The organism is Acinetobacter sp. YH12120 (assembly GCF_013418795.1).
Classification (GTDB): Bacteria; Pseudomonadota; Gammaproteobacteria; order Pseudomonadales; family Moraxellaceae; genus Acinetobacter; species Acinetobacter towneri.
This window is the reverse complement of the sequence record NZ_VPBI01000014.1, coordinates 1-57,671: the sequence shown is the minus strand read 5'-3', so window position 1 is coordinate 57,671 and position 57,671 is coordinate 1. Positions and strand designations below refer to the sequence as shown.

The 57,671-nt window shown below is 42.6% G+C and carries 51 protein-coding genes and 2 pseudogenes (1 of these 53 running past the window's edge); 26 read left to right on the top strand and 27 right to left on the bottom strand.

The genetic code is table 11. From position 1 onward, the window contains the following. The 4 genes from FTU58_RS09970 to ligA all read left to right on the top strand — a co-directional run. A protein-coding gene (locus FTU58_RS09970; RefSeq protein WP_004972365.1) for a GntR family transcriptional regulator crosses the window boundary here: on the top strand, window positions 1–88 show its 3' end. It extends 608 nt beyond the left edge of the window; 88 of the gene's 696 nt are visible here — the last part of the coding sequence; the start codon falls outside the window, past its left edge; it ends in the stop codon at window positions 86–88. Between the two features lie 10 nt (window positions 89–98). After that, window positions 99–3,563, top strand: coding sequence for a chromosome segregation protein SMC (gene smc, locus FTU58_RS09965; protein ID WP_180062401.1), 3,465 nt, complete (start codon window positions 99–101; stop codon window positions 3,561–3,563). Window position 3,564: 1 nt separating this feature from the next. Continuing rightward, window positions 3,565–4,614, top strand: a complete 1,050-nt coding sequence (locus tag FTU58_RS09960; RefSeq protein WP_180062400.1) for a cell division protein ZipA C-terminal FtsZ-binding domain-containing protein — start codon at window positions 3,565–3,567, stop codon at window positions 4,612–4,614. A 184-nt stretch (window positions 4,615–4,798) separates the two neighbouring features. Continuing rightward, window positions 4,799–6,835, top strand: a complete 2,037-nt coding sequence (gene ligA / locus FTU58_RS09955) for an NAD-dependent DNA ligase LigA (protein WP_004972359.1) — start codon at window positions 4,799–4,801, stop codon at window positions 6,833–6,835. 86 nt (window positions 6,836–6,921) lie between these two features. Here the strand turns inward: ligA and FTU58_RS09950 are convergent, their stop codons facing one another. Beyond that, window positions 6,922–7,983 carry an aldehyde reductase gene (locus FTU58_RS09950; protein ID WP_136144292.1) on the bottom strand — a complete coding sequence of 354 codons (1,062 nt, stop codon included), beginning with the start codon at window positions 7,981–7,983 and terminating at the stop codon, window positions 6,922–6,924. 324 nt (window positions 7,984–8,307) lie between these two features. Between FTU58_RS09950 and bfr the strand changes: the two genes are divergently transcribed. The 6 genes from bfr (at window position 8,308) to bioD (ending at window position 13,694) form a co-directional block, all read left to right on the top strand. Beyond that, complete coding sequence (gene bfr, locus FTU58_RS09945) at window positions 8,308–8,772, top strand: bacterioferritin (RefSeq protein ID WP_004972356.1); 465 nt, start codon at window positions 8,308–8,310, stop codon at window positions 8,770–8,772. A 188-nt stretch (window positions 8,773–8,960) separates the two neighbouring features. Continuing rightward, on the top strand, window positions 8,961–9,692 hold the full coding sequence (locus FTU58_RS09940) for an alpha/beta fold hydrolase (protein WP_096902085.1): 732 nt from the start codon (window positions 8,961–8,963) through the stop codon (window positions 9,690–9,692). A 99-nt stretch (window positions 9,693–9,791) separates the two neighbouring features. Next, the gene (bioA, locus tag FTU58_RS09935; protein ID WP_180062407.1) at window positions 9,792–11,075 is read left to right on the top strand and encodes an adenosylmethionine--8-amino-7-oxononanoate transaminase; all 1,284 of its coding nucleotides are present in this window, start codon (window positions 9,792–9,794) and stop codon (window positions 11,073–11,075) included. Beyond that, window positions 11,072–12,229 (top strand): 8-amino-7-oxononanoate synthase, encoded by a 1,158-nt coding sequence (locus FTU58_RS09930; RefSeq protein WP_180062399.1) that lies wholly within the window; start codon window positions 11,072–11,074, stop codon window positions 12,227–12,229. Before bioA ends, FTU58_RS09930 begins: the two co-directional genes overlap by 4 nt. An 8-nt stretch (window positions 12,230–12,237) precedes the next feature. Then, entirely contained in the window at window positions 12,238–13,047 is an 810-nt protein-coding gene (gene bioC / locus FTU58_RS09925; protein WP_179988531.1) for a malonyl-ACP O-methyltransferase BioC, read from the top strand. After that, window positions 13,044–13,694 (top strand): dethiobiotin synthase, encoded by a 651-nt coding sequence (bioD, locus tag FTU58_RS09920; RefSeq protein WP_096902081.1) that lies wholly within the window; start codon window positions 13,044–13,046, stop codon window positions 13,692–13,694. Before bioC ends, bioD begins: the two co-directional genes overlap by 4 nt. Window positions 13,695–14,146: 452 nt before the next feature. Here bioD and rluB read toward each other — a convergent pair. The 6 genes and pseudogenes from rluB to FTU58_RS09890 form a co-directional block, all read right to left on the bottom strand. After that, window positions 14,147–15,019: pseudogene (gene rluB, locus FTU58_RS09915) on the bottom strand (23S rRNA pseudouridine(2605) synthase RluB); the annotation flags it as partial. Window positions 15,020–15,060: 41 nt separating this feature from the next. Next, entirely contained in the window at window positions 15,061–15,654 is a 594-nt protein-coding gene (gene scpB, locus FTU58_RS09910; protein ID WP_004972340.1) for an SMC-Scp complex subunit ScpB, read from the bottom strand. Continuing rightward, window positions 15,651–16,445, bottom strand: a complete 795-nt coding sequence (locus tag FTU58_RS09905) for a ScpA family protein (protein WP_180062397.1) — start codon at window positions 16,443–16,445, stop codon at window positions 15,651–15,653. The genes scpB and FTU58_RS09905 overlap by 4 nt, the downstream gene beginning before the upstream one ends. 227 nt (window positions 16,446–16,672) lie before the next feature. Beyond that, window positions 16,673–16,945: a hypothetical protein gene (locus FTU58_RS09900; RefSeq protein ID WP_096902074.1), complete on the bottom strand. Its 273-nt coding sequence runs from the start codon at window positions 16,943–16,945 to the stop codon at window positions 16,673–16,675. 68 nt (window positions 16,946–17,013) lie between these two features. Then, window positions 17,014–17,631, bottom strand: coding sequence for an L-threonylcarbamoyladenylate synthase (locus tag FTU58_RS09895; RefSeq protein ID WP_004972336.1), 618 nt, complete (start codon window positions 17,629–17,631; stop codon window positions 17,014–17,016). Window positions 17,632–17,722: 91 nt separating this feature from the next. Next, a complete protein-coding gene (locus FTU58_RS09890) occupies window positions 17,723–18,385 on the bottom strand; it encodes an elongation factor P hydroxylase (protein ID WP_096902070.1) in 663 nt (220 codons plus the stop codon). A gap of 98 nt (window positions 18,386–18,483) precedes the next feature. Between FTU58_RS09890 and FTU58_RS09885 the strand changes: the two genes are divergently transcribed. The 6 genes from FTU58_RS09885 to lysM all read left to right on the top strand — a co-directional run bounded on the left by FTU58_RS09885 (window position 18,484) and on the right by lysM (window position 22,267). Then, window positions 18,484–19,041 carry a DUF177 domain-containing protein gene (locus FTU58_RS09885; protein ID WP_131260705.1) on the top strand — a complete coding sequence of 186 codons (558 nt, stop codon included), beginning with the start codon at window positions 18,484–18,486 and terminating at the stop codon, window positions 19,039–19,041. Between the two features lie 76 nt (window positions 19,042–19,117). After that, the gene (rpmF, locus tag FTU58_RS09880; protein ID WP_004972331.1) at window positions 19,118–19,300 is read left to right on the top strand and encodes a 50S ribosomal protein L32; all 183 of its coding nucleotides are present in this window, start codon (window positions 19,118–19,120) and stop codon (window positions 19,298–19,300) included. A gap of 204 nt (window positions 19,301–19,504) precedes the next feature. Further along, a complete protein-coding gene (gene fabD, locus FTU58_RS09875) occupies window positions 19,505–20,491 on the top strand; it encodes an ACP S-malonyltransferase (RefSeq protein ID WP_180062396.1) in 987 nt (328 codons plus the stop codon). Further along, window positions 20,488–21,222, top strand: a complete 735-nt coding sequence (gene fabG / locus FTU58_RS09870) for a 3-oxoacyl-ACP reductase FabG (protein ID WP_004972328.1) — start codon at window positions 20,488–20,490, stop codon at window positions 21,220–21,222. The genes fabD and fabG overlap by 4 nt, the downstream gene beginning before the upstream one ends. Before the next feature lie 83 nt (window positions 21,223–21,305). Further along, window positions 21,306–21,542, top strand: a complete 237-nt coding sequence (acpP, locus tag FTU58_RS09865) for an acyl carrier protein (protein ID WP_001279871.1) — start codon at window positions 21,306–21,308, stop codon at window positions 21,540–21,542. A 251-nt stretch (window positions 21,543–21,793) separates the two neighbouring features. Then, complete coding sequence (lysM, locus tag FTU58_RS09860; RefSeq protein ID WP_004972325.1) at window positions 21,794–22,267, top strand: peptidoglycan-binding protein LysM; 474 nt, start codon at window positions 21,794–21,796, stop codon at window positions 22,265–22,267. 327 nt (window positions 22,268–22,594) lie between these two features. Here the strand turns inward: lysM and FTU58_RS09855 are convergent, their stop codons facing one another. The 4 genes from FTU58_RS09855 to FTU58_RS09845 all read right to left on the bottom strand — a co-directional run bounded on the left by FTU58_RS09855 (window position 22,595) and on the right by FTU58_RS09845 (window position 27,320). Continuing rightward, window positions 22,595–23,878: a ribonucleotide-diphosphate reductase subunit beta gene (locus FTU58_RS09855; RefSeq protein WP_180061023.1), complete on the bottom strand. Its 1,284-nt coding sequence runs from the start codon at window positions 23,876–23,878 to the stop codon at window positions 22,595–22,597. Between the two features lie 139 nt (window positions 23,879–24,017). Then, entirely contained in the window at window positions 24,018–24,152 is a 135-nt protein-coding gene (locus FTU58_RS14095; protein WP_004972322.1) for a hypothetical protein, read from the bottom strand. A 62-nt stretch (window positions 24,153–24,214) separates the two neighbouring features. Beyond that, the gene (locus FTU58_RS09850) at window positions 24,215–24,409 is read right to left on the bottom strand and encodes a hypothetical protein (protein WP_179988535.1); all 195 of its coding nucleotides are present in this window, start codon (window positions 24,407–24,409) and stop codon (window positions 24,215–24,217) included. Window positions 24,410–24,497: 88 nt separating this feature from the next. Next, window positions 24,498–27,320: a ribonucleoside-diphosphate reductase subunit alpha gene (locus tag FTU58_RS09845; protein ID WP_180062395.1), complete on the bottom strand. Its 2,823-nt coding sequence runs from the start codon at window positions 27,318–27,320 to the stop codon at window positions 24,498–24,500. Between the two features lie 589 nt (window positions 27,321–27,909). Between FTU58_RS09845 and bfmR the strand changes: the two genes are divergently transcribed. After that, window positions 27,910–28,626, top strand: a complete 717-nt coding sequence (bfmR, locus tag FTU58_RS09840; RefSeq protein WP_096902057.1) for a response regulator transcription factor BfmR — start codon at window positions 27,910–27,912, stop codon at window positions 28,624–28,626. A gap of 62 nt (window positions 28,627–28,688) precedes the next feature. Beyond that, window positions 28,689–30,356 carry a sensor histidine kinase BfmS gene (bfmS, locus tag FTU58_RS09835; RefSeq protein ID WP_131260700.1) on the top strand — a complete coding sequence of 556 codons (1,668 nt, stop codon included), beginning with the start codon at window positions 28,689–28,691 and terminating at the stop codon, window positions 30,354–30,356. A gap of 108 nt (window positions 30,357–30,464) precedes the next feature. On the opposite strand, the gene putP is transcribed toward bfmS, so the two are convergent. The 5 genes from putP to FTU58_RS09810 all read right to left on the bottom strand — a co-directional run bounded on the left by putP (window position 30,465) and on the right by FTU58_RS09810 (window position 35,285). Beyond that, on the bottom strand, window positions 30,465–31,955 hold the full coding sequence (gene putP, locus FTU58_RS09830; RefSeq protein WP_178319242.1) for a sodium/proline symporter PutP: 1,491 nt from the start codon (window positions 31,953–31,955) through the stop codon (window positions 30,465–30,467). Between the two features lie 221 nt (window positions 31,956–32,176). Then, window positions 32,177–33,034, bottom strand: a complete 858-nt coding sequence (locus FTU58_RS09825; protein ID WP_004972306.1) for an SPFH domain-containing protein — start codon at window positions 33,032–33,034, stop codon at window positions 32,177–32,179. Between the two features lies 1 nt (window position 33,035). Further along, window positions 33,036–33,521 (bottom strand): NfeD family protein, encoded by a 486-nt coding sequence (locus tag FTU58_RS09820; protein WP_096902094.1) that lies wholly within the window; start codon window positions 33,519–33,521, stop codon window positions 33,036–33,038. 130 nt (window positions 33,522–33,651) lie between these two features. Beyond that, window positions 33,652–34,569, bottom strand: a complete 918-nt coding sequence (locus tag FTU58_RS09815) for a patatin-like phospholipase family protein (RefSeq protein ID WP_096902052.1) — start codon at window positions 34,567–34,569, stop codon at window positions 33,652–33,654. Window positions 34,570–34,631: 62 nt separating this feature from the next. Next, on the bottom strand, window positions 34,632–35,285 hold the full coding sequence (locus FTU58_RS09810) for a 1-acyl-sn-glycerol-3-phosphate acyltransferase (RefSeq protein WP_004972299.1): 654 nt from the start codon (window positions 35,283–35,285) through the stop codon (window positions 34,632–34,634). Between the two features lie 227 nt (window positions 35,286–35,512). Between FTU58_RS09810 and FTU58_RS09805 the strand changes: the two genes are divergently transcribed. Next, on the top strand, window positions 35,513–36,796 hold the full coding sequence (locus tag FTU58_RS09805) for an MFS transporter (protein ID WP_179991154.1): 1,284 nt from the start codon (window positions 35,513–35,515) through the stop codon (window positions 36,794–36,796). 272 nt (window positions 36,797–37,068) lie between these two features. Here FTU58_RS09805 and FTU58_RS09800 read toward each other — a convergent pair whose 3' ends face one another. Next, window positions 37,069–37,746, bottom strand: coding sequence for a YetF domain-containing protein (locus FTU58_RS09800; protein WP_180062394.1), 678 nt, complete (start codon window positions 37,744–37,746; stop codon window positions 37,069–37,071). Between the two features lie 151 nt (window positions 37,747–37,897). Here FTU58_RS09800 and FTU58_RS09795 point away from each other — a divergent pair. Further along, window positions 37,898–38,286 (top strand): annotated as a pseudogene (locus FTU58_RS09795) (endonuclease domain-containing protein). Between the two features lie 148 nt (window positions 38,287–38,434). Here the strand turns inward: FTU58_RS09795 and FTU58_RS09790 are convergent. Both FTU58_RS09790 and FTU58_RS09785 read right to left on the bottom strand, forming a co-directional pair. Next, window positions 38,435–39,010 carry a hypothetical protein gene (locus tag FTU58_RS09790; RefSeq protein ID WP_136144609.1) on the bottom strand — a complete coding sequence of 192 codons (576 nt, stop codon included), beginning with the start codon at window positions 39,008–39,010 and terminating at the stop codon, window positions 38,435–38,437. Between the two features lie 64 nt (window positions 39,011–39,074). Next, a complete protein-coding gene (locus FTU58_RS09785) occupies window positions 39,075–41,969 on the bottom strand; it encodes a valine--tRNA ligase (RefSeq protein ID WP_179996289.1) in 2,895 nt (964 codons plus the stop codon). Between the two features lie 251 nt (window positions 41,970–42,220). On the opposite strand from FTU58_RS09785, the gene FTU58_RS09780 reads away from it, so the two are divergent. The 3 genes from FTU58_RS09780 to FTU58_RS09770 are packed head-to-tail and all read left to right on the top strand — an operon-like array spanning window position 42,221 to window position 44,592. Beyond that, entirely contained in the window at window positions 42,221–42,889 is a 669-nt protein-coding gene (locus tag FTU58_RS09780; protein WP_004972289.1) for a hypothetical protein, read from the top strand. Between the two features lie 42 nt (window positions 42,890–42,931). Next, complete coding sequence (locus FTU58_RS09775) at window positions 42,932–43,738, top strand: SDR family NAD(P)-dependent oxidoreductase (RefSeq protein ID WP_180062393.1); 807 nt, start codon at window positions 42,932–42,934, stop codon at window positions 43,736–43,738. Between the two features lie 56 nt (window positions 43,739–43,794). Next, window positions 43,795–44,592 (top strand): hypothetical protein, encoded by a 798-nt coding sequence (locus FTU58_RS09770; RefSeq protein WP_180062392.1) that lies wholly within the window; start codon window positions 43,795–43,797, stop codon window positions 44,590–44,592. Between the two features lie 27 nt (window positions 44,593–44,619). Here the strand turns inward: FTU58_RS09770 and FTU58_RS09765 are convergent, their stop codons facing one another. The 8 genes from FTU58_RS09765 to sdsA form a co-directional block, all read right to left on the bottom strand. Continuing rightward, complete coding sequence (locus FTU58_RS09765; protein ID WP_004972286.1) at window positions 44,620–45,081, bottom strand: YbjQ family protein; 462 nt, start codon at window positions 45,079–45,081, stop codon at window positions 44,620–44,622. Window positions 45,082–45,112: 31 nt separating this feature from the next. Further along, window positions 45,113–45,469 (bottom strand): YbjQ family protein, encoded by a 357-nt coding sequence (locus FTU58_RS09760; RefSeq protein ID WP_004972285.1) that lies wholly within the window; start codon window positions 45,467–45,469, stop codon window positions 45,113–45,115. A gap of 141 nt (window positions 45,470–45,610) precedes the next feature. After that, window positions 45,611–47,056 carry a multidrug efflux RND transporter AdeIJK outer membrane channel subunit AdeK gene (gene adeK / locus FTU58_RS09755; RefSeq protein ID WP_179988562.1) on the bottom strand — a complete coding sequence of 482 codons (1,446 nt, stop codon included), beginning with the start codon at window positions 47,054–47,056 and terminating at the stop codon, window positions 45,611–45,613. Further along, window positions 47,056–50,235, bottom strand: a complete 3,180-nt coding sequence (locus FTU58_RS09750) for an efflux RND transporter permease subunit (RefSeq protein ID WP_004972283.1) — start codon at window positions 50,233–50,235, stop codon at window positions 47,056–47,058. Before FTU58_RS09750 ends, adeK begins: the two co-directional genes overlap by 1 nt. 13 nt (window positions 50,236–50,248) lie before the next feature. Further along, window positions 50,249–51,511 (bottom strand): efflux RND transporter periplasmic adaptor subunit, encoded by a 1,263-nt coding sequence (locus tag FTU58_RS09745; protein WP_004972282.1) that lies wholly within the window; start codon window positions 51,509–51,511, stop codon window positions 50,249–50,251. Between the two features lie 21 nt (window positions 51,512–51,532). Then, the gene (locus FTU58_RS09740) at window positions 51,533–52,150 is read right to left on the bottom strand and encodes a phosphatase PAP2 family protein (protein ID WP_004972280.1); all 618 of its coding nucleotides are present in this window, start codon (window positions 52,148–52,150) and stop codon (window positions 51,533–51,535) included. 142 nt (window positions 52,151–52,292) lie between these two features. Then, complete coding sequence (locus tag FTU58_RS09735; protein ID WP_167845837.1) at window positions 52,293–54,353, bottom strand: site-specific recombinase; 2,061 nt, start codon at window positions 54,351–54,353, stop codon at window positions 52,293–52,295. 12 nt (window positions 54,354–54,365) lie between these two features. Continuing rightward, window positions 54,366–55,343, bottom strand: a complete 978-nt coding sequence (gene sdsA, locus FTU58_RS09730) for an All-trans-nonaprenyl-diphosphate synthase (RefSeq protein ID WP_104853134.1) — start codon at window positions 55,341–55,343, stop codon at window positions 54,366–54,368. 472 nt (window positions 55,344–55,815) lie between these two features. Here sdsA and rplU point away from each other — a divergent pair, with 472 nt between their 5' ends. From rplU to lolA, 3 genes are all read left to right on the top strand, one after another. Further along, window positions 55,816–56,127: a 50S ribosomal protein L21 gene (rplU, locus tag FTU58_RS09725; RefSeq protein ID WP_004972275.1), complete on the top strand. Its 312-nt coding sequence runs from the start codon at window positions 55,816–55,818 to the stop codon at window positions 56,125–56,127. A 19-nt stretch (window positions 56,128–56,146) separates the two neighbouring features. After that, complete coding sequence (gene rpmA, locus FTU58_RS09720; RefSeq protein WP_004760935.1) at window positions 56,147–56,401, top strand: 50S ribosomal protein L27; 255 nt, start codon at window positions 56,147–56,149, stop codon at window positions 56,399–56,401. 230 nt (window positions 56,402–56,631) lie between these two features. After that, the gene (lolA, locus tag FTU58_RS09715) at window positions 56,632–57,330 is read left to right on the top strand and encodes an outer membrane lipoprotein chaperone LolA (RefSeq protein WP_179990204.1); all 699 of its coding nucleotides are present in this window, start codon (window positions 56,632–56,634) and stop codon (window positions 57,328–57,330) included. Window positions 57,331–57,671: the final 341 nt, after the last annotated feature.

The following is a 57,671-nucleotide window of genomic DNA, read 5'->3' as shown; positions in this document are numbered from 1 at the left end:
TTGCCGACACTTGCGCAACTTGGTGTTGGAATCTCTGACCCGTATGAAACAGATCGAGCTTGCATGGGCAAGACGTTCACGCCGTTAATTGGGACATTATGCGTTTAAGCAGTTTAAAACTTTCTGGCTTCAAATCTTTTGCCGACAGTACGACCTTACATTTTAAAGCCAACCGTACCGCTGTGGTGGGGCCGAATGGTTGTGGTAAATCCAATGTGATTGACGCCATTCGTTGGGTGATGGGCGAATCTAGTGCGCGCCAGTTGCGTGGCGGCAGTATGCAGGATGTAATTTTCACAGGAACTGCCAAACGCAAACCTGTAGGTGTAGCCAGTGTTGAACTGCGTTTTGACAATACCTATGGCAAATTGGGCGGTGCTTATAACGCCTATAATGAACTGTCGGTACGTCGGCAGGTCAACCGTGATGGTAAGTCTGAATATTTTTTAAATGGAACCAAGTGTCGTCGTCGTGACATCACCGATATTTTTCTGGGTACAGGTTTAGGCCCGCGTTCTTATGCAATTATTGAACAGGGCATGATTAATCGTTTGGTTGATGCTAAACCTGAAGAAATGCGGGTATTTATTGAAGAAGCGGCAGGCGTGTCACGTTATCAGGCGCGTCGTCGTGAAACCATGCTGCATTTGGATCACACCACGCAGAATCTGGCGCGTTTGGAAGATATTGCTTCAGAACTAAAATCGCAACTGAAAACCTTAAAACGTCAGTCAGAAACAGCTATTCAATACAAAGCGCTTGAGAGTGAAATTCGTACCATTAAAGTCGAAGTGTTGTCTTTTCAGTGTGAACAAAGTGCGCGTTTACAGCAAGAATATACCCTGAGTATGAATGAGTTAGGGGAAAGTTTTAAATTGGTGCGCTCTGAGCTGACTACTTTGGAACATGACTTAACTGCGACCAGTGAGTTGTTTCAGCGTTTGATTCAGCAATCGACACCGCTACAACAAGAGTGGCAACAGGCAGAAAAGAAACTGGCTGAACTGAAAATGACTTTGGAACAAAAACAAAGTTTGTTTCAGCAAAATACCGCGACTTTATCGCAGCTTGAACAACAAAAAGCACAAACCAAAGAGCGTATGCAGCTGATTGAATTGCAGCTAGAGAGTTTGGTCGATCAGCAAGAAAACCAACAGGAAAATCTACAGCAGCAAGATCATTTGGCGCAGCAGCAGAGCCAGCAATTTCAGGATTTAAAAGCACAGCAACAAACCCAAGCTGCACAATATGCCCAAGTCAAAGCGCAAGTAGAACAGCAACAACAAAAGCATGTGCACATGCAGGCGCAAAGTGAGCAGTTAGCCAAAAATATCAGCCGTATTGAACAGCAAAAACAAACCCTGACACAGCAGTTTGCACAAATTCAGCCGCAAGATCAGCAAGAGGGAATGCAACAACTGCAAGACGAAAAGACCCGCTTGCAGGCTGAAATGCTAACACTAGAACAGAATATTCAAGACAGCACTCAGCAACTCGCCACGTTGCAGACCAACTATAATGAGCACAAAGCACAGTGTGCGACCTTAAAATCTGAGATTCAGATTTTGCAGTCAGAACAGAAAAACCTCAATCAATTGCTCATTAAGCAAAGTCCAAAAGCCCAAACCGATGTGGTGCAGTTGATGCAAGTATTACAACTTGCAGATGTGGCGAAACCACATGCCAATTTAATTGAAAAGTTCTTGGCTAAATGGTTATCTGCGCAGGTGGTAGAAGCAGATATTGAATTTCAGGACAGCCGCGCACGTCAGCTAAAAATTCATTTGGCTGTAGATTCAAAAACATCAAAAATACAGCTTTCGGGGTGTGAGTCGCTCAGTGACTGGATTGCTTCACCGCAAAGTAGCTTGTGGCAAAGTGTCGCAATTACAGAAAGTTTATCGCAGGCTTTGGCATTGCAAGTGCAATTACAAGCAGGGCAGTCTATCCTTAGTTTAGATGGTTATCATGTGGGAGCAGACTGGGTAATCGGGCTGTTTTATGATGAAGCGGCACAGGCAGGGCAAGGGGCATTAAGCCATCGGATTCGCTTGGATGAAATTGAACAGGCGTTGGCGTTGCAACTGCCACAATATGAGCAAGCAGAACAGCAACTGCCTGAATTGCAGCAACAGGTAAAACAGTTGCAGCAGCAATTGCAGCAACAACAGCAACAGCTCAAACAGCAACAGCAAGCCTTGCAAACGCTAGATGTGCAAATGGCGAAAGCCGAAAGTGCGGCACAGGCTTTTGCAGTACAGCAACAGCAATTACAGCATCAATTGGCACAATTAGATGAGCAGCTTGAAGAAGATGCCATGCAAAAAGATGATCTGGAAATTGATTTGCATGCTTTGGCTTTTAAACTTGAGCAAGCCTTACCGCAGTATAAAATCTTGCAATTTCAGGTCGAGCAGCTGAATGAGCAGCTGGATAGTTCACAGCAACAGTTTCAGCAGCAGCAACAAGAAGTGGATCTGTTACGTCGTCAAGCGGTACAAACTCAGCAGCAAATTGAACTGTTAGAAAAAGATGCCACTTTCTTAAAAGCACAATATCAACAAATTGTGGCGCAAATGGAACAAGCCAAAAAGTTTGTCGATCCTGTTCAGTTGGAATTGCCTGACTTGGAAACTCAGTTTTCAGAGCAGCAGCAGCAGACTGAAAAGCTGCAAAAAACTTGGCAGGAATGGCAAGTGGAATTGAACAGTGTGCAGTCCAAACAGCAGCAACTGACCGAGCAACGGCAGCAGCAACAGCAGCAAGATGAACAATTACGTGCCAAACTCGAAGAAAAGCGCTTGGCATGGCAATCGGCAAAGTCGGACTATCAGCATTATTCTGAACAGTTAAAAGATTTAAACAGCGAGATCATCACAGGTTTGCAGATTGATGTCGCTGCGCATCAACAAAAACTGGCGAAAGCGCAGCAACAGTTTGATAAATTGGGTGCGGTCAATTTGGCGGCTTCGGAAGAATATGAAGAAGTATCTGCCCGTTTTGCAGAATTAAGCCATCAAATTGAAGACTTGGAAAATACCGTTTCGCAGTTACAGGCGGCAATGAAAAGTATTGATCAGGAAACTCGTAAACTGTTTATGAATACTTTTGATCAGGTGAATACCGAATTGCAGGAGTTGTTTCCTAAAGTCTTTAATGGCGGTGAAGCGAGTCTGAGCTTGGAAGATGACTGGCAATCTGGGGTGAAATTGATGGCGCGTCCACCGGGTAAGCGCAACAGTTCTTTGGCCTTACTTTCAGGGGGTGAAAAAGCACTGACAGCTTTGGCTTTGGTTTTTGCAATCTTCCGTTTAAACCCAGCGCCATTTTGCGTACTCGATGAAGTTGATGCACCGTTAGATGATGCTAACGTGGGGCGCTTTTGTAATTTAGTAAAAGAACTTTCTGAACAAGTGCAATTCATTTACATTACACATAATAAACTTGCTATGACGATGGCAACCGACCTCTTAGGTGTTACCATGCCTGAACCGGGAACCTCAAAATTAGTAACCGTAAATTTAGAAGAAGCCGCAGAATACGGCCTAGTCGCGGAGGCATAATATGGAAATCACCACAATCGTTGGAATTGTCATCGCTATTGTGATCATGGCGTTTGGTTTGAAAATGATTCTAAAAAAACCTGTAGATTCAGCGCCATCCTTAGATTCGGAACTGCAATTTAATGCAGAAAGCCAAAAACCGATTATTCCACGCCATGTACGTGACCAATTGCAAAGCGACGCTACGCCACCGCGTGTGGAGCCGACTTTAACGGTAGATGAAGTTACGCAAGATGCGCCTGCCAAGTCTGAACCACAGGCTTTAACGGATGATGTCGTGGCTTCTTCAAGCACAGAAACTGACAAAGTTGAACCGAGTTTGCAGGCAAATACAGAAAATTCTGAGCTTGATCCATCCACAACGATATCGAAGTCTGAAGTTGCACAAGACACGCCAAGCCCGACAGCGACAACTTCAGAATATTCATTATCGGATGAAATTCAGCAAGTGATTATAGAAACTGAACCGAATGCGCAGACTGTCGAGCAAAACAAAGCTTCGACTGAATACAGTCTGAATCAACACATTGAAACTGCCGAAATTTCAGAATTTAATGAAGAAAGCAGCATTTTAGATTCGCATTTGCATGAACAAAAAATCATGGATGAAGAAAGTGCCTTGGCAACCGCTGAATCTTTTATCGCGCTGAATGTCTTCCCTGAACGTCGCATACTTTCGGGCGATAAAGCCTTAAAAGTTTTGATGAAATATGGTTTACGTTTCGGTGAAATGTCATGTTTCCATCGCTATAACGAAGATGGCACTAAATTATTATTTTCAGTTTTACAAATTAATGATGAAGGCGCAGATGGTTTTGATTTAGAAACTTTATCGAGCGAACAAGTTAAAGGTTTAGCGTTCTTCCTCGCTTTGCCGCACAGCGATGTGCAAAATGCCTTTGATACCATGGTCAGCATTTCAGGACTGATTGCACGTGAAATTGATGGAACGGTCTATGACCAAAACCATTTAGAGTTTACTCCACAATTACGTGAACACTGGCGTCATCAGGCGATAGATTATCGTGCTGGTCAGGCAAGTCATGTCTAGAATTGCGATCTCGTACTGGGTATAAGCTACGTCAAGTGTTTGGCAAATGAACTGAGTGCAGTAGGATAAATTGCAACTTTGCAGCCGCATTTTTATAATGTGCGCAGCAATACAAGCTGTAGCATGCGCTACATAGAAAAAATTGAAGGGCGGAACAAGACCGCCCTTTTTTATGGTGGAAAATATGTCTGTAGATTTAACCGTCGTGGCGCAAATGCGTCAATTGATTCAACTGCTTGCCAAGCACAATCATGCCTATTATGTGATGGATCAACCGACAATTGCAGACAGTGAATATGATCAGCTTTTCCATCAACTAAAAGCGTTGGAACAACAGTATCCAGATTTAGTTCAACCCGATACACCGACCAATAAAGTCGGTGGCACACCTTTGGCAAAGTTCACCACGGTTACACATGCTGTGCCAATGTTGTCTTTAGGCAATGTGTTTAATCAGGAAGAATTATTTGCCTTTGCAAGACGTGTCGAAGAGCGTTTGCCCAACCAAAATATTGAATACGATGTCGAACTCAAATTTGATGGTTTGGCGATTTCACTTTGGTATGAACATGGTGTTTTAGTGCGTGGTGTGACCCGTGGTGATGGGGAAACAGGGGAAGACATTACCCACAACGTCAAAACTATCCGCAATTTACCGAAAGTTTTGAGTGCGACAGAAACGGCTATTCCTGAATTTTTGGAAGTGCGTGGTGAAGTGTTGATGCCAAAACTTGGTTTTGAAAAACTCAATGCGGCCAATACAGCCAAAGGTGAAAAAACCTTTGCCAATCCACGCAATGCAGCAGCAGGCAGTTTGCGTCAGTTAGACCCGAATATTGCGGCTTCACGTCCTTTAGCATTCTATGCTTATGGCATTGCGCAATGTGTGCCGCCTCATGGACAAAGCACCATGTCCGACAGTTTGGCATGGTTGGGGCAGTTTGGTTTTGAAATTGGCGAACGTCATTTTGTCTGCAAGAGCATTCAAGATGTTCAGGCGGCCTATGAGCAAATTAACCTTGAGCGTCCGAATTTAAGCGTTGAAATTGATGGCATGGTGGTCAAGGTCAATGACTTGAAACAGCAACAGCAATTGGGCTTTTTAAGTCGTGAGCCGCGCTGGGCGACTGCCTATAAATTCCCTGCAGTTGCCGCTTTAACCACCATTGAAAATATTGATTGGCAAGTGGGGCGCACAGGTACGTTGACGCCTGTGGCACGTTTAAACCCCGTTGCGGTAGGTGGTGTGACGGTATCCAATGTTACTTTGCATAATATTGGTGAAATTCACCGTTTGGATGTGCGTTTAGGCGATACGGTCAGTGTTTACCGTAGTGGTGATGTGATTCCCAAAGTTGAAAAAGTCTGGCCTGAATTTCGCCTTGCCGATGCGCAAGAAGTGCATTTACCTGAACAATGCCCTGTGTGTGATTCGCCTGTGGTGATGCCTGAAGGTGAGGCTTTGGCGCGTTGTTCAGGCGGTTTGTATTGTGCGGCACAGCGTATTGAAGCGATTCGTCATTTTGTGTCACGTAAAGCCATGGATATTGAAGGTTTGGGTGATCGTTGGGTGGAGTCATTACTGCATCTGAACTTGCTACAAAATGTGGCTGATATTTATCATTTACACGAACACCGCGACACTTTGCTCGGCATTGAAAAAATGGGTGAGAAGTCGGTTCAAAACTTGATTGACTCGATTGAAAACAGCAAAAAAACTACTTTGGCTGCGTTTATTTATGCCTTGGGAATTCGTGGTGTGGGCGAAACCACCGCGCGGATGCTTGCCAATACTTTTCAGACTTTAGAGGCTTTGCGTGAAGCTGATTTAGAAGCGTTAAAGAAAACTCCAGATGTGGGAGATATTACGGCAGAATGGATTTTGGACTTTTTCCAAGCGCCGCATAATTTAGAAGTGTTGGATCGTTTATTAGCTGCAGGCATTCATTGGGATGCTCCGATTGCACCGACACGTCAGCCTTTGAATGGTGAAAGTTGGGTGATTACAGGGACGTTGAGCCAAATGGGACGCGATGAAGCGACTCAGTTGTTGCAGGCTTTGGGTGCACGGGTGAGTGGTAGTGTTTCGGGTAAAACCAAATGTGTCGTGGCGGGTGAGAAAGCTGGCTCAAAGCTGGAAAAAGCCGAGAAGTTGGGTGTGCAGGTCATGAATGAAGCTGAGTTTATTCAGCTGATGCAGGAATATGGTGTGCTTGAATAAGCATCATCCTACATTTTATCCACTAATAGGTACAAAGGCACTTCAACGATGAAGTGCCTTGGTTTTTACTGAGAGAAGTCGAAGGTTTAACGTTTCTTCACAATGCCATCATCAATGAGTTGCTGAAAATGTTCGACTAGACTGGTTTCAATATTGCGGTAGTGCATACCCAATTCACGCTGACTTTTTTCCGCATTAAAATAAATTGGGTAGCCCATATTCAGTTCCACAAATTTACGGGAAAAACCAAGTAGAGGGCCAAAGGCTTTAAAGGCAAATTTAGGTAACTGATTGCGTGGGAAAGGGTATTTACGTCCAAAGTGCTGCGCTAAAATTTTGCCCATTTCCAATAAGCTGAGTGTGCCACCGCTAATAATATAGCGACCTTCAGCAGCAGGGTTGAATGCGGCCTGAATGTGAGCATCGGCAACATCACGCACATCGACAATGCCATTCCACATAGCAGGGACACCTGCCAAGGTCATACCGTTGGCAAACTGCAATAACACTTCCACGCTGCCCGATTGGGTGTTTTTGGTCAACGATGGGCCAAGCACCAAAGCAGGGTTGATACAGACCAAATCCCAGCGGTTTTGTGCCTTTGCGATTTCCCAAGCTTTGCGTTCAGCTGCCACTTTTGAATAAGGATAAGGCTGATGCTCAGGGCTACTGCTAGTATTCCAGTGACTTTCATCAAAGCGATTATTGGCCGTATTTAAAATATCAATCGCATCGCCATAGGTTGCAGCAATACTTGAAGTCACCACTACACGCTTTACCGATGCAGTACGATTAACGCTGTTTAACACATTTTCAGTGCCAATTACGGCAGGCTCAATAATGTCTTTGATGGCATCTTTATAATTGGTGACCACAAAAGGCGAGGCCATGTGCAGCACGATTTCACAACCTTGCATGGCGGGATCAAAAGCACCTTCTTCAAGTAAGTTGGCTTGGAATAATTGTAAGTTGCCTGTGCTTTTTGCCGCGATATCAGTCAGATGTTGAAAACTGTGGGTTTTTTTCAGATCACGCACCGTCGCGTGTACGGTATGTCCTTGTTCAAGCAGGTTTTTAATGACCCAACTGGCAATATAGCCTGTTGCGCCTGTGACTAAAATGGGTGCAGATGTATTTAGATTTGTCATTATTTTAAGAAAGTGATGGAACTCGTGACTATCATAAAGCAGCTGGGTTTTAAAATCCGCTTTTTAGGCGTTTTTTACGATACTTGAGCGTCAAAGTATGGTTTCTTTCAATATTTACAAAATGATGCAAAATCATTGTATTGTCATTTTTAAAGCTAAGTTTTGCCAAGCAGTTGTTTTATATATGGGAATTTTTAAGTTATATTGCAAATGCGTATGTTTCTCATTTTAATTTTATAAAAATCATGGGTTTACAATAATTAACTTTTGCAATTTTGCCTGAATGTGTCCATAATGACTGGATTAAGAAAGGGAGTACAGCAAATGCGTGGCAATCCAGAAGTCGTAGACTATTTAAATATGTTGATTGGTGGCGAACTGGCTGCTCGCGATCAATACCTGATTCATTCGCGTATGTATGAAGATTGGGGTTTAAGCAAAATTTTTGAGCGCATTGACCATGAAATGCAGGAAGAAGCGCAGCATGCCGATGCTTTAATTCGTCGTGTATTGTTCCTTGAAGGCACTCCAAATATGCAGCGCGATGACATCGACGTGGGTGAAGATGTGGTGTCTTGCTTAAAAGCCGATTTAAAACTGGAATACGAAGTACGTGAAAAATTGGCGCAAGGCGTAAAATTGTGTGAAGAAAAAGGCGATTATGTCAGCCGTGATATGTTGCGTCAGCAAATGACCGACACAGAAGAAGATCATACGTACTGGTTGGAAAAACAATTACGTTTAATTGAATTGATTGGTTTACAAAACTACATTCAATCGCAAATGTAATCTGATCAAAGCAAAATAGACCAAAACCCGATTTATGATAAGTCGGGTTTTTTTATAGATCGGTTTTTATAGATTGGCTTTTTTATATCAATTGGTTTTTTTAAGGATGTATCTTGGTGCTTTGCAGATGTCGATTGAGCCGATTCAGTATTATACTGAGGTGATTTTCTAACTTGAGAGCAAGCCACGTGCAACAACAGATTTTATTGATTACAGGCTGGGGCGGTGGTACTGCACTCTTAAATCCGTTACAGCAAGCCTTAACTGCACAAGGTTTTCGGGTTGAGCTCATCAATATTTTTAACGCTACTGATGCTCAAGTCATGCAGCAACAGGTTGAATTTGCACGTCAGTTTGATGTAATTATGGGCTGGTCACTGGGTGGGCAATTGGCAACGCTACTGGTCGATGCGATTGCCAGCCAATATGCAGGATATAAAACCTTAATTACCATTGCATCCAATCCGTGTTTTGTTGCACAAGCCGATTGGGATACCGCTATGCCACAAGCCACGTTTGCCCAGTTTAAACAATCTTTTGCACAAGACCCAATTCTGACCCTAAAGCGTTTTGGTTTTATGGTGTGTCAGGGTGTCACTAGTAGTAAAACCGACCTATTACAATTACAAAGTTTGGTTCAGCCACAGCCGCAATCTTTGCTTCAACACGGTTTGGATTTATTGGAAAACTTAAACTTGGTGACTAAGCTTAAAAATTATACAGGTCTGCAGTATCATCTTTTTGCCGAGCAGGATGTTTTAGTTGATTGCAAAGTTGCAGCTAAACTGCAAAATTTAGCTGCAAAGTTTTTAAGCGTAGATGTTTTGCAAGGCTCGCATGGGCTGCCATTGTTCCATGCCGATGAGTTGACTAGCAAAATCTGCCAATATTTACAGAAAAACCCGCCAACAGGTCCATAAGTGACAAATCTCGCAATTTATTTTATCTGTAGACAGGTTTAAGATTTAGCACATCAAGTTTTTTACAAGATCAAGGATGATGGTGGGATGACAGAACAGATGGATTTGGCTTTTGATCGTGAACATCTTTGGCATCCTTACACCTCTATGACTCAGCCCTTAACAACCTTTAAGGTTAAGCGGGCATTTGGCAGCACCATTGAACTTGAAGATGGTCGCCAGTTGATTGATGGCATGTCATCGTGGTGGTGTGCGATTCATGGCTACAACCATCCTAAACTGAACCGTGCTGTGACCGAGCAACTCGACAGTATGGCGCATATCATGTTTGGTGGATTGACCCATCGTCCTGCTATTGAGTTAGGGCGTTTGCTGCTCGAAATTACCCCACCGAGTTTAGATAAAATTTTTTATGCAGATTCAGGTTCAGTTGCTGTTGAAGTGGCGCTGAAAATGGCGGTGCAATACTGGACAGCACAAGGCAAAACCGAGAAAACCAATTTTATTACCACCCGTTCTGGCTATCATGGCGATACATGGAATGCCATGTCGGTCTGTGATCCTGTCACAGGGATGCATCAGGTTTTTGGCTCAAGTTTGGCGCGTCGTTATTTTGTATCTGCACCGAAAACAGCCTTTGATCAAGAATGGAATCCTGCTGATATTGCAGAATTGGCGCAAAGTTTGGCAGAGCATCATCAGCAGGTTGCTGCCATGATTATTGAGCCGATTGTGCAAGGTGCAGGCGGCATGCGCTTTTATCATCCTGAATATTTGCGTCAAGCCAAATTGCTCTGTGAACAATATGATGTGTTGTTAATTTTTGATGAAATTGCCACAGGTTTTGGGCGTACAGGCAAGTTGTTTGCATGGGAACATGCACAGGTCGAACCCGATATTATGTGTATCGGCAAAGGGCTGACAGGCGGTTATATGACCTTGTCTGCCACATTGACCACGAAGCATGTTGCAGAAACGATTTCGCAAGGTGAGGCAGGTGTGTTTATGCATGGCCCGACCTTTATGGCAAATCCACTGGCCTGCGCGGTTGCAGTAAAAAGTACCCAATTATTATTAGAACAAGACTGGCAAGCCAAAATTCAACGTATACAACAGCAACTTGAACAGCATTTAACACCATTGGCTAATTTGGCATGGGTGCAGGATGTGCGAGTTTTAGGTGCAATTGGTGTGGTAGAACTTAAACATGCTGTCGATATGCAAAGCCTGCAACAAGAATTTGTGCAACGTGGTATTTGGGTACGTCCTTTTGGTAAATTGGTCTATGTGATGCCGCCGTATGTGATTACAGCAGCAGAACTAAATACTTTATTGCAGCAATTGGCTGAGGTGGTGACAGGTATGCAAGGAGCGAGCGCATGAGTTTACTCGATCACTATGCAGAACAGCTTGATCAGCTTCGCCAACAGGGCAATTTTCGTCAATTTCGCAGCAATCAGCAGCAAGGTAAAACAATTGAAATTCAGCAACAGCAGATGCTGAATTTATCTTCCAATGATTATTTGGGTTTAGCCTCTGATTTGCGCTTACGTGAACAGTTTTTTGATGAAACGCCCAATGCACAGCGTTTAATGAGTGCATCTTCATCACGTTTGCTGACTGGAAATTTCCCTGCCTATGAACAGCTTGAAGCCACATTAACGCAATTATTTCATGGGCGAGCTGCCTTGCTGTTTAATAGCGGCTATCACATGAATATTGGTATTTTACCTGCATTGGCAGATGCGAAAACCCTAATTTTGGCCGATAAACTGGTACATGCCAGCATGATTGATGGCATTCGTTTGTCATCTGCAAAATATTTGCGTTATCGGCATAATGATTTGGCACATTTGCAGCAATTGCTGACGCAATATCATGCCGATGATAATTATGAACGCATTATTGTGGTGACTGAATCCATTTTTAGTATGGATGGTGATGAAACTGATTTAGCCGCATTGGTCGCGCTGAAACAGCATTTTGCCAAAGTCATGTTATATGTCGATGAAGCACATGCGATTGGCGTACGTGGGCAGCAAGGTTTAGGTTGTGCCGAACAATATGGCGTGATTGATGCCATTGATTTTCTGGTTGGGACGTTTGGCAAAGCCGTTGCTTCAGTTGGGGGATATTTGATCTGTGATCCGATTGTCCGTGATTACCTAATTAATCGGATGCGCCCGCTAATTTTTAGTACCGCACAGCCACCTATTTGTATGGCGTGGACGCAGTTTATGCTGAATCAGATTGTGCACATGCAGGCACAGCGTCAGCATTTGGCGGCCTTGAGCCAATCTATACAGCAGGGGATTCAGGCCAAAGGTTTTGCTTGCCCATCAACTTCGCAAATTGTACCTGTGATTATTGGCGACTCTACTGCAACTGTAAGCAAAGCCCGACAGTTACAGACTGCAGGTTTTTATGTGATGCCTGTACGTCCACCGACTGTGCCGCAAGGCAGTTCAAGACTGCGGATTTGTTTAAATACGCAATTTGAAACGGCAGATTTAACACAGTTACTGGATTTGCTTTGAGTGTGCGTATGCGTATAGATAAGGCACAAGTGGCACAGCGTTTTGCCCGCGCTCATCAGAGTTATAAAACGCATGCCGTGGTACAGCAGCAAATTTGTCAGCAGTTAATGGCAAAAATGCAGCAATATATTGTGCAGCAAAAGTTGTCAGATCAACCTCAGCCTTGCTTTGAAAACGTCTTGGAAATCGGCTGTGGTTCAGGGAATTTAACCGACTTGCTACTGCGTGAATTTCAAATTCAACAGCTGACTTTAAATGATTTATATGCCGAAGTGTTGCATGCGTATCTGCATCATCCTCAAACAACTAGTACGCAAATTCATGGCTTAATTGGCGATATAGAACAGCTCGATTTTCCGCAGTCTTTGGATTTAATTTGTTCGAGTTCGGCTTTGCAATGGGTGGAAGATTTTGGAGCATTATTGCGCAAGGCGAATCAAGCGTTAAAGCCGCAAGGGTATTTGTGCTTTTCGACGTTTGGCCCTCAAAACTTGACTGAAATTAAGCAATTAACAGGTCAAGGCTTACATTATTTGAGTATGGATGCGTTACAACAACAGCTTAAACAGCAGGGCTTTGAAGTATTACACTGTTCAGAGCAGCTTGAATCATTAAGTTTTGAACATCCTAAACAGATTTTGCAGCATTTAAAAGCCACAGGTGTCACGGGTACAGCACAAGGGCAGCGTTGGAACAAAACGACTTTAACCGAATTTTATCGGGGCTATGAACAGTTTAGTCAGCAGCATAGCTCACAGCAAAAAAGTTATACGCTCACGTATCATCCTATTTATTGTCTTGCACGGAGAATGCCATGACAGCTCAAGTCTATTTTGTGAGTGGTATTGATACAGGGATTGGCAAAACCTATGCCACGGGTTATTTAGCCAAGACCATGAATGAACAGGGTATTCAGACCATTACCCAAAAACTGATTCAAACGGGCAATCAAGACGTTTCAGAAGATATTGAGCAGCATCGTAAAATTATGGGCAGTGAATGGTTGCCTGAAGATGATGACAAACTCACCATGCCTGAAATTTTTAGCTATCCTGCTTCACCGCATTTGGCTACACAAATTGATGGTCGTGAGATTGACTTTGCTAAAATTGAGGCTGCGACTGCGCAACTGGCAGCAAAGTATGATGCAGTATTATTAGAAGGTGCGGGTGGACTCATGGTGCCGCTGACCACAGACCTACTCACCATCGACTATATTGAGCAAAAACAATATCCTGTTATTTTGGTGAGTTCTGGGCGTTTGGGCAGTATTAACCACACTTTGCTCAGTTTGGAAGCTTTAAAAACACGTGGTTTGAATTTACATGCATTGGCATATAATTTGAACGATGAATCACAAGACCCTTTAATTTCGCAGGATACTGCCAAATATTTAAAAAATTATTTGTCAAAAAGCTTTCCAAAAGCACAGTGGATTGAAATTCCTGTATTGCCAAATATTTAATTTTTATTATTTTTTGTCCAACCAATTTGCCCAATAAAAAAGCCACACATGAACGTGTGGCTTTTTATCAATTTGGCGTATTTCAGCTTTTAGAATTTTTTAAAGCTTTTATTGCCAAACGGTTTGCGTGGTGCATTTTCGTCACGACGTTCACGGTTGCCGTAGCTGTTGCCATCCTGACGTGGTTCACGGTTGCTGTAGCTGTTACCATCCTGACGTGGTTCGCGGTTGCCATAGCTGTTACCGTCTTGGCGACGCTCACGGTTGCCATAGCTATTGCCGTCTTGGCGACGTTCGCGGTTGCCATAGCTGTTACCATCTTGACGACGCTCACGGTTGCCATAGCTATTGCCGTCTTGGCGACGTTCACGATTGCCATAGCTGTTACCGTCTTGGCGACGCTCACGGTTGCCGTAACTGTTACCTTCTTGGCGTGATTCACGTGGTGCAAAACCTGTGTTTTGTGCAGCTTCTTCGGTGTCACGACGTTGCTGACGCAAGAAACCACCACGACGAGCCGCCAATGGTTTTTCCTGCATACGCTCATTGCGACGTTTTGCCATGCCGTACAAACCTGTGCCTTGACGTGGTTTTAACTCAACCGCTTTGGCAAGGTTATCGATGTCATTTTTATCCAATTCCATCCAGCGACCTGTACGTAATTCACGCGGTAAAATTACCGTGCCGTAACGGGTACGCAATAGACGGCTGACTTTCAGACCTTGTGATTCAAAAATACGACGAACTTCGCGGTTACGACCTTCTTTTACCACCACTTGATACCAGCGGTTAATACCATCACCGCCAATTTCAGAGAAAGATTCAAACTTGGCAGGGCCATCATCTAGCACTACGCCGCGCAGCATGTTGTTTTTCAGTTGTGGTGTCACTTCACCCATCACACGAACTGCATATTCACGTTCAATTTCGTTCGATGGGTGCATTAAACGGTTGGCTAATTCACCATCGTTGGTGAATAGCAATAAACCTGTCGAGTTAATGTCCAGACGACCAACCATTACCCAACGATCATTGGCAATTGCAGGCAGGTTATCAAATACAGTTGGGCGCTGTTCTGGGTCGTTGCGTGAGCAAATTTCGCCTTCTGGTTTGTAGTAAATCAGAACACGACGACGAATTTCATCTTCAATTTGGAACTGAACTTTACGACCATCGATGCGAAGCTCATCACCTGGTTCGATACGTTCACCCACTTGGGCAACTTGGCCGTTGACACTCACACGACCAGCGGCAATGACTTCTTCCATATAACGGCGAGAACCCAAGCCTACTCGTGCGAGTACCTTTTGCAACTTTTCACTCATGACAGCATAACCTTAGAAATGATCATCAACAGTTTACCTATTCAAGACACAGACGCAGATGCATCGAGTGCCATGAAAGCTTCCTTGGCATCCTGTAGGGGAGGCAATTGACTTAAGGAATTCAAGCCAAACGCATTTAAAAATTGAGGCGTTGTAACCAACAACGCAGGTCTTCCTGGGAGTTCTCGGAAACCTGATTCTTTAATCCAGTTCCAATCAAACAATGTACGTAAAATTTGACTATTGTTTGATACTCCGCGAATTTGTTCAATATCTGCACGGGTCACAGGTTGGTGGTAGGCAATCACAGCCAGTATTTCTAGCAGTGAGGGTGAAAGTCGGGTCGGACGTTCAGGCCATACCTGTGTAATAATTGTACGATACTTTGCCCGCACCTGAAAACGGAAACCTTGTGCGGTTTCGATCAGTTCAATCGAGCGACCATGTTGTAACATGGCCAATTGTTGTAAAAACTGGCGCAATTGCGCTTTGCTGTACTTATCTTGAAACGCTTCTTTCAGACGTGCTAAAGACACAGCACTGTCACTGGCAAAAATAATTGCTTCGAGTTGCATCAGCACTTCATGCTGTTGTTCGCCTTCAGACAAGCTTGAAATTATTGGTTCTGGATTCATGTCTGCGCCCCTTGAATGCTCAATGGTGCTTCAATACCGCTGCTGATAATGCACACTTTTTGCTGGCGGGTCAGTTCTAAAATCGCCATAAAGGTCACCACCATGCCCATGCGTCCCTGACTTGGTTTAAGCAACGCGTCAAAACTTAGTACTTCACCCGATGCGAGTTTGGCTTCAATAAATGCAATCCGTTCTTCAAGTAAAACAGGTTCTTGCAAAACTTGATGGGTGACAGGTTCAGGACGATTAAAAATACAGAACAAGGCATCACGTAATTGATCGGCTGCATAGCCAACATTATTGACTGCGGTATGCCCTAAGCTAAGATTGGTAGCAAAGGTATCGCGTTCCAAAACAGACATTTGCCCCAAGCGTTCAGCTGCTTGCTTGACTCTTAAATAGGTTTCTAAACGGTCAATCAGCTCTTGTTTTGGGTCTTTTTCAATGCTGCTGATACTTGCAGGTTTAGGCAACAACAGGCGGGATTTTAAATCGGCCAGTAATGCCGCCATCACCATATAATCGGCAGTCAGTTCAATATTTAGCGATTTCATGGCATCCATATACGACAAATATTGCGATGCAATCGGGGCAATATCTAACTGAAGTAAATCGAAGCCATTTTTTTGAATCAGGTAAATTAAAAAGTCGAGTGGTCCTTCGAAATGCTCTAACAGAATTTCAAATGCTGCAGGAGGAATATACAAATCCTCAGGAATCGACTCTTGCCACTCATCTAACACACGAATGTGTTGGGCAGGTTCCATCGCATTGTGGAGGGATTGATTCATTACAGTGTTGGGCCACGCGAATTTTCAAAAGCATGCAAATGCTATTTCCGCTTCAGATAAGAAGGAGATGGAGAAATAGCTCAGAATTAATAGCGGCTAGTCTAAAGGATATCGTGATTGAAATAAATCTGTTCTACGACCAAATATCAAAAAAAGCCTAAAATAAATCGGGATTGAGGGAGATTTAAGGCAAGTTGTAAAAATTAACTCATTCAATCTTTAAGTATTTATTTCTGTTTATTCTGTAATGCGTATTCAATCATTGCCATGCAGCTGTCTTGCAGGCAAAGATTACGGCTTTCTGATTGTGCCAAAAGTGCTTTGCATAATGCTGCATCTAAAAAATAAGTATAAGTAGCGGGAGGTTCAGGCATTGTTGCTGTGAATGCAGTTTTGGAACATACGATTGCATCGGACTCTAATGTCCAAGGATGTTGCACATAAATGTGCATCTCATCCGAGAACTGCTGCAAATTTAACAATACCTGAAATAAAGTCATCGGTTTAATTCATGCAAGCAAGGCTTTTAAACTGCCGTGCTGTCAATCACTTTGAAGGTAGTGAATGCTTATTCAAAAGCACTCACATCTCCCACACCACGACGCACAATTTGCGGGTTGTCGCCCGATAAATCAATAATACTGGTGGTGCTAAGTGTGCCTAAGCCACCATCAATCAGTACATCAATACGTTTGTTGAGTTGTAGATCAATCTCGTATGGATCATCTAAAGGGTCTTCTTGCCCCGGTAAAATCAGGGTGCTGGTCAGTAAAGGTTCGCCTAATTCTTTAAGCAGCATGCGACAAATGGGGTTGCTTGGAATACGCAAACCAATGGTTTTTTTATTGGGATGCATCAAGCGACGCGGAACTTCACTGGTCGCAGGTAAAATAAATGTGGTGACCGCAGGCGTATTGTTTTTCAGCAGACGATACATGGCATTGTCCACTTTGGCGTAGGTGGCAATATCCGATAAATCGGCACAAATAATGGCGTATTGGTGTTTTGCACCTAAACCACGAATTTGTGAAATGCGCTCCATCGCGTTTTTATTACCAATTTGGCAACCAATCGCATAAGCAGCATCGGTTGGATAGACCACCACATCGCCTGCGCGTATGCGTTCAACCGCTTGGCTGATTAGACGCGGCTGTGGATTTTCAGGATGTACTCTTAAATGCAACATATGAATTCCTCAGTAGCGTAAATGTGACGTTAGGCTCATTATGAAAGGGGATTGATGTCAGTTGCAATCATTGCCTTGTGCTTTATTACATTTAATCCAAATTTTTTCGTTCAAACTCTGCAATTTGTAATGTTTTGCCACCTCGGGTGCAGTAACAAATACATTCAATAAAGCGTTTTGCATCGCGTGGTAATTTGGCTTCTCCGTTAAAATAACGCTGCACTTGGGCAAAGACATTGTCTTTAAATGTGCGGCCATCTCCACCTTCACCGGTCAGGTTATCTAAAGATACACGGAATTTTCGTCCAAACGCTTGAGCAAACAGCCATTCAATGGCTTGAGGTTTAATTTCAACCTGTTCAAATAAGGCTTGTTGTTCCTGAGTACGACCATCGGGAGCATACCAATAGCCTAAGTCTGGCAGTAAACGTCGTTGTTCGCCTGCGATGCTCCAATGGCTAATTTCATGTAAAGCGCTATTAAAGAAACCATGTGCAAATTGAATACGTGCAGGCTGTGTTGCCGTGGCAGGAAAGTACTCAGGTTCAAAATCACCTTTGACCAAGTTCACATTTAGGTGGGAAAACCAGTGATTAAAGTGTAAGATGAGCCAGTCCACCTGTTCCGTTTCTGTATTGAGTTTTGCCCAGTCCGAGAGTTGCACTTGGGGGTGCGAAGTGTCAGAATTGGTGGTTGGAAGTGTGCTCACAAGTGATGAAAAATTCACTTCTGTTTGCGGCTGCAACAGATGCATGACTGTGTTACCCAAAATTGGTCTGTCTAAATAAGTACAAAATTGTATCTTAATCTTTGACAGAGTACTGATGAATTTGTAGAATTGCCGCCTTAATTATGTCAGCAAATACCTTTCCGGCACAGATTGAGCCGTTTAAATGGGCTGAACAGGGCTTTACATGGTCAGGTAACCTGCCATTGTCTCGCTTTGCTCGTATCGCCCGTGAAGCTGTTGGATCAATTGATGATCAATTGGTTAACATAGACTGTAAGCTATCAATGGATGCGTATCATCGCATTGTATGGCTAGATGGTCATATTGAAACGAGAGTTCCAATGGAATGCCAACGCTGCTTGGGTTCTGTAGAAATAGACCTCGTTTCAGATTTTCATCTAGCTCTTGTGGATGATGAGTCACTGATAGAGCGCTTGGATGAGGATGCTGATTTCATTGTATTAGGTGAAAGTGAAGCCACCACCAAAGGCGATTATGATTCGCCTGCGACGGCTAATTTACTGTCACTTATAGAAGATGAATTGTTATTGTTGTTGCCTTTATCTCCTAAGCATGACGCTTGCGAGCATAAGCATCAACCTGCCATTCAGAACATTGCCGAAGAAAAACGTGATAATCCGTTTGATGTTTTGGCAAGTTTGAAAGGTAAACTTAACTGAAAATTATGTTATAATTTTTAGTTAAGACAACTCAATTTGTTCTGATCCATTTTTTCGATCTTTGTAAGGAGCCATCATGGCCGTTCAGCAAAACCGTAAAAGTCGCTCTCGCCGTGACATGCGCCGTTCACATGACGCTTTAACCGAGAATGCATTAACTGTAGACCAAGCTACTGGTGAAACTCATCGTCGTCACCACGTAACTAAAGATGGTTTCTACCGTGGTCGTCAATTATTCGCTAAAGCAGATGCTGAATAATTGGTGATGTATTAAGCGTCAAGCTTAGTAGAAAAAATGGGAGCGTAAGCTCCCTTTTTTTGTGCCCGATTTTTGTTGTATTTGGCAATTACTAAAAACAAAATTAAGTGTTAAATTTCCGCTCCATAACTGAGCTTACATGAGAAGGTGTGGGTTGTAGCTGCAAAAAACTACAATTTGCGCATCTTAATTAAAGGATTTTTTATGTCTGCTAAACGACTCGAGCAAGCAGCTCAAGCCACTAAAACTGCATTTGTCTTTCCTGGTCAAGGCTCACAAAAAGCCGGTATGTTGGCTGAGCTTGCAGAACAGTTTAGCGGTGTGCGCGAAACATTTGCAGAAGCCTCTGAAGCGATTGGCTTTGACTTATGGCACATTACACAAAGTGGTGAAGGTTTAGACCAAACAGAATTTACTCAGCCTGTATTACTCACTGCAAGTATCGCTTTATGGCGTGTGTGGTTAGAGTTGGGTGGTGTTGCACCAAAATATTTGGCAGGACACTCATTGGGCGAATACAGCGCATTAGTAGCTGCAGGCAGCTTGAGCTTGGGCGATGCCGTTAAACTGGTAAACTTGCGCGGCAAATTAATGCAAAACGCTGTGCCACAAGGTCAGGGCGCAATGGCTGCCATTTTAGGCCTTGAAGATGCCAAAGTGCTTGAGCTATGTGAACAAGTGAATGTGCAAGGTCGTGGCTCGGTAGAAGCAGCCAACTACAATGCACAAGGGCAAGTGGTTATTGCAGGCGATAAAACTTTAGTCGAAGCAGTAATGGCATTGGCCAAAGAAAATGGCGGTAAAGCCATTGCCCTGCCTGTATCTGTACCTTCACACTGTTCATTGATGAAACCTGCTGCCGAACAGTTTGCACAAGCTTTGGAACAAACTGCCATTGAGCTACCGCGTATTCCTGTAATACAAAATGTCAACGCTGGAATCGCGGCAGATGTTGCGCAATTAGGTCAGGCACTCACTGCGCAATTGTACCAATCGGTGCAGTGGACACAAACCATGCAATACCTACAAGATCAGGGTATTGAATATATCGTGGAATGTGGCCCAGGCAACGTATTGGCGAATCTTGCGAAGCGTTTACCGAATATCGAAAAAGCATTCCCACTCGACACACAAAGTCGTATGGAAGATGCACTAAATGCCATTTTAGTGGCAGAAGGGAAAATTGCATGACACAAGAACGTAAAGTTGCATTAGTCACAGGTGCAAGCCGAGGGATTGGTGCAGCCATCGCTCAGCAACTCATTCAAGACGGTTTTTTTGTGGTAGGTACTGCCACTTCTGAAGCGGGCGCAGAAAAATTATCGGCAAGTTTTGCAGAAAACGGTGCAGGTAAAGTATTGGATGTCCGTGATGGTGCAGCCATTGATGCATTGGTTTCTGAAATTGAACAAAGCTATGGTTCAGTTTTGGTTTTAGTTAACAATGCGGGCATTACCAAAGATAATTTGTTACTGCGTATGTCAGAAGATGATTGGGATGACATTCTCAACATTCACTTAAAGGCAGTTTACCGTTTATCTAAACGTGTCTTGAAGGGCATGACCAAAGCACGTTTTGGACGCATTATTAATATTAGTTCTGTGGTAGCACATTTTGCGAACCCAGGACAAGCGAACTATTCTGCGGCAAAAGCCGGTATTGAAGCATTCAGCCGTAGCCTTGCCAAAGAAATGGGCAGTCGTCAAATTACAGTAAACTCGGTTGCTCCGGGCTTTATTGCAACTGAAATGACAGATCAGCTAAGTGAAGAAATTCGCAAAAAAATGAGTGAGCAAGTGGCATTAAACCGTTTAGGTGATCCACAAGATATCGCAAATGCAGTGAGTTTCTTGGCTTCTGACAAAGCTGGTTACATCACTGGTACAGTGTTACACGTAAATGGTGGTTTATACATGAGCTAAGCTCAAGTATAAACTTTCAAAATTTTATAGATTCAATTAAACTAACGGCATTAAAAACGCCACAAGCAATGAGGAGAATTCCTGTGAGCGATATCGAACAACGCGTTAAACAAGCGGTTGCAGAACAACTTGGTCTTAAAGCTGAAGAAATCAAAAACGAAGCATCTTTTATGGATGACTTAGGTGCTGACTCTTTAGACTTAGTAGAGCTTGTAATGTCTTTCGAAAACGATTTTGACATCACAATCCCAGACGAAGATTCTAACGAAATCACAACAGTTCAATCAGCAATCGACTACGTAACTAAAAAACTTGGTTAATTGTTGATTTCAGCTCTGCTGAAATGAAAGCCACCGCAAGGTGGCTTTTTTATGCGCTGTCGTTTTTACAATCGAATATGAAAAAGGCGCATTTTGTTAAATGTGTGATGTAGCTTACATTTTGTTACCAGGCTAGTGTCTAATCACAACCGAAGTCGCTTATTTTTTTAGTTATAAATGAATGAGAACAGAAACGTGCTTATGTAAGTGAGCGACGCTTTATAAACAGCAGAAAAAAATAGGAGTACCTCATGGGTCTTTTTGATTTTGTAAAAGGGATTGGTAAGAAAAATACAGCACCTGCAGAGCCACAAGCTGCACCAAGCACACCTGCAGAACCATCAGCACAAGAAATTGCCAATAAACTTTTGGGGCATGTGAAAAGTTTAGGCTTACCTGTAACAGGTTTATCGGTGAGTTATAACGCAACTACTGACTTAGCGACAGTGCGTGGACAGGTCAACAGTCAGGCAGACCGTGAAAAAATTATTCTTGCAGTGGGTAATATTGACCATGTTGCACAAGTAGATGATCAACTCACAGTTGCAACCCCAGAACCAGAAAGCAAGTTCTATACAGTAAAATCAGGCGATACCTTATCTAAAATTTCTAAAGAATTTTATGGGGATGCCAACCAATACAACAAAATCTTTGAAGCTAACCGTCCATTACTAAAAAATGCCGATGACATTTTCCCAGGACAGGTGTTGCGTATTCCTGCATAAATGTGAGCAGCCTGAATAAAGGCGCGTGATGCGCCTTTATTTATTTTGTTTTTTGTCGTTTTTGGGCTGTTGGATTATTGTCCTATTCTCATAATGAACAAAAGAAGTAAAAAAACGGCATTGTTGTATAAATATTTTGTAAGATAACGATTTTTAAAGGTTTATGGAAATTTTAAAAATAAATAAATTAAAAAAAATCAAATTGTTAGGTATTTGCACAACCTAGCCATTAAATACTCGATCGTATCTTTAAAAAAACCGCCATGAATGGCGGTTTTCTCAATGACAACTCATGTGTCTCACAACGATATTTTATGTGTCGCGATATTACCAGCTCAATGCACCGCCAGTCTGGTAATCGGTCACACGCGTTTCAAAGAAGTTCTTCTCTTTACGCAAGTCCATCATCTCAGACATCCATTGGAACGGGTTGTTTACGCCAACAAACTGTTCAGGTAAACCGAGCTGACTTAAACGACGGTTACAGATGAATTTCAAATATTCTTCCATCATACCTGCGTTCATACCCAATACGCCACGTGGCATAGTGTCACGCGCATATTCAATTTCAAGCATCGTGCCTTCAAGAATCATTTGAATCACTTCTTGCTGGAATTCTGAAGTCCACAAGTGCGGGTTCTCAATCTTGATTTGGTTAATCATGTCGATACCAAAGTTCAAGTGCATAGATTCATCACGTAAAATGTACTGGAATTGCTCTGCAACACCGTTCATTTTGTTACGACGACCCATCGACAAGATTTGGCTGAAACCGCAGTAGAAGAAAATACCTTCAAGTACACAATAGAATGCGATTAAGTTGCGTAGCAAAATTTGGTCGTTTTCTGGTGTACCTGTTTTGAAAGTAGGATCACTTAAAGATTGCGTATACTTCAAGCCCCATGCTGCTTTACGCGCAACCGATGGTACTTCGCGGTACATATTGAAGACTTCGCCTTCATCCATACCTAACGATTCAATACAGTACTGGTAAGCGTGAGTGTGAATCGCTTCTTCAAAGGCTTGACGCAAAATGTACTGGCGGCATTCTGGGTTGGTAATGTGGCGATAAATAGCCAATACCAAGTTATTAGCAACCAATGAGTCTGCAGTAGAGAAGAAACCAAGTGAACGCATTACAATGGTGCGCTCATCTTCAGTTAAACCATTTTCAGACTTCCACAATGCGATGTCGTGGTTCATGTTGACTTCTTGTGGCATCCAGTGGTTTGCACAACCATCTAGATATTTTTGCCATGCCCATTCGTATTTGAACGGTACAAGCTGGTTTAAGTCTGCACGACAGTTGATCATGGCTTTATCATCAACCTGTACGCGCGATGCACCCATTTCCAGTTCTTCAAGACCAGGTGCAACGTCCAATTGATCTAGAGCGTTAGATGCTCTTGCCAACGGATCGGTTGAATCTGTTGCTCCACTTCTAGGGGCTGTAGCGGGTTGTGCAGCTGCCACAGTCTTCTGTGGTTGCTCTGCATGAGATACCATCTGCGTATCATGCGCTTTTTGCGGTTCGACGGGCGCAGACTTGTGTTCAGGAGCAGCCGGTTTTTGCGAATCATCTTCGAAATCGTCCCAACTTAGGATAGACATATCAATTCTCTCTTCGTTGCTTTATATCTTTTATGGACATCCAGCTACGCTGAGATGTCTTAATATACGCTTAATTTGTGAAAGCAAAATTAAGTTTTGCTCATCTTGGTCTGAAAAATGTACATTCCGACCAATTTGCTCACGACTTATTTTGCTTTCGTTGTTGTTTTGCCGCTTGTACCCAAAAGTAAGCAATCGGTGCGTAAAACAACACTACAAAGGAAACCAGCAAGACCGCGAGTCCTAACATATAGTTGTGGGTCATGTGTGGCATGGTGATTTCCTTGGTTATTCAACTGGATTGGTTGCCCTAAGTTTTAAGACAACCAAAAAATCTTATAAATTAAAAGTTGAACTCAATAATTTTGTTACTAACTCATTCTCTAACAGAATATTAATCGCTAGCAAAAGGCTTGATGTTGCTTCTACTAAATTTGCACAACTGTTTAAAATATCAGCTAAAGCTAGTAAAAATGTAATGATTAATAAGCTCACGATAGCTCCATTTATATTGTAAGAAGCTACTTTCATGGCGATGTGCTAGTAAAAACATCTACTAGAGTCACATTATTTGCCACGTAGGTAGCTAATAATGTTTTCTGACTTCTAGTTATTTATTTTACTGACAAGCCTCACAATCAGGATTATCAATACTACATGCCATTGGCACTGGTGCTGCTTGAGCAAAATCTTCATCAACAGCTGCAGACGCTTCTGGTGTAACGGCTGCCACAGGGGCTGCTGTTACTGTTGCAGGTTTTACTGCGTTCAATGCGCCCGTGTTAATGGTCGATTTCTCTGCAGACGTTGCACCCAATGCACGTAGGTAATAAGTCGTTTTCAGACCACGTAACCATGCCATTTTATAAGTCAGGTCAAGTTTCTTACCGTTTGCACCTGCAATATACAAGTTCAACGATTGCGCCTGATCAATCCATTTTTGACGACGTGATGCTGCATCTACAATCCAGCGTGGTTCAACTTCAAACGCAGTCGCGAAAATTGCTTTCAATTCTTCAGGAATACGTGAAATTTTTTGTACTGAACCTTCAAAGTGTTTCAGGTCATTCACCATCACAGAATCCCACAAATCACGCTCTTTCAATGCACGAACGAGGTAAGGGTTGATTACTGTAAATTCACCAGACAAGTTCGATTTCACATACAAGTTTTGGAATGTCGGCTCAATAGACTGAGAAACGCCACAAATATTTGAAATGGTTGCAGTCGGAGCAATCGCCATCACGTTTGAGTTACGCATACCATCTTTTTGAACTTTGGCACGTAAGCTGTCCCAATCCAAACGCTGTGTACGGTCTACTTCAAACATACGTTCTGGACGCGATTTCGCCACAATGTCTAAAGAGTCAATTGGTAAGATGCCTTGATCCCACAATGAACCTTTAAATGTTTCGTAAGTACCACGCTCAACCGCTAAGTCGCTAGACGTTTGAATCGCGTAGTAGCTGATCACTTCCATAGACTCATCGGCAAAATCAACTGCAGCATCTGAACCATAAGCCAAGTTCATCTCATAAAGCGCATCTTGGAAGCCCATGATGCCCATACCTACAGGACGATGTTTCAAATTTGAATTGCGTGCTTGTGGTACAGCGTAGTAGTTGATGTCGATGACGTTATCGAGCATACGTACCGCAGTTTTAATAGTACGTGCTAATTTTTCACGGTCTAACACACCACCTTGAACGTGTTGCACAAGGTTGATTGAACCCAAGTTACATACCGCAATTTCATCTTGGTTAGTATTGAGGGTAATTTCAGTACATAAGTTAGATGAGTGCACTACGCCAACGTGTTGTTGCGGTGAACGTAAGTTACATACGTCTTTGAATGTGATCCACGGGTGACCTGTTTCAAACAACATTGACAACATTTTGCGCCATAAGTCCTTCGCACGAAGTTTTTTATGCAGCATGTTAGTTTCTTTAGCAATGCTTTCGTAGTACGCATAACGCTCAGCAAAAGCTTCGCCCGTCAAGTCGTGTAGGTCTGGTGTTTCAGATGGCGTAAACAATGTCCATTCTGCATCTTCAAAGACACGTTGCATGAACAAGTCAGGCACCCAGTTGGCTGTGTTCATATCATGGGTACGACGACGGTCATCCCCTGTGTTTTTACGCAGCTCTAGGAATTCTTCGATGTCTAAGTGCCAAGTTTCTAAGTACGCACATACCGCACCTTTACGCTTACCACCTTGGTTGACCGCAACAGCAGTATCGTTCGCTACTTTTAGGAACGGAACAACACCTTGAGATTTACCGTTTGTTCCTTTGATGTAGGAGTTCAAAGCACGTACTGGTGTCCAGTCATTGCCTAAACCACCTGCCCATTTAGACAGCATCGCATTGTCACGCATCGCGCCATAAATGTTGTAAAGGTCATCGGAAATTGTAGTTAAGTAACAGCTTGATAACTGTGGGCGTAGCGTACCTGAGTTAAACAGGGTAGGCGTAGATGCCATGTAGTCGAAGCTAGACAATAAGTTATAGAACTCGATTGCACGTGCTTCACGGTCATCTTCATTGAGCGCCAGACCCATTGACACACGCATAAAGAACAATTGTGGAAGTTCAAAGCGTACGCCATCTGAGTGAATGAAATAACGGTCAAATAAAGTTTGCAGACCTAAATAGGTAAACTGGTTTGAGCGTTCAGGTTGAATCGCTGCAGCAAGTTTGGCAAGGTCAAACTCAAGTAAGTCTGCAGAAAGCAAATCAAGTTCTACACCTTTTTTCAGGAAAGTTTCTAATGCTTCGCCTTCAGGTGTATCTGTTGCCAAACCTAAAAATTCTAAGCCTGTTGCTACCAAGTCATTACGCAATAAACGCGCAGTCACATAGGTATAGTTCGGCTCTTGCTCAATACGGGTACGAGTCGCCATCATCATGGTGGTTGAGATGTCAGACTCTTTTACACCGTTGTAGAGGTTTTTCACGGTTTCATCAATGATGGCATCTACATCAATGCCTTCTAAACCTTCTGCCGCTTTATTCACGGTTGCTTTTAACTCACCTAAATCTAGTGGTTTAAGCTGACCGTTTGCATCAGTGACTTGTAAAGTTGGGTGATGGTTTTCACCTGCTTGCTTACGTGCTTCTGAGCGTTGTTCACGGTAGATGACATAAGCACGAGCAACTTTTTGCTCGCCTGTACGCATGAGCGCAAGTTCAACTTGGTCTTGAATTTCTTCAATGTGAATGGTTCCGCCAGACGGTAAACGGCGGTTGAATGTGTTCAACACCATTTCAGTCAGTTGTTCGATCCGATCATGAATGCGGCTTGAATCGGCGCTTTGTTGACCTTCTACAGCCAAAAACGCTTTGCCAATTGCAACTGCAATTTTTTCAGCATCAAAAGCGGCAACATCACCAGTGCGTTTAATCACTTGTAATTGACCAGGGGTTGAGGTGATTACGCTCATGTCAGCATAGCTCCATTGTCATCTATTGTTATGTTTATGGACCATTAAACTGGGCAAAACTTAGGCCGCAGTGATTGAGGAATAAACACAAGACTTAGTGGTTTAAAATTGAATTGAACACAAGATACGGGAAAATTGAGGGTAGATCAATATTGACTTTTTCTTTTAAATTTTGACTATTTTAGGATTCAAATTTATCTCAAAAATACCGAATTTTGTCCTTTGGGCTATAAGCCTTATCAGACAAGGGCATAGCATAGCAAAGCTCGGAAAAACTGCTTATAGATAACCTTGTGGATAACTTTAAAAGTTGTGAGATAATTTTTCCAAAGGCGGCAAAGGCTTGATCTAGTGCAAAAAATACCCATTTTGTAACTTTATGTTTCTTAAATCTGTTTAAAAATCACCAAAACTAGAAAAGTGCTATAAATTCAATGCTTAATAAAAATATAACAAAATAATACGCAGATGTATCAGTTTGGTGAACAGTATCTTGTTTACAATGTAAACGTGTGTATATTGCAAATTATATCAAGACCTATCTCTCAGATTTTAAAAGGATAGGTCGAATCCAATAAAGGGACAGGTTATGAGTCAAGAAGAAAAGTTACCAAAAATTTTAATTGTTGAAGATGATGAACGCCTTGCACGACTTACGCAGGAATACTTAATTCGCAATGGTTTGGAAGTTGGGGTAGAACCAGATGGCAACCGTGCGATTCGCCGTATTATTGCCGAGCAACCTGATCTTGTGGTGCTCGATGTGATGTTACCAGGTGCCGATGGTTTAACCATTTGTCGTGAAGTTCGTCCACATTATCATCAACCAATTTTAATGCTGACTGCGCGTACTGAAGATATGGATCAGGTGCTAGGTCTGGAAATGGGTGCAGATGACTATGTTGCAAAACCTGTGCAGCCGCGTGTGTTGTTGGCGCGTATTCGTGCTTTATTGCGCCGTACCGACAAAGTGACTGAAGATGAAGTGGCACAGCGCATTGAATTTGATGATTTAGTGATTGATAACGGTGGTCGTTCTGTAACTTTAAATGGTGAATTGGTTGATTTCACCAGCGCAGAATATGACTTGTTATGGTTATTGGCTTCAAATGCAGGGCGTATTTTATCTCGTGAAGATATTTTTGAGCGTCTACGCGGCATTGAATATGATGGTCAAGACCGTTCAATTGACGTGCGTATTTCACGTATTCGTCCAAAAATTGGCGATGATCCTGAAAATCCAAAACGTATTAAAACTGTGCGCAGTAAAGGTTATTTGTTCGTTAAAGAAACCAACGGCATGTAATACGCTTTTTTCTGAGTCAAATACTGGCTCACATATAAAATAAGTCACATAGGACGGATTTTGTGCTTAAACACAGTATATTCTTGCGCATATATGCAGGATTGGTGATCTTAGTTGCAGTAGTTGCCATTTTGGCGTACTTATTGGTGCAAATCATCAACTATCAGCGTGCGCAAGAATATCGTGAGTCTTTAACTGATGGTATGGCTTATATTATTAGTGAAGGGATTGCACGACAGCAAAACGAACAGCAAAAGAAAGACTGGATTTCTGATGCATCCGATTTGCTGGAATTGCCCATCTACTATGTGCAGGCAGACAAAGTAGATTTGTCGCGCGCAGAGCTTAGACGGATTAAAGAACGTAAAGCGGCTGTGCGCTATAATGCCGAAAATATGATTGCCTATATTATTTTGGGTATGAAAGATGATCCAAATCATTATTTATATATCAAGGCAGATAAAATTACAGAACGGCAAATGAAAGCTTTGCCGATTTTTGTTTTAGATTATTTGGTGTATTACCCGGGTCAGGAAAAAGAATATCTAGCCAAAATTCAGCAGCACTTTTCTTATCCGGTCAATATTAAAAATATTCAGGAACTGCCACTCGATTCTGAACAGATTGGGCGTTTAAGACTCGATCACAGCATTATTTTATATCGTGACAATGCCACCGTGCGTGGTACAACCATCTCGATTGTGTCACCGATGCCAAATTCACCCTCAGAAGTCTTGGTTTTAGGGCCTGTGCCGTTATTTAACTGGATGCCATTCCAGTTGGCAGCAGGCATTACCTTGCTCAGTATGTTTATGTTGAGCTTGGGGGTTTATGGTTTGATCTTGCCAATGCAACGTAAGATCCGCCAAGTGAACTATGCCTTAAACCGCACCAAATCGGGTGATTTAAACATGCGTTTGCCTGTAGATGGCACAGATGAAATGGCAAGTTTGGCATCTAGCTATAACAGCATGTCTGACCATATTCAGCGTTTGATTGAAGCGCAGCGTGAACTGATGCGCGCTGTATCGCATGAGCTGCGCACGCCTGTGGCACGTATTCGTTTTGGTATGGAAATGCTGGCAGAAGAAGATGATTACGAATATCGCTTACAGCAAGTCGAAATGATTGATAAAGATATTGAGGCTTTAAACACCTTGATTGATGAGATCATGACCTATGCCAAACTTGAACAGGGCATGCCATCTTTAGAAATTGAAAAGATCGTTTTGGTTGAAGTGCTAGAGCAGGTGGCTACGGAAACAGAAGCATTGAAAACCCAAAAAGATATTCAATTGCTTGCCCCACCTGTGACTTTGGAAGTGGAAGCTGAACGCCGTTACTTGCACCGTGTGGTACAGAACTTGGTGGGCAATGCAGTCCGTTACTGTGACCATAAAGTTTTGATCAGTGGCGGCATTAACGAGCAAGGCATGGCCTATGTTTGTGTGGAAGATGATGGGCCGGGGATTCCCGAACAAGACCGAGAACGTGTATTTGAAGCCTTTGCTCGTTTAGATGACAGCCGCACCCGTGCTTCAGGTGGTTATGGTTTAGGTTTGTCTATTGTAAGCCGCATTGCTTATTGGTTTGGTGGCAAAATTGAAGTCGATCAGAGTCCGAACTTGGGTGGTGCACGTTTTATGATGGTTTGGCCTGCCAAACGGTTTAGTAAGGCAAGAAAAAAAGCCGCAGCAGAGAAAGAAAAAACCACCGATTCATTGACTTGAATTGAGTGCACCAAAACTAATTTTAGACATAAAAAAACCAGTGCAATTCAAGGCACTGGTTTTATTTACAGTCTCGCTTTTTTATCTCTATGCAGATCAATCTACAGCTTAGTGCGATTCTTTATATTGCTGATCGGCCTGTTCAAAACGGTCTGTCACTTCATGACTTGGCGCTTTACCCAATAAACTCACCACGACAATCGCAATCCAAGAACAGACAAAGCCCGGAATAATTTCATAAATACCCGTATCTGCCCAAAGGTTTTTCCAAAGAATGACCATAAGTGCGCCGACAACCATCCCCGCCAATGCACCGTTTAAAGTCATGCGTTTCCAGAATAAAGACAGAATAATCAGTGGGCCAAATGCTGCACCGAAGCCTGCCCAAGCATAAGAAACCAATCCCAAAACTTTGGATTCAGGATTACCCGCCATCCAAATAGCAAGCAGCGCAATCATGAGTACCATGCCGCGTCCGACCCACACCAATTCATTTTGTGAGGCATTTTTACGCAGGAACGATTTGTAAAAATCTTCGGTTAAAGTACTTGAACAGACCAAAAGTTGACAGCTTAGGGTACTCATCACAGCAGCTAAAATTGCAGCCAGTACCACACCTGCCACCCACGGATTAAACAGGATTTTGGTCAGTTCCATAAATACTGTTTCAGGGTTGGCATTGACCACACCTGCCAGTTCAGGATGTTGCTGGAAGTAGGCGATACCAAAAAAGCCCGCAGCCACCGCACCGCCTAAACATAGTGTCATCCATGTCATGCCAATACGACGTGCATTCGGAATAGACTTGACTGAATCAACCGCCATAAAACGCACTAAAATATGCGGCTGTCCAAAATAGCCTAAGCCCCATGCCATGAGGGAAATGATCGCGACCCAGCTTAAATCACTGACTAAATTCAGCGCCTGCGGACGAGCCGCTTCTAAAGCAAGTGTGACTTGGCTTAGGTCAGAAAAGCTGAGTAGGGTAATGATAGGGGTCAGCAAGAGCGCAAAAATCATCAAGCCAGCCTGAATGGTGTCCGTCCAGCTGACTGCCAAGAAACCACCAATAAACACATAGCTGATGGTGGCAATAGCACTAATCCACAATGCAGTGCTATAAGGCAGATCAAACATACTTTCAAATAAGCGCGCACCTGCAACCATGCCCGAAGCACAATAAATCGCAAAGAAAATTAGAATTACGCAGGCAGATACAATCCTTAAAATTTTTCTTTGATCATTAAAACGGTTAGAAAAATAATCAGGCAAAGTCAGTGCATTGTGCTGTACTTCGGTGTGTACTCGTAAACGACCTGCCACCAAAAGCCAGTTTAGCCATGCGCCAATAATCAGACCAACGGCAATCCACATTTCAGACAAACCTGAAAGATAAATGGCACCGGGTAAGCCCATCAGCAACCAGCCACTCATATCGGATGCGCCTGCAGAAAGTGCAGTGACAAAACTGCCAAGGCGACGACCACCTAAAATGTAGTCCGAGAAATTTCGAGTCGCGCGATAAGCTAATAAACCAATGACAATCATGGCGACAATATAAAACAGGAAAGTAATAATGGTGGGGTTGAGTGCGCTCATACAGTATCCATTTGGGTTTTGGACAGTCGATGAAAATACAGACTGCTGCTAGACGTGAGTCACTCAATTTTGTGAGTGCAGAGATCTCATCTGCGGTGCTGATTTCATCAAGAAACGCGAAATTTAACCATACATTAAAAAATATTTCAGATTTTTTTCTGAATGGGCATAAAATAGGCAGCTTGAAAGCTGCCTATCATCTTGATGTTTATCTGATTTGCTTATGGATTATTGCGACCCATAACACCACGAATGGTATTCAGGACATCTGCAGGTAAGACCACAGTTTTGGCATTGTTGGATTTCGCCATATCTTGCATGGCTTTTACATATTGCTCACCCAATAAGTACGCCACAGGAATTTCTTTATCACCTACCGCAGAGCTGACCATTTCAATGGCACGTTGAGAAGATTCTGCCAATACAACTTGCGCTTCTGCATCACGACGTGAAGCTTCCAAACGACCATCGGCTTCTAAAATAGCCGCTTGTTTTTCACCATCGGCTTTGGTTACGGTAGCACGACGCTGACGTTCTGCTGCAGCTTGTTCTTCCATAGCTGCCTGCATGGTATGCGATGGTTTAATATCCTGAATTTCTACAGTTTTAAGGGTAATTCCCCAGTCTGAAATATCATCAGAAATGGCTGCTTTGAGTTTGGCTTTGATGTGATCGCGCGAAGACAAGGCATCATCCAAATCCATTTCACCCACAATAGAACGCAATGAGGTTTGAACAAGGTTTTGAATCGCCCAAGTATAGTTTTCAATGCCATACACTGCTTTTTCAGGAGTCGTGAGATTAATGTACGCTACCGCATTCATGAGCAGAACTGCGTTGTCACGGGTAATAACTTCCTGAGATGGAATATCTAATACAATATCTTTGGTGGTGACTTTATAGGCCACTTCATCGACATAAGGAATGACGAAGTTAAGTCCCGGTGCAAGCGTGGTGTGGTATTTACCCAGACGTTGCACAATCCACTTATAACCTTGCGGAACAATTCGCACGCCTTTAAAAATGGTAATTCCAACAAAGGCTAAAATCGCTAAAACAATAATAGATCCACCAGACATTTTAATTTCTCACTTTTTCGTTGTCATGTGCGCTGTGATGCGGCTGCACCACCAAATCATTACCCAAAATATCAATCACGCGAATACGATCTCCCACTTGCACAGGGCTTGTGGTGCGGCAGTTCCATTCGTCTGAACCAAGTACGGGCATCGGGAAACGGACTTTAATTTGATCATGTTCTAAGTTGGTTTGAATGACCATGCCAATTTGTCCAATAGTGGCTTCGCGTGACAAGCCTGCTTTGGTTTTATCGGTAGATAAGGGTTTGATAAATTTAAACCACGCCAAGGTACACAGTACCGACAAGATAATCCACATCACCAATTGGGTAGTGGTACCCATCATGGGGAACATCCAGTATAAAATACCGACCATGACTGCCCCAATGCCAAACCATAAAGCGGCAAACGCAGGCAAGACCAGTTCTGAAAGCATTAACAGAACGCCTAGTACAAACCAGTGCCAAGGTTCAAGAACGAATTCCATACATCTACTCGCGTATTTTTTACGATTGGTTAATTCTAATTGCTTAGAGAAACGCATCGACTTAAAAAGATGCGCTCTCATCACTTTAACAGATCAATAAGTTTATGAATATTAAAAAAATCACTGAATCCTAAAATTTCGGACGCGGTGCAGGTTTCAGCGCGGCAGGTGATTTTTTAAAGTTATTGATGGCTTGCAGAATTGCTTTGACCTGTAATTGTGCGGCTTTTTCACCTTCTAAAATGGTTTGGTTACTGGCTTTTAAATCTAGAGTACCAATATGTCCAACTTTAGGTTGAATCACGATATTGGCCTGCGCCAATTCCTGATTGATGCTTTGCTGCCCCATAATATTGAGGGTTTGATCGAGTAAGCCCCACATGCTGACAGGTTGATTGCCTGTTGGACGTGCAGAAATATCCACTGCAATGACTAAGTCGGCACCCATCGCTTTAGCCGTCTGTACGGGAATTGGGCTGACCAAGCCGCCATCCACATATTGTGTTCCGCCAATGGTGGCAGGTACAAAAACATTCGGAATACTGCAAGAGGCACGTACGGCTTGACCAGCATTGCCTTTAATAAAGTCGGCTTTACGTCCATTATCTAAACGTGTGGCAACGGCAGCAAAACGAATTGGAAATTTCTCAATCGGTTTATTGGCTACGTGTTGATTGACAAAGTCTTGTAACTTTTGACCTGCAATAAAACCCTGACGGTTTAAGGTTAAATCACGAATGTCGGATTCTTTAAAGGTTAGGGCAATATGTTGGAGCTGATAAGGACTTTTACCACTGGCGTATAAACTGCCGACAAAGCTGCCTGCACTGGTGCCTGTGACAATTTTTGGTTTAATCCCGTGAGACTCTAAAACTTTAATGACGCCAATATGTGCAAAACCTTTAGCACCACCGCCACCCAGCGCCAGTGCAATTACAGGTTCACGTGCTTGGATAGGTGTGGTGCTTGGCGGTGTTTTTGTTGTTTTGTCGCAGCCAGCCAAAGTTAGAGCTAGTACGCCCACTAAAGAATAACGAATCAGTTGCATATCAAATCTAAATTTAGATCAAAGAATATTGCGCCCATCTGAACAAAAAATAGAAACTTTGACTAGCCCTTTTTCAAAAGCTTTTGTAACGGTTTTGCCAACCAATGTGGATTTTTAGCCGAAAACTTGCCGTGATATTGCGTATAAATTGCATCTAAATCTTGAGCATAATCGCCCGTAGGATGAAACACGCCCAAAATATGAATGGTTTTGTGTGCATAATCAAAAGAGAACATCACAATTGGGATATTGGCGCCGTAGGCAATATGGTAAAAGCCACTGCGGATATTTTCGGCTTGTTTACGTGTGCCTTCGGGCGCCATACCAATCCAGATTTTTTCTTTTTTTCGTACAATCTCAATAATATCTTGGGTATGTCCTTGAGGAGAATGGCGCACCACAGGAATTACCCCAATCCAGTTTAAAAGTGGCTTGAGTGGGGTTTCAAATAAAGTGTGCTTACCAAAAATAGTAATTTGAATACCTAAACCGAGTAGGGCGGTAAAACCATGCCACGCATCAATATTTGACGTATGCGGAGAAATAATCGCGACTGCTTTGGGCAAGTTGGGAAATTCGCCCACCATTTGCCAGCCTTGCGCCAAAAAAATATTTTTAAATAAAGCACGACTGCTGGCTGTTCCACGTTGTGGAACTTGGTCGGGTAACTGTGGAAATTGCCGTGCACTGCGTGCAAAAGGATTGGTGATTTTCATGAATGCGATGTCATCCTGACGTGCGTGATTAACAACAATAAATACCCAATATCATGACGCATGAATCTAAATCTATTCAAGATATTAGACTTTCGCTTTGTCTGATTCATTGGCAAAATAGTCGAAATCTGAATGTGAAAGTGATGAAAAATAACAATCCATTATTCAAAATTTTAGTGTAGTACTGCGTTTTTTTGATCTTTTGCCCATATCTAAATTGAGATGCTATGCCCAATTTGCGCCAAACTTATTTGTTGTTATTTTCTCTGTATTGGGCGCAGGGCTTGCCTGTTGGTTTTATGACCCATGCCTTGCCTGTGATTTTACGTGCGCAAGGTGTGTCTTTGGCACATATTGGCGGTTTCGGTTTGTTAATGCTGCCATGGTCAATCAAAGTGTTTTGGGCACCTTTGGTGGATCGCTTTGGACATTCATATTTTGGGCATTATCGTAGCTGGATTTTGCCGTGCCAGTGGCTGAGTGTTTTGGTGCTGATTGGGCTGTCCTTTTTACCGATTGAGTCCTTAAATCATCCTATATATTTGTGGGTGTTTTTTGTGGCTTTGCTCGGTATGAACTTGGTCGGTGCAACCCAAGATATTGCCACCGATGGTTTGGCGGTCAATATTTTACAAGCCAAACAGCAACATTGGGGTAATACCTTTCAGGTGGTTGGTTCACGACTGGGCTTTATTGTGGGTGGTGGTGCAATTCTGTGGGCATTGGATTGGCTAGATTGGCAAAAAACTTTCTTAATTTTAGCGGGATTGGTGTTTTTAAATACCTTGCCAATTTTAATGTTTAAAGAGCCACAACATGCTGCTAAACAAGTGCTTGTTCAAGCTCAAAGTAAAATGTCATTTCACGCACGTCTTGCTGCGATTCGTGAATATCTGCGCTATTTTGTGGAAACGCCTGTACTGTACGCATGGCTATGGGTGTTACTCAGCTTTAAAATTGCCGATGGTTTGGCTGGCCCTTTATTAAAACCTTTAATGGTAGATTTAGGCTTAAGCTTTTCTCAAATTGGCATTTATGTGACCATGTTGGGAGCAATGGCCGCTTTGTTGGGTGCAGGCATCGCAGGGTTGATGCTGAAATGGTGGTCTAGAGCGCATGCCCTCATCATTTTTTCTGTGCTTAAAATTTTGAGTTTAGTGGCCTATGCTTATTTGGCTGAATTGTATGAACAGCAAGTTGATGTTGCACACTGGCTGATTTATAGCATTAATGCTGCAGAAGATTTGTGCTCTGCCATGTTACTTGTGGTGATGCTGACCTTGATTATGCAGTACAGCCGTAAACAATACGCAGGGACCGACTTTACATTTCAGGTTGCGATTATGGCGACTGTGAGCGGGGTACTCTATACCCTGAGTGGAATGTTGGGCGATGCTTTAGGCTATGCGAATTACTTGCTGTTGATTTGTGTTGTTGCGATTTTATGCCTTGTCACGATCTGGAAATGGGCAAAGCTTGCGAAAAGCGCTCACTCATCCACGCTCGAATAAGAAGATAGATCATCAAGACAGAATGACAGGCTTAAACCACTTTAAAAAATTCATTGAGTGGAAAAAATAAAAGCGACCTTTAAAGAGTCGCTGGAGTATAAAAGGTATCCACATTGAAGTAGATACCGATCTCGTTTTTGTGATTTTCAAAAATTATTATTTGCGCTTTCAGTGCTTCACTTCGGCAGCGCAGGCAGTATAACTTTAAATTATGACAATCCTGCGACAGTTTAAGTCGCATAGAGATGTGTTGCAGGTAAAATCAGCATATTCTAGCTGCGGTATGGGGTATTGATTGCCTGTGTCCATTGTTGGTGATTACAACGCGGACAGATTTCATTAGCGTGTTCAAGTAAACGGACATGCCCGCAATACATGCAGGCATAATAAGTGTGTGGTGCTATGCGGTACACGGGTTGGCAAGCTTTAGGAAATAAGGGTAAACCATAGCGTGTGGCATCACCATGAAAAAATAATATGCTGAATTTGCCATCACTTTCCAGTAAGCCAACACGTACTTGTCCCAAATGCTCCACACCTTGTTGGCGCATTTCGGCAAAGAATTCATCATGCGACATTTTGCCGTATTTAATTTTTTCTATGACCAGTTCGCCATTTTCTACAATATACAGTGATTTACCTTCAATCAAATCTTCAAAGGGTTGGTATTTCATCATGAGCCATGTGGTCAGGCGATACATTCCAATCACTACTGTCATCACCACCAAGGCGTGTACCAAAGGTAAATCTTCAGTGAACATGGGGTCGCCTGCAATAGAACCGAGCGATAAAATAATGGCCAATTCAAAAATGGAAAGCTGGCGTACTCCGCGTTTCCCTGTAAGGCGCAAAAATATAATAATCATGCTAAACATGAGTGCTGCCCGAATCATTAATTCGGCAACAAATGCCCATGTAGTATCGTGAATAAAGATGGTAAACCAATCCATAGATTGTCTATTTTGTTATTTTGATGCTTGATACTATGATTAAATTGAGTGGGTGAAATAGTGGTTTTGAGTAAAGAACTGCAATTACTTGAGTGGTTTAGGAAAACAAAAAAACTGTTATATTGTCTAAAAACTATAAATACAAAAAATAATGAATCAGAAGATGAATTCACAACTATTACAATTTGCCAAATCTATGCGTCATGCTGCTACGGATGCTGAAAATTTGCTGTGGCAACTACTTAGTGCAAACGCTTTATGGTGCTCAAATTTAGACGTCCGTAGATGATTGAACCGTATATTGTAGATTTTTACTGTCATGAGATTGGCTTGGTCATTGAGTTGAATGGCGGTCAGCACAATACGGAAAATGGTCAGGCTTATGATGTCGAGCGCACTCAGTTTTTAGAGACTTTGGGCTTAACTGTCGTGCAGTATTGGAATTCTGATGTGTTGGGAAGGGTGGATGTGGTGTTGGAGGATTTGTGGCAGGTGTGTTCTGAATTGAAAAATACCTCTTTTATTAAAGAGGTATTTTGAAAATTATCGACGATTGCTTGATTCAAAATCTACACGGGGATCAGCACTTTCCGTAGTTACTCTGTAATTTGACGGTAAATTAACAGAATCTTTAACCCATGTAGGTCTAGGACGGCTAGAAGCTGTTAGGGTTGTTAAAGTATTTTGATTATTTCTTGATGTAGAGTTTTGAGAGTTCTGTGTATGTCTGGACATTGCATTCTCCCGTTAACCATAAAATTAATAGATATAGACATAATATGCTAAAAATAGCTGCTGCACAATTAATCTCTGAATAAGCTTTTTCTAAAGCAATAACTTTGTCTTCAAGCATTTGGGCATTTCGAGAAATTAAATCCTGATAAATTTCTCCCATATACCACAGGCATGTTCTTTCGTCATTATCCATAAAAGTGTTAATTAAATTGGTGTCATCCAACGGAACTTTTTCTAGTGCAGAAAGACTAAGTACTTTTGCAATTTTATACCAACAGCTTAGAATTGCTATAAACAAGATTACACATAAAATATATAAAATCCATTTAGTTAATGAAGTGCAAGCATAAGCAGTAAAAGTTTCTAACTTGGTTAGTGCTGCTGAGTAGGCAACTATCACAATACCAACCATTGTTGAATATTTAATTGCTTTATCATCCAGTGATTTACTTCTATCGATCTCTAGTTGATATTCATGCTTGGAAACTTCAAATAGAATTTTATATTTATTGATGTCATCTTGGCTCATATTGAAAAACAAAGGGCTGAATAATCAGCCCTTTATACACAAATTAGATCAAGCTAACAACACATTAAAGCGCTGCAATCTGCTCCATATTCGCTTTAATTTTCGCTAACTGATCTGCAAATTCAGCAAGTTTCACTTTCTCGCCTTCAACCACAGCCGCAGGGGCTTTCGCCACAAAACCTTCATTTGCAAGTTTAGTTGCAATTTGGTCATGCTGCTTTTGAACCTTGTCTAAGTCTTTTTGTAGACGACCCAATTCTGCTTTCGGGTCAATCAAACCCTTCATTGGAACGAATACAGACACGTGACCGACTACAGAAGAAGAAGACAATGGTGGTTGTTCACCATCTGCCAAGAAGGTAATGCTTTCAACTTTCGCCAATGCTTTAAACAACGGTTCAATACGAGAAATTTGTGCTTTTTCTGCTTCAGTCGTGTTCTGTAAAAGTACAGGCAATAAACGTGCATTACCTAGACCCATTTCACCACGAATGTTACGCACCGCACCAATCAAACCTTGTAGCCATTGCATATCTGCTTCGGCTTGTTCGTTGATTTTGGCTTCATCTGCAACAGGGTAGTTTGCCAACATAATGGTTTCGCCACCCAAGCCAATCATTGGCGCAAGGGTTTGCCAAATTTCTTCAGTTAAGTACGGCATGATTGGATGAGCAAGACGTAAAGAAGCTTCCATCACCGCAAGCAATACACGACGAACTTCGGCTTTGCGTTCTTCAGAAACAGACTCATCATTCAGAACAGGTTTGGTTAGCTCTACATACCAGTCGCAGTATTCATTCCAAATAAAGTCATAAATCGCTTGCGCAGCCAAGTCTAAACGGTAAGTTGCAAACGCTTGATGAACAGCTTGCTCTGCCTTTTGTAAACGGCTCACAATCCACTGTTCAGGCAATTCCCAAAGGTCTTGACGTGCCTCTTGACCAACCGTTTGACCTTCAACATTCATCAATACAAAACGGGTAGCATTCCAAATTTTGTTGGCAAAGTTACGATAACCTTCCACACGTTTCATATCAAACTTGATGTCACGACCTGTATTTGCCAATGCGCAGAAGGTAAAACGAACCGCGTCTGTGCCATAAGCCTGAATCCCTTCTGGGAATTCTTTGCGGGTCGATTTTTCAATTTTCGCTGCTTGTTTCGGGTTCATCAAACCCGTCGTACGTTTCTGTACTAAAGTTTCAAGATCTACACCGTCAATCAAGTCTAATGGGTCAAGCACGTTGCCCTTAGACTTCGACATTTTTTGACCTTCGCTGTCACGTACCAAACCGTGAACGTAAACTGTTTTGAACGGTACTTGTGGCGTGCCATCTTCATTCTTCATGAAGTGCATGGTCATCATGATCATACGCGCCACCCAGAAGAAGATGATGTCAAAACCTGTCACCAATACATCAGTGGAGTGGAAGGTATTTAAGAAGTAGTTTTCTGCATCTTTCTTGGCATCACCCGTCCAACCTAAGGTCGAGAATGTCCAAAGTGCAGAGGAGAACCATGTATCCAGTACGTCTTCGTCTTGGTTTAATTGAACATCGGCAGGGATATTATTTTTCGTACGAACTTCTTCTTCGTTACGACCTACATAAACATTGCCTTCAGCATCGTACCAAGCAGGAATACGGTGACCCCACCACAATTGACGCGAGATACACCAGTCTTGAATGTTGTTCATCCACGCCATATACATATTGCTGTATTGCTCAGGCACGAACTTGATGCGACCATCTTGCACCGCTTCAATTGCAGGTTGCGCTAACGGTGCAATTTTCACATACCATTGGTCAGTCAATAATGGCTCAACAATTACGCCCGAACGGTCACCGCGAGGTGGTTTCAAGGTGTACGGTTGGATTTGATCTAACCAACCTTCGCTTTCCGCTTGTTCAACTAATTTTTTACGTGCTTCAAAACGCTCTAAACCAATGTAGTCTGCAGGTGCAGGAATGGTTTTAGAAATTTGTTCGCCTGCTTTCGCAATATATTCAAACTCAGCCAATACTTCAGCATTTTTGTTGAAGATATTGATGATTGGCAATTCGCAGCGTTTACCCACTTCATAGTCATTGAAGTCGTGTGCAGGGGTAATTTTTACACAACCTGTACCGAATTCTTTATCGACATACTCATCTTTTACGATTGGAACGGCACGACCTGTAATTGGGAGGATGATGTTTTGACCAACAAGGTGCGAGTAACGCTCATCATCAAGGGCAACCGCAACCGCAGTATCACCCAGCAATGTTTCAGGACGAGTGGTTGCCACTACAATGTGATCTTTACCATCGTGAGTGCGTAGTGATTTATCTTCAAAGAAATATTTGAAGTGCCACAATGAACCTTGTTCTTCTTTATCCGACTCAACTTCTAAGTCAGAAAGGGCAGTTTGTAATTTTGGATCCCAGTTTACAAGGCGTTTGCCGCGGTAAATTAAACCTTCTTCGTGTAATTTCACGAAAACTTCTTTCACCGCATTCGATAAGCCTTCGTCCATAGTGAAGCGTTCACGTGACCAATCTACCGAAGAACCTAAACGGCGGATTTGACGGGTAATGTTACCGCCAGATTGTTCTTTCCATTCCCAGACTTTTTCGATGAATTTTTCACGACCTAAGTCATGGCGGCTGATATTTTGCGCGCCCAATTGACGCTCTACTACCATTTGTGTGGCAATACCCGCGTGGTCTGTACCCGGTTGCCATAAGGTATTTTTACCCGACATACGGTTAAAGCGCGTGAGGGCATCCATAATGGCGTTGTTAAAACCATGACCCATGTGCAAGCTACCTGTGACGTTTGGCGGCGGAATCATGATACAGAATGATTCGCCTTTTTCAGACGGCTTAAAGTAGCCGTTTTCTTCCCAAGTCTTGTACCATTTTTTCTCGATCTCGGTAGGATCGTAGGTTGTAGCAATATTTTGCGCTGAATCAGTCATAGTAAGAACAGGTTAAAAGTGAATAAAAAATTGCAACTATTGTAGCAAAAAAATTGCCCGCTAAGCGAGATTCAACTCAGCCAAACTTATCGCAATTGGCAGTTGGGCAAACTCATCGTATGATGGGCGACAAGTATGATAAAAACTTCAAGTTCTCCGTTGCCTGTAACACTGTTTTAAACTGGGTTTAAGCAATGGATTTTAAAATAGATGAAAACACATCAATGCGGTCAAAATAGGCAAGTTCAGTTATGACTTATGCTGTATCTTTAAAATTAAAACCAGAAACATATCAAAGATTTCAACACATTCATCAACAACTCAATGCAGGTGAATCGGAAAGTTTATCTAAAGCTTTGGGGGCGGTACTGACCGATATTTCTTGTGAAATTATTGAGCAACTTTTTGGTGAATTGTCACGTTCTAGTCATTCACTGGATGGTGAATCTGAAAAAATTATTCAGCAAGTCATACAAACCATGCAAAAATATATGCCATGGTCGGTGTCGTTTTTTGGCAATGAACGCTTAACGCCTATGGTGAATTATCTGGCAAGCATGATGTATCAGCAGGAAGGGCAAGGTTTTGTGACTTATCCTGTCGATAGTATTGTTATGAAAGAAACGTTGGGTTGTATTGAGCAAATTCGGCAGGGCAACAGTGCATGTATTGCGCCTGCATTTAAAGGGTTTACTCAAATTATTGATCAGGGCGTGGGTTATTTAATTCGTGATCCGAAAAAAATGCTGAAATTTAATTTGGTGGTCGATAAAACTTTAAACGGCGTGATTCATTTGACTACGCAACTGGGGTATAAACGCCTAGAAAAAATGGGTGCGCAATTCGATTTGGAAAGTGCAGAGATATATTTAAACCATTTTCTTGGGTTTTTGCAGCATCCTGCAAAACCTAAGACTTAAATTTTGATGACTTAAATTTTTAAATAACGCGGACAAACGGTTATGGCAAAACGGGAAAACTTGGAACATAAAGTGGTGTGGATTACAGGTGCATCTTCTGGCATTGGTAAGGCATTGGCAAAAGAGTGTGCTTTACAAGGTGTACAAGTGATTTTAACCGCACGTCGTTATGAAGAACTTGAAAAAGTACGCGTGAGTTTGCTGAATCCTGAACGTCATCTTTCTGTATGTGCAGATATTACCAATGAAAGTCAGGTGTTACATGCGTATGAACAAGTTTTGGCACGTAAAGGACGCATTGACTGGCTAATTAATAATGCAGGTTTAAGTCAGCGCGCTTTAATTGCTGATACGACCATGCAGACTGAACGCACCATTATGGAAGTGGATTATTTTTCTCAGGTCTTTCTGACCAAAACTGTCTTGCCGACCTTTTTACAGCAAAAACATGGTCGCATTATTTTTGTATCTAGTGTTGCAGCATTATTGGGTACGCAATATCGCGCGTCATATTCTGCAGCGAAAAGTGCCATTCACATGTGGGCGAATAGTTTGCGTGCCGAAGTAGCGGAGCAGGGCGTACAGGTTTCAGTTGTTTTCCCAGGATTTGTGAATACCAATGTGTCTTTTAATGCGTTGAATGGTGAAGGCAAACCACAAGGACATCAAGATGAAGCCATTGAAAATGGTTTAGATGCCGATGTTTTTGCTAAAAATACAGTTAAAGCACTCATGGCAGGCGATGAATATATCGTGGTCGGGGGCGCTAAAGAAAAACTGGGCGTGTTGGTGTCGCGTTTATCGCCAAGTACTTTATATAAAATGATTCGTAAAACCAAAGTGAAGTAATTTTTAATCAAAGTGACTTCAAAATAAAATAATAAAAACAAAAAGAAGGATGAGCCATGCGTTCAATGATGAAAGGTATTTTTTTATTTATCAGCGCGTGGCTTTTCGCTTTCTTAGGGATGACTCAAACGACATTTGCCAAATTACAAACAAACGATGATTCGTTGTGTAAACAACCTGAATATATTGAAAAGATTTTACGACAGCACACAAATACAACCACAGTGAATGAGGACTTTTTGGCTTGTGCGGATTTCCCCAATGTTCCTGAACAAACTTTAATTGCTTATGCTGAAACTCAGACAAAAGATGATCAACCTGTAGATGATTATCAGCTGACTTTTTTAACCGTAAATAGTAAAACGCAAAAGCTTCATTCAATCTATCACGTGAAAGAGCTTTTGCCTTCAGATGCAATTGAACTGCGTTCTATCCAATTAGATTTGGCGCCGTATCAAGTTTCTGAAAGCTTAAGGGCAATTGGTTTAAGAAGGAATTATGCAGGACGTTCAAGTGCCAATCCATTTTCGGCGCAAGTACTCGATTTATATGATTTACAACATAACAAGAAAATTTTAAACGGCTTAATCGTAGCGCGCTATCAGGCAGAAACCGATACACGTTGTAATGCCAAAGTAATAGAAAGCAAAGCTATTTTAATGATCTTGCGAAATACAACTCGACAATATTTTGATATGCAATTACGTGATCGTATTCAACATTATGAAATGTCGGGCGATTTAGAAAATTGCAAAGAAACTAAACAAGTGTCTACTCAACAGCGTTTCACTTTAAAATTTGATGGTCGGCAATATCAAATTCCTCAGCCTTATCGAGATCAGTATTTATACTAAATTCTTTACAAACGCTGAAAGATGTACTCAGCGTTTTGCAGAGAATTGACTAACGCTATTTTGAACCGCCGTTCCATAAGCAAAGACTTCGACCATGCCGCCTTGCATCCCCAATTCTGTGGTGCTTAAACGCAGCCCCATAATATGATTTGCGCCCATTTTTTCAGCTTCTAATTTTAAACGGACGATGGCTTCACGACGCGCCCGCTCGACAATACTTTCATAACTGGTCAAGCGCCCGCCAAAGAAGTTCTGAATATTGGCAATCACAAACTTAAAATAATCATGAGAAATGACCACATTGCTGTGTATCAATTGCCCAAAATTGGGACTGGTCTGGAAGCGGTTATTATCAATCTGAATATAACTTAAACGCAGTTCTTGCTCGGCTAAATATTTGAAATGTTTGCGTTCGTTGTGTCGCCCAAAACCAAAGCCTACGGCAAATAAAATCGCAAAGACAACAATTTGCAGAATTAAATTATCCATGTGATGTTATTCCTGTTCAATAATCTTTGCTTTAGTGTGATGCTGGAAATGGGTCTGGAAGTTTAGGAATATCTGCCTCGACCACCACTGCTGTACCATAAACAAACAATTCCGAAGCACCTTGAGCGATATTTGAAGTAGAAAAGCGAATCCCAACAATAGCATTGGCACCTAAACCACGTGCTTTAGCAATCATACGATCCATCGCTTCTTGGCGTGATTCTTCTAGTAATTCGGTATAAGCCGTTAATTCACCACCGACAATATTTTTGAGTCCTGCCAAGAAGTCACGCCCCACATGCTTACTGCGTACGGTGCTGCCATAGACCACATCAATTTGCCGTGAAATACGATGACCTGGTACAGATTCAAGATTACTAAGCAACATAAGATTCTAATATTTAAAAACAAGACGTATTGAAGATATGAAATGTGCTTGCAAAAAGCAATAAAAAAGCCCACCGAAGTGAGCTGATTTAGTCTTTATATCTGAGCTGTTAAGCAGCAAATTTAAGGTAGACGCAAAGACTTATTGCGCTTTACGTTCTGCCGATGATGCAGGTTGCGAAGTAGCATCTGAAGTGTTGGCTTTCACACCGCCACCCAAAGATTTATACAACTCCACCTGATTGTTCAAATTGGCTTGTTCCAACAACAATAAACCTTGTTCTGCTGCATAAGACGTACGCTGTGCATCCAACACGGTTAAATAGTTGTCAATGCCTGCGCGGAAGCGTGCATTAGATAATTTATAAGTGGTATTGGTCGCATCAACCAAGCGTTTTTGTGCCGCTAAACGATCACCAATATTTTGACGAACTGCCAAAGCATCATTCACTTCACGGAATGCAGACTGAATTGATTTTTCATAGTCAGCCAAAGCAATTTGTTGATCCGTTTCTGAAATTTTGATGTTGGCTTGGCGTGTGCCCCAATCAAAAATTGGCAAGTCGATGCTCGGGCCCACTGCCCAAACAAAACTGCCTGATTTAAACAAATCACTCAAGTCAGTTGATGCATAGCCTGCATTGCCCGTGAGGCTAATGCTTGGGAATAAACGTGCTTTTGCTGCACCAATATTGGCACCCGCAGCCGATAGTCGATACTCTGCAGTACGAATATCAGGACGGTTATTCAGCAAGTCACTTGGTAAGCCAGCGCCAATTGCGGTAGTTTTGGTAATGCGCGTCACACGTTGCGTTGGCAATAACGCACTTGGAACTTGTTCGCCCACCAACAAGTTCAGCAAGTTTTGTGCTTGCGCGACTTGGGTTTTGTAGTTGGCGACATCATTACGTGCAGTTTCAACTGAAATTTGTGCCTGACGGACAGGTAATTCACTATCAATGCCGACATCAAAACGCTTTTTGTTGAGGTTATAAGACTCAAGCTGTGTTTTTAAGGTTTGGTCTGCCAGTTTTAAATTGGCATTGGCAAAAGAATAGTTGAGCCATGCTTGCGCCACCTGACCAATCAAGGCAATTTGTGTGGCATCACGCGAGCTTTGAGTTGCCAAGAAGTTATCTAATGCATTGTCTTTTAAGCTGCGTACACGACCCCAAAAATCTAGTTCGTAGGCAGTTACACCTAAACCAACGTTATAGCGTGTGTGTGTGCCTAAAGCAGTACCTTGGTCTTGACGCAGTACGCCACCGCTAGCACCAATGGTAGGTAACTGGTTGTTTTCGGTAATTTGATAGGCTTGTTGGGCACGTTGGATATTCAGCGTCGCTGTGCGTAAATCACGGTTATTGTTCAATGCCATATCCAAAACTTGTAATAAGCGTTGATCGGCAAAGAAATCTTTATAACCTTGTTCAGCCACTGAAGTACCCGATGCAGCAGCAGTATAGCTGCTTGGAATACTTGCCTGAGCGACGGGCTCTGGCCCACGCATACTTTGACAAGCTGTCAAAGCAAGCGCGAGGGCAGAAACCGCAATACCACGGCCTGTATGCGACCATAAGTTTTGCATCACGATACATGCTCCTGATTATTTTGTTGTTTTGGTTTGTATTTAAAGATACTTCTAATCCAGACATAGAATACAGGAATAAAGAAGATCCCTAACAAGGTTGAGCTAATCACACCACCTAAAACACCATAACCGACCGAGTGTTGGCTACCTGCACCTGCACCTGAAGAAAGTGCAAGCGGCAATACACCAAAACCAAAGGCTAAAGTGGTCATAATGATTGGACGTAAACGCATTTTTGCAGCATGCAAGGTCGCTTCAAACAGGTCTTCACCTTTTTCTTGTAGCTCTTTGGCAAACTCCACAATCAAAATCGCGTTTTTGGCAGATAAACCAATCACGGCAATAATCGCCACTTGGAAGTAAATGTTGTTGGATAGGTTCGGGTTTTTGAACAAGATCATGCCCCCGAAGGTAAGCAATAATGCTCCGACAATACCCAACGGTACCACCAACAGCACCGAGAATGGAATAGACCAGCTTTCATACAAGGCTGCCAAACACAAGAATACAATCAGTAATGACAGTGCATAGAGGAATGGTGCCTGATCGCCAGATTCACGCTCTTCAAGTGATAAACCTGTCCATTCATAGTCAAAGCCGTTTAAGCCCATAGATGGTAGTTTTGCGACAATTTCTTCCATCGCTTGCATGGCTTCACCAGAGCTGACACCTGGCGCAGGCGCACCCTGAATGTTCTTGGCAGATACGCCGTTATAGCGTTCCAAACGAGGTGAACCATAAGTCCATTCACCTGTTGCAAAGGCAGAGAATGGCACCATTTCACCACGGTTGTTGCGGACATACCACTTGTTCAGGTCTTCAGGCATCATGCGTGAATCAGATTCGGCTTGTACATAGACTTTTTTCACGCGACCACGGTCAATAAAGTCATTGATGTACGAACCACCCCAAGCCATGCCCATGGTGCTGTTGATTTCAGCAATGCTGACACCTGCCGCACCTGCTTGCGCTTGGTCAATAATAATACGGTACTGTGGTGTATCTTCTTGACCATTTGGACGTACGCCCATTAAGCGAGGGTCTTTAGATGCTTCACCCAACACAATATTACGTGCCATGGTGAGTTTTTCATGACCATTGCCCGCAGCATCTTTCAGTTGCAAGTTAAAGCCTGAGCTGACACCTAATTCTGGCATCGCAGGAAGCTGTAATGGCATGATGTAAGTGGCATCTTTCACAATCATGTTCAGTGCCATACCACGCTGGATAATTGCACCAACTTGAGATTCAGGGCTTGTACGCTCACTCCAGTCTTTTAACTTAATGAACGCCATACCTGCGTTTTGACCAACGCCTGAGAAAGAGAAGCCTGAAACACTAAATACCGACTGCACATGCTCTTTTTCATTTTCTCTGAAAAAGTTGGTCATGCTGGTCATGGTGGCGTCAGTACGTTCCAAAGTTGCATTTGGTGGGAGTTGTACCAATGTCATCACCACGCCCTGATCTTCATCAGGCAAGAATGATGATGGTAGTTTTTGGAACACTAACACAATAATGCCCAGTACCACTGCATATAAAACCCCCGAGAAGATTTTATGATGCGTCATGCGGTTAACACCACCTTGATATTTAACCGAGAGCTTATCGAAACTGCGGTTAAACCAGCGGAAGAAACGCGCAAAAATACCGTTGCTTTCAGGCTTGTTTGGATCGTGTTGTTTAAGAATCGTGGCACATAGGGCAGGGGTAAAGGTCAACGCTACGACCAGTGACAACACCATTGCAGTCACAAGCGTAATTGAGAATTGACGATAAATAACGCCTGTAGTCCCACCAAAGAATGCCATAGGTACGAATACCGCAGACAATACCGAGGTAATCCCGATCAGTGCGCCTGAAATCTGTTTCATCGACTTTTCAGTCGCCGCCACAGGGTCAAGATGTTCTTCGACCATGACACGTTCTACGTTTTCCACCACGACAATTGCGTCATCGACCAATAGACCAATCGCCAGTACCATGGCAAACATGGTCAGGGTGTTAATCGAGAAGCCAAACATGTTGATCACGGCAAAGGTACCCAGTACCACTACAGGCACGGCCATAGTTGGAATAATTGTGGCGCGCCAGTTCTGCAAGAACAGGAACATCACAATAAAGACCAAAATGATCGCTTCAATTAAGGTTTTAACAACACTCTTAATCGAAAGTTCAATAAATGGCGTGGTATCAAAAGCCAACTCATCCTTTAAACCCGCAGGGTAGTTAGGACGTAATTGCTTGAGGCGTTCTTCCACAGCAGCAGCAGTATCTAGGGCGTTAGCACCTGTAGATAATTTAATTGCGACACCGCCCGCAGGCTTGCCGTTGTATTTAGAAATAAACTGATAGTTGTCTGCACCAAGTTCAATTCGTGCCACATCACCCAAGCGCACTTGAGCGCCTGAAGCGGTATTTTTTAGAAAAATATTGCTGAATTGTTCAGGTGTTTGCAGCAAGCTTTGCGCAGTTACTGTAGCATTCAAAGCCTGACCTTGAATTGCAGGTGCGCCGCCCAATTGACCTACCGCAACCTGTGCGTTTTGGGTACGAATCGCTTGAGCAATATCACTTGGTGTGACTTGCAAGCTCGCCATTTTGGCAGGGTCCATCCAAATACGCATCGCGTATGAGCCACCAAAGACTTGTACTTCACCCACACCTGCAACACGGCTCAGCGGTTCAGAAATGTTAGAGTTAACATAGTCTTTAATATCATCGGCAGACAGGCTTTCATCAGGTGAATAAAAAGCGAGAACCTGTAAGAAGCTCGCTCCTGATTTGGTCACTTTCACGCCTTGACGTTGCACATCATCAGGCAAGAGCGCCGTAGCAGATTGCAATTTGTTCTGTACTTGAACCTGTGCAATATCTGGGTCGATACCTTGTTCAAAGTTTAACGTAATGGATGCAGAACCGTTCCCCGCACTGTTGGATGAAATATAGCGCAGACCATCCAAGCCGTTCATTTGTTGTTCAATAATTTGCGTTACTGTGTTTTCCACAGTTTCAGCAGATGCACCCGGATAGGTTGCAGCAATGGTGACCGTTGGCGGTGCAATGGTCGGATATTGGGCAATTGGCATATTGGTGAGGGTAATAATCCCCGCCAACATGATTACCAATGAAATCACCCATGCAAAAATGGGGCGATGAATAAAAAAGTGAGCCATTAACGTCTACTCCTTATGTATTTGAAGTAGCTTTTGATTCAGTTGCTTGGGCTTCTGAGGCTGGTTTGGCATCCCCCGATTTTGCTGGTGCAGCAGGTGCAGCTTGAGGAGCAGCGCCTTGCGGTTGATACGGCTTAGCGACCACTTGCTGTTCAGGTTTTACTTTGGCAATACCTTCGACAATCACTTTATCGCCAGTTTGCAAACCTTCAGTCACAATCCAGTTGCTGCCTTGCGTACCAACTGTGGTCACAGGACGCGGTTCAACAATACCTTTGGCATTCACAATCATTGCCATTGCCTGACCTGTTGGGGTACGGCTAATCGCAGCTTGTGGAATTAAGATTGCGTTAGGAATCACACCTTGCACAATTTGCGCAGTGGCAAACATACCCGGCAATAATAAATGATTTGAATTTGGGAACACGGCGCGTAAAGTCACGGTGCCTGTTTCTGGGTTCACGCTGGCATCAGAAAAAGCCAAACGACCTTCAACAGGGTAGTAGCTGCCATCTTCAAGTTTTAATTTTACTTTGGTGTTGTTGCTGCTATTTAAACTACCTTGACTCAATTGCTGACGTAAACGTAGTAACTCTGCGCTGGACTGATTGATGTCTACATAAATTGGGTCTAAGCGTTGAATCGTCACCAACGGTTCCGCCTGACTAGCCGTAACCAATGCACCTGCAGTCACAGTAGAGCGGTTAGTTTGCCCTGAAATTGGGGCACGTACAGTCGAATAGCCTAGGTTAATTTCGGCATTGCGTACTTCTGCTTGAGTCGCAGCAACATCGGCTTCGGCAAGTTTTACCTGTGCCACAATGTCATCATATTCTTGTTTAGAGATTGCATTGCTGCCTACCAACTGACGGTAACGACCTTCTTTAATGCGTAACACATTCAATTGCGCTTGCTGGCGGGTGAGTGCTGCACGGCTACTGTCTAGACTGGCACGGTTGGTACGTGAGTCAATTTCATAAAGCGCCTGACCCTCACGCACGTAGCTGCCTTCGGTAAATAAACGTTTCAGAACCACACCACTGGTTTGTGGGCGAACTTCTGAAATTTCAAAGGCTGTGGTACGTCCAGACAGTTCTACAGACTGTTCCACGCTTTGTGGCTGTGCCACCAGTACGCCAACCTCAGTCGGTGGCATTTGCTGAGCTGCACCTGCTTGCTGTGCATCTTTTGGATCTTTGCTACAACCCACAAGTGCTAAACTTGTGGCTAATGCGCAAGCAGTCAGGGCAGGAGCCCAAAGCTTTGCAGACATCATTCTTTCACCTCTATTAGATTTTTATCTAAACTTATGTATTGGTTTGTCTTGCAGATATTGAGCGCAAAACAGATACCACAATGTGATCCAAATAAAACTTATGCTCCAACCAGAGAGGACATCTGAAGGATAGTGCACTCCCAGATACACACGGGAAATGCCCATCAGCAACATCCATAACCACGCGCACACAGACAAAATTTTATGCGCTGGATGTTGCAAACTCAGGTAAATCACCAAACAACCTAAAGTTGCAGCATAAAAACTATGAGCGCTTGGAAATGATGCGCCAAAAGTTTCCACCAAATGCAATGCTTCAGGCGGGCGAGGTCGCGCGAATAGGTATTTGAGCAGCCATGAAAGCGCAATACTTACGACCAGTCCTACACTGATAAAAACAATTTTTGTGTATTTTTTATACCATGCCAAATAGAAACACCATAGGCAGGTTAAAAATAATACAAATGGCATGCCACCTAATACAGAAAGTGTGATTGCCAATTGATTCAAATGTGCGGTGCGCTGGGTACTTAAAAACTCCACACTGGCAACATCAAATTGTTGCCAACTTGGAATGTTTAGCACTAACACACTGATTATAAATAGTAAACTACCGAGATAAAGCAGTATTTTAGGCATGCTAAAAATCCCTGTAAGTTTAACCGATTTGAGCACGGTTGATGAATGGAATAAAGTGTACTAGTCAGTACACTTTATTTCAAGCCAATGTAAATGAGAAGAATTTCTTTTTTTGTTACTTTGTGCGCAATGTAAATGTGCACTAAATTTTAGCATTTCGTTCAGTATTTGAGGATGCATCGTCATCCACTGTAATTGGTTGTTTCGGTGGCCAAAAGAAATCACTTGGACGGGTTAAGAAGTGAGTCAGCACCAATTTTGCCAAAGGTTTCCACTGTTCAAAACGTACCCGACGCGCACGCAATGCCACAATAATGGTTAAAGTAAAGCTGACAAATAAGTTGGTTAAACCAATTAGCAGTACGCCTAAAAAGGACACAATAATCAGGCCAATTTCAGGTGAGCCATTAATATTCATTAAACCCTGAATAAAGTTGGCAGAAGCGAAGGCAATGTGGCGAATATCAATCGGTAAACCCAAAATATAACCCAGTGTGGCGGTACTGCCGAGCATAATCCCGAACAGGAAATTACCTGCCAAAGCCCCTAAGTTTCGTTCTATATAATTGGCAAATATATTGAGACGTTCTTGCCCGAGTAGCTTTTTTAAATGCAGATGGGCTTTTAGGCGTGGCCCGACTTTACGATACACGGCCATGTTATCGAAATAACCTGCAATCAAACCAGACAGAAATAAAAATACCCCTGCAATGGCGGCATGTGGAATGGCAAGTGAAGTAAACGGATTCAAGTCGTGCAGCATATTGGATGCTTTGGCATGTGACATCAACGGTTCATGCAACATGGCATCCCAACTAAAAGCAATTAAGGCTGCGACTGGAATGGCAATCGAGATATTGCCCAAAATGGCGACGAACTGCGTGCGGATAATATTAATAATTAAGGCAGCAAGTTCGGCAATTTGTGCCATTTTAGAGCCTTTACGATGCTGTACCGTAGAAGCCAATGCTGCAGCAGTCATTGCGGGTTGTTTGGTGGCAACAGTAAAGTGCAAGACATGAATCAGCATAAAACCAAATGAATAAATCATGCTGTTGATGATGGCCTGCATCATCGGAGCGAGCACTAAACGCGAGGCGAGGGTTTTTAAAGTCGCCATCGTGGCAATTAAAACACCTGCACCTGCCGCAGCTTTATACATGCCCCAAAAGCCGTCTTTGTCGGTACTTACATAATGCTCACCCGTTTTACTAGCATTTTCAGTGACTTGTAAGGCAATTAACTCACTGTTTTCTGCAAGCAAGGAGCGTACACTGCGTTCGCTATACAATGCCGCAGTTACATCTACCAGTAATTGTCCTGCCGAAACATAACGGACTTTGTCTTGCGCCACGATTAAATTCAGCAACAGTTCAATCCGCTCTAAACATTGTTCAAGTAAAGACAATAAGTAGGTCAGACTGATGCTGACGCCAGTTCGTTTGGTGGCACGACGAATTTTACTGCTGACATCATGACATTGGTCAATCATCACCAAAGCTTGAGAGGCATCGGGTGGTTGAATGGCACTGATTTGATCGTGTTGTTGATCGGCAACTTTATAAAGCTGAATAAACTCGTTGATTTCGCGGTTTTGTGCCAAAAAAGGTGAATCATATTCACTTAGTTCAGGATAGGCACTAATAAATTCAGGATATAAACCAATGCCGCTGACCCGATATGACAGCACTGTTAGAGCTTTAATAATTTCACTGCGAATCAGGCGTTTTTGTGTTTGTCCGCCATGTCCGCGATTCAGTAAAGTAAATAATTGCTGCCATTCGGTATCTTCAATATTGTCGAGCCAGTATTTATCACTACGTAGTGGAAAAACTCGACGGACTAAATCTTGCAGTTGGCTTTCATCATTAATCAGCGGTAAAAAGTGCGCGCCCAAACGCTGAAACAACTGATTCCAAAAACCATCGAGCGATAAAATTCCCGTGTCGGCATATAAACTGGTTTGTTTGTATTGATTGATTAGACGTAAAACAAAATGTTGCAAGGTTGAGCTGGCATCGGGTGTCAGCAGCAAGGCTTGTAAGAAAGCTTGAAACTTTTGATGAGTTTCTTCTAAATCTTGAGTGTCACTTGGACGGATACGATTGACCAGTTCAATCAGCAGATTTTCATCCAGAACAGCTTTTGGTGTATCCAGCTGTTCTTGCATTTTTCTAAATAAATCGTTGAGTTTTATATGCATAAGCTGCTTAAATTATTGAATGCGATGTAAAGCCAATAAGGCTAAATTCTTTAAGGCCTGACGATACTCCGAGTCTGGCAGTGCTTCTAAAGCGGCAATAGCGGCTTCTGTTTCTTCTGTGGCACGTTGGCGGCAATAATCGAGAGCGCCAGAGGACTGCACAATGGCAATAACCTGATCGAGGTCAGAAGTACCACCTGTCGCAATACTGCGACGAATAATTTGATGTTGTTCGCCAGTGGTATTTCTTAATGCAGAGATTAAAGGCAAAGTTGGTTTGCCTTCCATTAAATCATCGCCAATATTTTTACCTAATGTTTCAGCGTCTGATGTGTAATCTAAAATATCATCAATAATTTGGAAGGCATTGCCAAAGTGTCCTGCAAATAAACGCAACGGCTCACGGTACTGTGGCGTGCCTGTTAAAATTGCTGCACCTTCAGTGGCAAGTTCAAATAAACGTGAAGTTTTGCCGTGAATAATGTCTAAATAAATTTGTTCTGTAGTGTCAGGTTGATGCTGTGCCTGTAATTGTAAAACTTCACCTTCGGCAATTTCACAAGTCCCTGTAGAAAAGTCTTTTAGCAATACCAAATCGTTTAAATCGACCAATAAGTCAAAGGCGCGGGAGATTAAAAAGTCACCGACTAAAACCGCTGTTTGGTTATTCCAAGTGGCGTTAGCAGTAGGTCGACCACGACGTAAACCAGACTCATCCACCACATCATCATGCACCAAAGTTGCGGTATGCAGCATTTCAATAATTGCAGCCAGTTTACGTTGACGCTCTAAATCTTCTGCACCACAAGCTTTGGCAGCAAGTAAGCACATAATTGGACGCATGCGCTTACCGCCAGCTTCGACCACATGCTTACTAACCGCCATCACTAACGCGACTTTAGAGGTAATCCCTTCATTAATAAATGTATCCATCGCGGCAAAATCAGAAGCAACAGGGGCGAGAATGTCTTGCTTAAAGTCGATGGTCATGTGAAGAGAAACCTCAATAATATTGAATGACAACTTAGTTGAATCAGTTGTAACTTATGTTACAGCCAAGAAAACTGCTTAAGTCTGCGAAAATAACGCAATGAATGCAATAGTTAGGCACCTGCCAAATGCTGTAATTGTTAATTCTACTAGAAAACGAAGTCAATAACTTTGTGGGTAAATTCAGTTATTTGCTCAAGTTGGGCATGATTTTAACAAGCACAGCAGTTTACGCCAACACAATCTGTCTGTATTGATTGATCCATTGAATATGGATGAGGCTGCAGAAAGTCATTTACGCGGCTGGGTATTAAATAATCAACCTTGTTGTGCAATAATTGCCGTAAATGGCTTGTTGTTTGTGCGAATATCGCTTAAAATCTTTGCCCTTGAATAACCCCCAGTGGCGTTCGTTTTAAGATCGATATATCCCTTTATCGGCACGACGACACGGGCATGTTTGGAGTACATTATGTACGCAGTAATCCAAAGCGGTGGTAAACAGCACCGTGTTGTTGAGGGTGAAACCCTTAAAGTTGAATTATTGAAAGCTGAAACTGGCGCAACTATTACGTTTGATGACGTATTAATGGTTGTAAACGGTGACAACGTTCAAATCGGTGCTCCAGTTGTTGCTGGCGCTAAAGTAACTGCAGAAGTGGTTGGTCATGGTCGTCACGACAAAATCCGTATTGTTAAAATGCGTCGTCGTAAACACTACCGTAAGCAACAAGGTCACCGTCAATGGTTTACCGAGTTGAAAATTACTGGTATTGCAGGCTAATCACTAGGAGTAAATAGACATGGCAACTAAAAAAGCCGGTGGATCGACTAAGAACGGTCGTGATTCGAATCCTAAGATGTTAGGTGTTAAAGTTTACGGTGGTCAAACTGTAACTGCTGGTAACATCATCGTTCGTCAACGTGGTACAGAATTCCACGCTGGTGCAAACGTAGGTATGGGCCGTGACCATACTTTATTTGCTACTGCTGACGGCGTAGTAAAATTCGAAGTGAAAGGTCAATTTGGCCGTCGCTACGTATCTGTTGAAGCGTAAGCTGAAATAGTGAAAAAACCCACAAGTGATTGTGGGTTTTTTTATGCTTGTATGATGGAAAATTAGGGTCAAAGGATAACTTTTAGTTCTTCATCATGATGGATAAATTTCTACATTTTATATTAATAAGCATACAAAACTTCTTATTTTCTATCATATTAGCGCCAGAAATTGGTTTAAGATGGGACATCCAAAACATTGCGATTGAGCAAATATAAAAAGGTGAATCTATGAATATGCTTCGTAAAACGATGTGTGCTGTGGCATTGGGTGCAACCACTTTAGCGCCAATCATGAGTACTACAGTGTTTGCTGCGCCAGTGGCAGCATCGGAGCAACAAGCGACAGCAAACCTTGTTAAACAATTGAATGGTATTAAAAGTTTTACCGCCAATTTTGAGCAAACCACCAAAGTCAGCAATAATGGCAAGGCTTTGCCAAACCGTGGTTTATCGGCACAACACATGAACCAGAATTTTAAAGGGGTTATGAAAGTTGAACGTCCGGGTAAATTCTTTTGGGAAACCACCAGTCCAGCTAAACAGACAATTGTGACTACGGGCAAAACCGTATGGATTTATGATCCAGACTTACAGCAAGCGGTACGCCAAAGCCTAGATGATCAAGTGGCAAATACGCCTGCATTGTTGCTTTCGGGTAATACTAATCAAATCATGCAGTCGTATCGTGTGACCCAGCCGAATAAGTCAAAAACCTATTACACCTTATATCCAAAAAGTGATGATGGCGTATTTCAAAGTTTAACCATTAGTTTTGGTGCACGTAACGCGCCAACCTTAATGATTTTGCAGGATTCATTGGGACAAACCACGCATGTGCGTTTTAACAATGTGAAAGTCAATGCCAAAATTCCTGCATCGACTTTTAATTTCACGCCGCCAAAAGGCACGGACATTATTGATCAATAATTGAATGTTTTCATACATTCTTTTAAAAGCATAATTTGTTATTCCTTATCCTAGCCTTCTCCCACAGGGAGAAGGTTTTCAGCTTCAGCATAGCGGAAATTTATTTGAATATTCTTCCTGAGAAATCCACAATTTCTGTGGATAAATCTCGGGATAATTCATATTTTGCAGTATGCGGGATATAGATTGAGTCATCACAGATCATTATTTTATATTAACCCGAATTACGGATAAGAAAAGCCCTTGAAAAAAAGGTAGTTAGAGCCATTTAGAAAGTTACGACACAACCCAAAGGCTCTAACTACCATGTACGATTTTACAGAAATTTTTTGTATTGTTGA

Excerpts from the sequence above, each read along its gene's own strand:
- lysM (WP_004972325.1), top strand. The coding sequence starts at position 21,794 with ATGGGTCTTTTTGATTTTGTAAAAGGGATTGGTAAGAAAAATACAGCA.
- FTU58_RS09760 (WP_004972285.1), bottom strand. The coding sequence starts at position 45,469 with ATGTTGCTTAGTAATCTTGAATCTGTACCAGGTCATCGTATTTCACGG.
- FTU58_RS09850 (WP_179988535.1), bottom strand. The coding sequence starts at position 24,409 with ATGAAAGTAGCTTCTTACAATATAAATGGAGCTATCGTGAGCTTATTA.
- FTU58_RS09740 (WP_004972280.1), bottom strand. The coding sequence starts at position 52,150 with ATGCCTAAAATACTGCTTTATCTCGGTAGTTTACTATTTATAATCAGT.
- FTU58_RS09775 (WP_180062393.1), top strand. The coding sequence starts at position 42,932 with ATGGCAAAACGGGAAAACTTGGAACATAAAGTGGTGTGGATTACAGGT.
- FTU58_RS09735 (WP_167845837.1), bottom strand. The coding sequence starts at position 54,353 with ATGCATATAAAACTCAACGATTTATTTAGAAAAATGCAAGAACAGCTG.
- sdsA (WP_104853134.1), bottom strand. The coding sequence starts at position 55,343 with ATGACCATCGACTTTAAGCAAGACATTCTCGCCCCTGTTGCTTCTGAT.
- adeK (WP_179988562.1), bottom strand. The coding sequence starts at position 47,056 with ATGCAAAACTTATGGTCGCATACAGGCCGTGGTATTGCGGTTTCTGCC.
- FTU58_RS09820 (WP_096902094.1), bottom strand. The coding sequence starts at position 33,521 with ATGGAATTCGTTCTTGAACCTTGGCACTGGTTTGTACTAGGCGTTCTG.
- ligA (WP_004972359.1), top strand. The coding sequence starts at position 4,799 with ATGTCTGTAGATTTAACCGTCGTGGCGCAAATGCGTCAATTGATTCAA.
- bfmR (WP_096902057.1), top strand. The coding sequence starts at position 27,910 with ATGAGTCAAGAAGAAAAGTTACCAAAAATTTTAATTGTTGAAGATGAT.
- FTU58_RS09790 (WP_136144609.1), bottom strand. The coding sequence starts at position 39,010 with ATGAGCCAAGATGACATCAATAAATATAAAATTCTATTTGAAGTTTCC.
- FTU58_RS09890 (WP_096902070.1), bottom strand. The coding sequence starts at position 18,385 with ATGCATCTGTTGCAGCCGCAAACAGAAGTGAATTTTTCATCACTTGTG.
- lolA (WP_179990204.1), top strand. The coding sequence starts at position 56,632 with ATGAATATGCTTCGTAAAACGATGTGTGCTGTGGCATTGGGTGCAACC.
- FTU58_RS09780 (WP_004972289.1), top strand. The coding sequence starts at position 42,221 with ATGACTTATGCTGTATCTTTAAAATTAAAACCAGAAACATATCAAAGA.
- rpmA (WP_004760935.1), top strand. The coding sequence starts at position 56,147 with ATGGCAACTAAAAAAGCCGGTGGATCGACTAAGAACGGTCGTGATTCG.
- FTU58_RS09765 (WP_004972286.1), bottom strand. The coding sequence starts at position 45,081 with ATGGATAATTTAATTCTGCAAATTGTTGTCTTTGCGATTTTATTTGCC.
- FTU58_RS09885 (WP_131260705.1), top strand. The coding sequence starts at position 18,484 with ATGTCAGCAAATACCTTTCCGGCACAGATTGAGCCGTTTAAATGGGCT.
- bioD (WP_096902081.1), top strand. The coding sequence starts at position 13,044 with ATGACAGCTCAAGTCTATTTTGTGAGTGGTATTGATACAGGGATTGGC.
- scpB (WP_004972340.1), bottom strand. The coding sequence starts at position 15,654 with ATGAATCCAGAACCAATAATTTCAAGCTTGTCTGAAGGCGAACAACAG.
- FTU58_RS09825 (WP_004972306.1), bottom strand. The coding sequence starts at position 33,034 with ATGTCTGGTGGATCTATTATTGTTTTAGCGATTTTAGCCTTTGTTGGA.
- FTU58_RS09905 (WP_180062397.1), bottom strand. The coding sequence starts at position 16,445 with ATGAATCAATCCCTCCACAATGCGATGGAACCTGCCCAACACATTCGT.
- fabG (WP_004972328.1), top strand. The coding sequence starts at position 20,488 with ATGACACAAGAACGTAAAGTTGCATTAGTCACAGGTGCAAGCCGAGGG.
- FTU58_RS09785 (WP_179996289.1), bottom strand. The coding sequence starts at position 41,969 with ATGACTGATTCAGCGCAAAATATTGCTACAACCTACGATCCTACCGAG.
- bioA (WP_180062407.1), top strand. The coding sequence starts at position 9,792 with ATGGATTTGGCTTTTGATCGTGAACATCTTTGGCATCCTTACACCTCT.
- FTU58_RS09845 (WP_180062395.1), bottom strand. The coding sequence starts at position 27,320 with ATGAGCGTAATCACCTCAACCCCTGGTCAATTACAAGTGATTAAACGC.
- FTU58_RS09960 (WP_180062400.1), top strand. The coding sequence starts at position 3,565 with ATGGAAATCACCACAATCGTTGGAATTGTCATCGCTATTGTGATCATG.
- rpmF (WP_004972331.1), top strand. The coding sequence starts at position 19,118 with ATGGCCGTTCAGCAAAACCGTAAAAGTCGCTCTCGCCGTGACATGCGC.
- FTU58_RS09895 (WP_004972336.1), bottom strand. The coding sequence starts at position 17,631 with ATGTTGCATTTAAGAGTACATCCTGAAAATCCACAGCCGCGTCTAATC.
- FTU58_RS09800 (WP_180062394.1), bottom strand. The coding sequence starts at position 37,746 with ATGGATTGGTTTACCATCTTTATTCACGATACTACATGGGCATTTGTT.
- FTU58_RS09930 (WP_180062399.1), top strand. The coding sequence starts at position 11,072 with ATGAGTTTACTCGATCACTATGCAGAACAGCTTGATCAGCTTCGCCAA.
- FTU58_RS09810 (WP_004972299.1), bottom strand. The coding sequence starts at position 35,285 with ATGAAAATCACCAATCCTTTTGCACGCAGTGCACGGCAATTTCCACAG.
- fabD (WP_180062396.1), top strand. The coding sequence starts at position 19,505 with ATGTCTGCTAAACGACTCGAGCAAGCAGCTCAAGCCACTAAAACTGCA.
- FTU58_RS09745 (WP_004972282.1), bottom strand. The coding sequence starts at position 51,511 with ATGATGTCTGCAAAGCTTTGGGCTCCTGCCCTGACTGCTTGCGCATTA.
- rplU (WP_004972275.1), top strand. The coding sequence starts at position 55,816 with ATGTACGCAGTAATCCAAAGCGGTGGTAAACAGCACCGTGTTGTTGAG.
- FTU58_RS09900 (WP_096902074.1), bottom strand. The coding sequence starts at position 16,945 with ATGACTTTATTTCAGGTATTGTTAAATTTGCAGCAGTTCTCGGATGAG.
- FTU58_RS09805 (WP_179991154.1), top strand. The coding sequence starts at position 35,513 with ATGCCCAATTTGCGCCAAACTTATTTGTTGTTATTTTCTCTGTATTGG.
- FTU58_RS09950 (WP_136144292.1), bottom strand. The coding sequence starts at position 7,983 with ATGACAAATCTAAATACATCTGCACCCATTTTAGTCACAGGCGCAACA.
- FTU58_RS14095 (WP_004972322.1), bottom strand. The coding sequence starts at position 24,152 with ATGCCACACATGACCCACAACTATATGTTAGGACTCGCGGTCTTGCTG.
- bioC (WP_179988531.1), top strand. The coding sequence starts at position 12,238 with ATGCGTATAGATAAGGCACAAGTGGCACAGCGTTTTGCCCGCGCTCAT.
- FTU58_RS09770 (WP_180062392.1), top strand. The coding sequence starts at position 43,795 with ATGCGTTCAATGATGAAAGGTATTTTTTTATTTATCAGCGCGTGGCTT.
- smc (WP_180062401.1), top strand. The coding sequence starts at position 99 with ATGCGTTTAAGCAGTTTAAAACTTTCTGGCTTCAAATCTTTTGCCGAC.
- FTU58_RS09815 (WP_096902052.1), bottom strand. The coding sequence starts at position 34,569 with ATGCAACTGATTCGTTATTCTTTAGTGGGCGTACTAGCTCTAACTTTG.
- putP (WP_178319242.1), bottom strand. The coding sequence starts at position 31,955 with ATGAGCGCACTCAACCCCACCATTATTACTTTCCTGTTTTATATTGTC.
- FTU58_RS09855 (WP_180061023.1), bottom strand. The coding sequence starts at position 23,878 with ATGTCTATCCTAAGTTGGGACGATTTCGAAGATGATTCGCAAAAACCG.
- bfr (WP_004972356.1), top strand. The coding sequence starts at position 8,308 with ATGCGTGGCAATCCAGAAGTCGTAGACTATTTAAATATGTTGATTGGT.
- FTU58_RS09750 (WP_004972283.1), bottom strand. The coding sequence starts at position 50,235 with ATGGCTCACTTTTTTATTCATCGCCCCATTTTTGCATGGGTGATTTCA.